Consider the following 57,385-nt stretch of genomic DNA (forward strand, 5'->3'; position numbering starts at 1 on the left):
CTGGTTTTCGTCCACGAGCACCTGCACCACGGTGCCGGAAACCCGCGCGGCCACGGGGTGGATATGGCCTTCCACGAAGGCGTCGTCCGTGCTCTCCCGGCCATGGCTCCACCAAAGATATCCGGCGCCGGCGGCCAGGAGCACGAAGAGGACGGCGACGATGCGGTGGGCCTTGGCGTTTCCTTTCCAGGTCAAACCATTCATAGGGATTCCTCCTCTGAGCGCAGCAGCGCTGTGCGCCCTACCGCGCCCGCCGCGGGGGGGCAAGGTGCGGCCGCGGAAGACGGTGGGGTCGGGCGCTGGCGCAGGTCACCGGCGCAGGCCCTCGTCGTCCCCAAAGGCCAAGGCCTCCAAGCGCCGGGCAAGCCCCCCGAAATCTTGAGGGGTGGTGCCAAGAACGGCCCGCCACACCAGGTCGGACTCCATACAGAGATAGAGCTTGCTCCCGAATCCCGCTTTGCGCAGCAGACCAGCCACAAAGGCGAGCTGCTGCACGCGCAGGGGCCTGAGCAGTCGGAGCTTGCCATCCAGCCCCTGGATCATCTCGGCGTGGATGTAGCGGGCGCTCGGGAAGCGCTCCTGGATGCGGCTTTTGAGCTGTGGCATACAGCGAAAAGATCCCAGGCTGATGTAGGCCACCTGTTCGGGCCGGAGGGTGTCGGCAATGGCGGTGACCGCATGGCGGTAGCCGCGTTCCCAGCCCGGGTAATGGAGGATGGGGTCGAAGTGGAGGCAGACCCGCAGCCCTGCATGGGCGCAGGCTTTGGCCGCGGCGAGGCGCTCTTCCAGGGAGGCCCGGGGGCCGTGTTCTTCGCTTTCCACCACATCCGGGGCATTGACGGACCAGGCGGGCAGCACCCGCCGAGGATCGCGCACGTGAGCAAGCCAGGAGAGGTCCACCACCTTGGATTTGAGTTCCAAGACCGCGTTGGCAAAGGGCTCCAGCATGCGGATGAGCGCGGCGCTCATGCCGGTAATGGACTCGAGCGCCAGGGAGTCGGTGAATTCGCCGGTCCCCAGGCGCCAGCGCCGCTGGGCAGAGGCCTGAAGCGCGGAGGTGACTTCCGCCTCCAGGTCGTCCCAATTGGCCCAGACTTTGAGGGTGGGATCGTCGAAATAGGCTTGGAGGATGCAATAGGAGCAGGCCAGCGGACAATTCTCCCCGATGTGCAGGATGTGGTAGCCGCAGCAGCGGTACTGGCTGGTGCCGGGGCATGGGCGCAGGAAGCGGCCGCGGAAGTCCTTGAGGTACAGGGTATGGGCATCGCAGGGAGCCGGTTCCTCGGGAGTGCGTACGTGCCAGGCGGCCTCTGGGAGGACGCGTCGCACGCGGCAGGCGAGCTCCGAGGTCGCCACCGACGCATCCACCACCACGCGGTCGATGCGCTGGCGAAGGGCGGTGGGGAGTGCCGCGGAACTCATGCGCCGATCTCCACAAGCGCGGCCCACCCGGGGTGGTGGGCGCAGCGCTCAAGCGCCTTGGCCGCGGCCGCTACGTCTTCGGGGCGCGTGACGCGCAGCCGCAGCTCCACGTGTCCGGTCTCGAATTGGTCCGTGCGTTCCATGCGCCAGGGGCGAGGAAGACCGATGCCCTTGGCTGCGGCATGCCAGGCCTCTTCCAGGCGGCAGAGCTCCGGGTAACGCAGCCGGCGCGCGGCCTCGAGGATGCGGGCCATGGCGTCCTTGGGGGAGAGCTGACCGGCGGTTTCGATCTCCAGGCAAGAGACGAGGTCGCGGAGCGTCTGTTCGGTGCGCTGGGCGGTTTCCTGAAGCCACGAGACGAGTTGGGCAAGGCTTGTCTGCGACCAGGCATAGGCGGCCACCACCGGGGTAAGGGCCGCGAGGTCGTCCGGGGGGAGCTTGGCCAAGATTGGCGCCACGGCCAGGCAGGCGTGGCCGCGGACGATCCATTGATCCCAGCTTGCCGGAAGCGAGAGCCAGGCCGTCAGGAGGCGGGCGGTCTTGGAGTGCGGGTGCACGGCCAAGAGGGCGAGGGCATCGTCCCACGCCACCCCCAGGGAACGCGCTGTCCGGGCTGCGGTCACCAGACGGGCTTCGGTGCGCGGCTTGTGGAAATTGGCGGCGAGGTGGTGCTCAAGGCGTTTCTGCGGGGAAAGCGGCCCGATATCCAGGCAGAGGACCGGGGCGGTGTCGTGCGCCGCACGCAGGCGGCCCAAGCCGTCCACGAGCAGCACGGGTTCTTGGGAGGCGTCCACGAGGATGGGCGAGAGGACGCCCGAGCGCGCCAGCGAGGCGGCAAGTTCGGGGCTGGGCGCCTCGGACCATACGAGCCACGGGCCTGTGGCGTCGATGTGCTGGGGAGAACACCAAAAAAGCCGAGGAGTTTGTGGATGCAGCGGATAACTCTCTGGAAAAAAAGCCTGTCTTGACAATTTCCCAACCCCCTCTCTATAGGGCCAAAATCTTGAAAAAATTGAATGCCTCTGCATGGCGTCTCTGCCGGGCCACGCAGGCGGCCTTGATGCTTGGAACAATCACGGCAGGATGGCAAGCCTTGGCGAGCAGGCAGCAGCCGGCAGGCTGCTCCCAGATACCCGATTTTCTGGCGCACGCGCCAAATCTATGTGGAAAGGGGGCCCGTATGCAGGATCGATTGGAGAAACAACGGACGTATGCCCTGATTGGACATGGCGGCACCGGGAAGACATCGCTGGCGGAGCTCATGCTGGTGGCTTCCGGGACCTTGTCGCGTCAGGGCAAGATTGAAGAAGGCACCACGGCCTTGGACTACGAACCCGAAGAGATCAAACGCCGCGGCAGTATTCAGCCGGGGTTTGCTCATTTCACGTGGAAGGGGGCGGATCACTTTCTCGTGGATACGCCGGGAGATACCAATTTCATCGGGGATCTGCCGTATCTGCTCACTGCCGTGGACGGCGTCGTGCTGGTGGTGGACGCCCTGGATGGGGTCAAGCCCCTCACCAAAAAGATTTGGGGCGAGGCGCGTAAGCTCAATCTGCCCGCCTTGGTGTTCGTGAACAAGATGGACCGGGAGCGGGCGGATTTTGCCATGGCCATGGGCGGGCTCTCCTCGGTGCTTGGGGTGCGGGTCGTGCCGCTCTTTCTGCCCATCGGCAGCGAGGCGGATTTCCGCGGCGTGGTGGACGTGCTTGGGGACAGCGCCTGGTTTTTCGGTGAAGACGGGACGTTGACCGCAGGGCCGGTGCCGGCGGAGATGCAGGACGAGGTACAGGCGGCGCGGGAAGTGGCGGTGGAGAACATCGCCGAGACCAGCGAGGAGCTCATGGAGCGCTATCTGGACGCGGGCGAGCTTTCCGCCGAGGACCTGGAGGCGGGGCTGCGCCAGGGCGTTCAGGAACAGTCCTTGGTCCCGGTGGTGCCTGGGGCGGCCTTGGCGGCCAAGGGCGGAGCGTTGCTTTTGGACGCCATCGCCCGGTTTTTGCCCTCACCCCTGGCGCGGGCCCCGTGGCAGGGCAAGGACGGCGCCACGCGAGCCTCCAGCCCGGAGGAGCCCTTGGCGGCCTTTGTGTGCAAGACCCTTTCGGATCCTTTTACCGGCCAGCTTTCCATCCTGCGCGTGCTCTCCGGGGTCCTGACTCCGGACATGCAGGTTATGAACGCCACCAAGGAAGACAAGGAAAAAATCGGCGGCCTTCTGTACTTGGAAGGGAAAAAGCAGGTCCCGTGCAAGGAGCCGGTGGGGCCGGGGGCCATCGTCGCCGTGGCCAAGCTCAAGAACACGTCCACTGGAGACACCTTGTGTGCGGACAAGGCGCCGTTTGTGCTCGTCCCGCCCAAGCTCACCCCGCCCATCATCAGCTACGCCCTGGCGGCGCAGGAAAAGGGCGACGAGGACAAGGTGTTCGCCGCGGTGCAGAAGCTCTTGGACGAAGACATCTGTCTGCACTTGGTGCGGAACGAAGACACCGGGGACATGCTCTTGTCCGGCATGGGACAGCTGCACATCGAACTGGCGGTGGAAAAGGCCAAGCGCCGGTACAAGGCCAACATCCTGCTGCAGACGCCCAAGATCCCGTACCGGGAGACCATCAAGGGCAAGGCCCAGGTGCAGGGGCGGCACAAAAAGCAGTCCGGTGGCCGCGGTCAGTTCGGAGACTGCTGGATCCGTATGGAGCCGCTGCCTCGGGGCGCGGGCTACGAGTTCGTGGACGAGGTCGTGGGCGGCGCTATCCCCCGCAACTACATCCCGGCGGTGGACAAGGGCATTCAGGAGGCCGCAGCCCGAGGCTTTCTGGCGGGGTATCCGGTCATCGACTTCAAGGTGACCCTGTACGATGGTTCGTACCACTCCGTGGACTCTTCGGAAATGGCCTTCAAGATCGCGGGCTCGCTGGCCTTCAAAAAGGCCATGGAGCAGTGCAGTCCCATTTTGCTGGAGCCGGTCATGCTGGTGAGCGTGTTCATCCCGGATGAGTACATGGGCGATATCATCGGCGACCTTTCCAGCCGGCGCGGCCGGGTGCTTGGGTCCGATTCCAGCGGCGGCGTCACCGAGGTGCGGGCCCATGTGCCCATGGCGGAGATGATGCAGTACGCCCAGACCTTGCGTTCCATGACCGGCGGCCAGGGGACCTTTACCATGGAGTTCGACCACTACGAGGAATGCCCGCCGCAGATTGCGGAAACCGTCATCGCTGAATCCAAGCGCCCCGAGGCCTAGAGTTCGGCCCGGGCGCAAGGCGTATCTGCAAGCAACAGGTCGCTGCCACGGCCTGTTGCTTGTTTTTTTGCCCCTCGTACCGTACATGCACGCATATACGCTTATCGCAAAGGAAGGACTCATGGCTGCATCTTCGGTGACCATCACGCCCCTGGGAGGGTTTGGCGAAATCGGCATGAACTGTCTGGCGTTGGAAACGCCACAGAGCATGCTCGTGGTGGATTGCGGGCTCATGTTTCCGGATGCCGTGCTCTACGGGGTGGACGTGGTCATTCCGCGTCTGGACTTTATTTTCGAGCGCCGCCACAAGCTGGCCGGTATTGTCCTCACCCACGGTCATGAAGACCACATCGGCGCTTTGCCGTGGCTGCTCCCTGGGCTTTCCCGGCCGCCGGTGTATGGCTCTGAGTTCACCTTGCGTCTGGTGCTCAAGAAGCTCCAGGAGCGGGGCCAAGAGCAGCTTTGGGACCCACGGCCGGTGCGCGCCGGAGATCGCGTGGAGATAGGCGACGTTGCATGCACGTTCATCGCCGTATGCCATTCCATCGTGGAAGGTTTTGGCCTGGGCCTGGAGACTCCGGCCGGCCGCATGATCCACACCGGGGATTTCAAGCTCGACCCCACGCCGCTCGGCGGTCATGCCACGGACCTGGAGGCCTTTGCCCGCTTTGCCCAGCCCGGGGTGCAGCTCCTTTTGGCCGACTCCACCAATGTGGAGCGCGAGGGGCACTCCCTGTCCGAGCGCGAAATCCAGGCGACCCTCGATGAGGTCATCCGCCAGGCCCCCGGCCGGGTGCTGGTGACCCTTTTCTCCAGTCATATCCAACGCATTCAAGAAATTCTCGACATCGCCGCAGCCCAAGGCCGCACCGTGGCATTTACGGGCCGCAGCCTGTCCATCAATATGGAGATCGCCCGGGATTTGGGGCTTTTGCGCATGGATCCGGGGCGGTGCCATCCATTGGAGCTTTTGCCGGCGAGCGCCCGGGACCGGGCCATCATCCTGCTTACCGGCTCCCAGGGCGAGCCCCTTTCCGCCTTGAGCCGCGTGGCTCGGGGGGAGCACCGGCAGCTTGCCATCGAGCCCGGGGATCTGGTGATCCTCTCCTCGAGCTTCATCCCCGGCAACACCCGGGCCATCACGCGGGTCATCAACGATCTCTACCGCCTCGGCGCCACGGTGCTGCACGAAAAAATCCAGGCCATCCACGCCTCGGGTCACGCCCACCGCGAGGAGCTGGCCACCATGATCCGTACGGTACAGCCCAAGTTTTTCGTCCCCCTGCACGGCGAATACCGGCATCTGGTCAAGCACGCCCAGCTGGCGGTGGAATGCGGTGTTGCGCCGGAACGGGCCTTGGTGCTCGAAGACGGCCACCCGGTGACCTTGATGGCGGATGGCCGCATCCGTTTGGAAGATCAGGTGTCGGCGGATTCGGTGCTCGTGGACGGCAAGGGTGTCGGCGACGTGGGGCAGAGCGTGCTCAAGGAGCGGCAGATCTTGGCGGGCGAAGGCATGGTGGTGGCGCTTTTGGTCCAGGACGAGTACGGCACCGTGGTCTTTGGCCCGAGCCTGCAGTCCAAGGGCTTTATTTTCGAGCAGCAATTTGCCCATCTCCTCCAGGACGCCCAATGCCTCATCCTCGACATCGTGGAGTCGGATCCCCGCCAGGACGCCCGCAAGATGGAAGACCGCATCCGCCAATCCCTGCGACGTTTTTTCCGCAACGTCTTGGATCGCGACCCCATTGTCGTGCCCATCGTGGTGCGGGTATAGCGCGCGGCGCGCAGGTTCCAAGCAAACACCCCCCGAAGCCGTATGGTTTCGAGGGGTGTTTGCTTGGGGGCATCGTGTGGAGTGGATTAGTCTTCCGCCACGGGAAAGGAATAGATCTCGTTGACGTTGAGCACCCCCACGGACCGCAGCAGGGCGAATTGGGCCTGAAGGTACTCGGCCCGGGCACGGGCGAGCGAGAGCTCGGCGTTGACTACGCGGGTTTGGGCGTCGAGCACGTCCGTAGCCGTGCCCTCCCCGGTTTTGAAGCGCACTTCCGCCATTTCGAAGGCCTCTTGGGCCGAGGCCATGGATGCCTTGGCCACGTCCATGCGGCTGCGGGCATCCTGCATTTCCAAGAAAAACTGGGTGATCTCCGAGCGCGCCTGGGTGCGGGCCTCGTCGCGTTTGGCGATCAGGCGGTCCTTGTCATGGCGTGCCTGCTGGACTTCCTGATAGGTTTGGCCGCCGGCGAAGAGGTTCCATTGGAGCTGTACCCCGCCGGAGACGTATTGGCGGTCCACCTCTGCCTGGGGATAGTTGTCGTAGTCGATGTTCTGATCCGTGTAGCCGAGATTGAGGCTTACCCGCGGCAAGGCGTCGGAGGCGGCGATACGCATGTCTTTGTCCGCCATCTCCGCCATGGTCTCCAGGGCGCGGACATCCGGACGCAGGGCATTGGCGCGGGCGATGCATTCTTCGCGTGAGTAGGGGAATTCCCCCACGAAGTCCGCCAGTTCGCCGGCAAAGTGGGCGTCTTCTTCCGTGGAGCGGCCCAGGAGGCTTTGCAGTTTCACCGTGAAGACCCGCTCCTGGTTGCGCGCCTTGGCGAGGTTTTGTTCCGCCTCGGCCAGATCCACTTGCGCCTCCAGGACCGCCAGCCACGGTTTTTCCCCCACCTGGAAAAAGGCTTGGGCGGCCTGGAGATGGCCGCGGAGCCGCTCCACCGAAGTGGCGTAGGCCCGAGCCGCGGCCCGGTACCACAGGATGTTGACGAAGGTCTGGCGGATGTCGCTTGCCAGATCTACCTGGGTTTGGCGCAGCAGGAGTTTTTGGCGGGTGCGCTCGAGCCGCGCCTTGGCCACTTGGTTCACCAACGCGCCGCCGTAAAAGAGCGGCTGGCGCAGGTTGATGGTCCAGGTCGTGGTGTGTTGGTTGAGGTAGTCGGCGTCGCGCTCCGAGGCTTCGCTGTCGTTGTGGATACGGTTGCGGGAGTAGGAGGCGTCCACGCGGGGCAAAAGCGCGCCCCAGGCGGCCTTGAGCGCAGCCTCGGCGCGGGCCATGGCCGATTGGGCGGCCTGGATGCCCTGGTTGGCGCGCAGCCCTTCTTCCACCGCCTTTTCCATGGTGAGCGGCGCAGGGGTTTCCTCCGCCTTCAGGGGCAGGGCGCCCAGCAGCAGCGCCAGTCCGAGGCACACACTGAGGAGACTAGTTTTCCCGCATGGCATGGCGCAGATACTCCAAGAGAGGGTCGGTGAAGTAGGCCAGGATGGTGCGCTCCTTGGTGGTGAGGAAGGCGGCCACCGGCATGCCCGGGGACAGGTAGAGGTTGTGTTTTTCCAGCTCCGCCCGGTCCACCTCCACATGCACCACGTAGGTGGGCATGTCGCCATGCGGGGTGCGGGTGAGCACCCGGTCGGCGGATACGTAGATCACTTTGCCCGGGATCATGGGCGTGGTCCGGGCCTTGAAGGCCACGAGCTGGACTTCCGCGGGCTGGCCCACGTACACGTGGGTGATGTCCTGGGTGGGGATCTTGCAGTCGAGGATCAAGGGTTCGTTTTCCGGCACGATCTCCATGAGGGTTTCTCCGGGCCGGATCACCCCTTCCACGGAGTGGACCGCCAGGTTGACCACGGTGCCGTCGATGGGCGCGGTGATGTCCAGGCGGGCCAGGGCGTCTTCCAAGGGGCGCAGGCGTTCACGCAGCTCGAGGATGCGGGCCTTGGTGTCGGTGAGTTGGGCCGTGGCTTGCTGGACGAATTCGTCTTTCATGGAGCTGATGCGCAGCGTCAGCTCCGCGGACTTTTCCCGCAATTGTCCCAAAGCGCTCAGGATTTCTCCCCGCCGCCCCTGATGGGAAGCGAGCATGCGCTCCAGCTCCAGGATGCGGGATTTTTCGATGTAGCGACCTTCCAGAAGCGTGCGTTTGGCGTGGAGTTCTTCTTCCAGGGAGCGGATGATGGCTTCCGTGGAACGGAGCTGCTCGTTGTAGCCCTGGATTTGTTCGTTGATTTGTTCGATCTGCGCCTTGATCAGGGCGATTTGGCTCTCCAGCGTGGTGCGCCGGGTCTGGAAGAGCTTGTCTTCGGCGGTGAGGATGGCGGCCACGTCAGGGTTAGCGCTGCGACTGGTGAGTTCTTCCGGCCAGTGCACTTCGTTGGCCAGGGCGCGTTCGGCTTCCAGCCGGGCCTCGGCCGCTAGGTGCACGTCCAACTGGCCGCGCAACAGGTCCACCGAGGCGCGGGTTTGTTCCCCCTGCAGGCGGATGAGGACGTCGCCTTTGTGCACGCGGCTGCCGTCCTGCACGAGGATTTCTTTGACGATACCGCCTTCCAGGTGCTGGACGGCCTTGCGGTTGGTGCTCGCCCGCACCTCGCCCGAGGCGATGACCGCGCCGGCCAGCTTGAACACCGCGGCCCAAGTGCCGAGCACGCCGAAGAAGAGGAAGATGACCACCATTCCCGCGGTGATGATGGTCCGCGGATTGTCTGGCGTCAGGAGGTCGTTCTTTTTTTTGGAGGTCATGAGGTGCTCCTATTGCACGCGCTGCACGCGCACCATGTTGGCCTCGGCCAGTTTCTGGAACACGGCATCCCGCGGGCCGAAGATCAAGAGTTGCCCGTCGCGCAGGAAGAGCACCTTGTCGACGCTGGCCAGGAGACTTGCCTTGTGGGTGATGAGGATCACCGTGCTCCCCTGCTCCTTGAGCTGGGCGAGCGCCCGCAGCAAGGCCTGTTCGCCCTCTTCGTCCAGACTGGCGTTGGGTTCGTCGAGGATGATGAACTTGGGGTTGCCATACATGGCGCGGGCAAGGCCGATGCGCTGGCGTTGACCTCCCGAGAGGGCTATCCCGCCAGGGCCGATGGGGGTGTCGTAGCCCTTGGGCATGCGCAACACCATTTCGTGGATTCCTGCCTTCTGGGCCGCGTCGATGATCTTGTCCGGATCCTTGGGGCCGAGGCGGGCGATGTTGTCGGCAATGGTGCCGGCAAAGAGCTCCACGTCCTGGGGGAGATAGCCCAGATACGGCCCGAGGCGTTCGGAGTCCCAGCTGGCGATGTCTGCACCGTCCAGCCGCACCTTGCCCAAAGAGGGCGGCCAAATGCCGAGGAGCACCTTGGCCAAGGTGGATTTGCCGGCCGCGCTGGGGCCGATGAGCCCCATGGATTCTCCTGGCGCCAAGGCAAAGCTGACGTTATGGAGCAGCGTGCGGCCCCCTACGGCCAGGGAGACGGCTTCGGCCCGCACTTCGCCTTTGGGTTCCGGCAGTTCCATGCGCTCCGGCTCCGGCGGGGCGGAGAAGAGCTTGTCCAGGCGGTGGTAGGCATCTCGGGCCTCGATGAAGTTTTTGAGGGAGCTGATGAGGATGTCCAAGGGGGCCAGCCCCTTGCCCATGAGGACCGAGGAGGCGAACATGACCCCGGCGGAGGCTTGGTTGGTGATGGCGAGATACGCACCCAAGCCGTACATGGCCATCTGGATGGACTGGCGCAGCATCTTGACGATGCTCTGCAGCAAGCCGGCGCGTTTGCTCGCCCGGGTCTGCAGGGCCACCACCAGGCGGTTCATTTTGTGCCATTGCTCGGCCACACCGGGGAGCATGCCCATGGATTGGATGGCATGGGAGTTTTGCACCGCGGTGCCGATGAGACGCTGGGCGGCGTTGGCCAGGTGGTTGGCCTGCTCGATGGGCTTGCGGCTCACTTTGTCCGAGAGGATGCTCAACACGATGGACACCGCGGCCACACTCAGGCCCACCCAGCCGAGAAGGGGATGGAGCACGAACACCAAGGCGATGTAGATGGGCGACCACGGCATGTCGAAGATGGCGAAGATGCTCGTGCCGGTGAGGAAGTTGCGCACGGTGTTCACGTCACGCAGGCCCACGGCGTATTGGTCGCTCCCCGGGGCAGCGGCTTGTTTGAGCATGGTGCGCAGCACATCCGGGCTCAAGGTGTCGTCGATGGCGATGCTCGCCCGCACCAAGAGGCGTGAGCGGATGAAGTCCAACGCGCCTTGCGTGATGACGGCCAGGGCCGCGGCGATGGACACCGCCACCAAGGTCGGCACGCTGCGGCTTTGAAGCACGTGGTTGAAAAGCGAGAGCATGTACAAGGGAAAGGTGAGGCCAAGGAGGTTCAAGAAGAAGCTGAAGATGGCCCCAAAGACGAAATACTGGCGCCACTGGGCAAGGAACCGTTTCATAGACAGTTTTCCTGGTTACGGAGGATGCGCGGCGCGTGGCCGCAGGAAAATTCCGGCGTCTTGTAGTCCCCCCAAGCGTGGCTGTAAACCCTACAGCAGCGGATTAGCGTGGAGACACGAGGGCTTCCACACAGAGCCGTTGTTCGAGCTCTAGGTGCACTCCAAAGCGTTCTGCTACCGTGGTGCGGCAGGTTTCTATCAACGTCAGGACATCGGCGCAGCGGGCGCCACCCACATTGACAATGAATCCGGCATGTTTGGGGGAGACTTGTGCGCCGCCCACGCGCGCCCCTTTGAGACCGGCGGCGTCCACCAGGCGGGAGGCAAAGTCTCCGGGCGGGCGTTTGAAGACGCTGCCGGCGGAGGGAAGTTCCAGAGGCTGGCTGTGCTTGCGGCGGCTCAGGATCTGACGGCGCTGGCCCTGGAGCGTGGCGAGATCGTCCGGCACCAGGCGCCAGCGCGCCGCCAGCACGATGGCGCCAGTAAGTCCGCTCGCGGCGCGGTAGGCAAAGCCGCAGGCGGCGCGCGGCATGGTGCGCACCGCGCCGTCTGGGGTGAGCACGGTGACGGATTCGAGGCAGTCGCTCACTTCTGCGCCGTAGGCCCCGGCATTCATGACCACGGCCCCGCCGACGCTGCCGGGGATCCCCGAGAGTTTTTCCAGGCCGCCAAGCCCGCGGCGCACCGTGGCCGCCACCAACCGGTCCAGCCACACCCCGGCCTCGGCCGCTATCTCCGTGCCGCGGATCTCCCAGCGCTGCAGTCCCCGGGTGGAGAGCAGGGGGAAGGGCAGGTGGGCGTCGCCAAAAAGGGTATTGGCCCCGCCGCCCAGCACCCAAAAGGGTCGGCCTTCCCGGCGCAAGCGGGAGGCGATTTCCACGAACTCGTCGATGGTCTCGGGCTCGAACACTTCGGCGGTGCCGCCGATGCGGTAGGTGCACAGGCGCTTGAGATTGGCTGCGGGAAAGTGGCGCATGTCCCTGTCTAGTGCGTGGGGGCCTGGGAAGCAAGGGGCACGGGCGGCCTGCGGCGGACGCGTGTTTCCCCCTTGCTGCTTGCCGGGGGCGCGGAATTTTGCCAAAAGAAGGCATGCGTATTTCTGCCCGCACTCGCTATGCCACTCGAATTTTATTGGATTTGGCCGAACATGCCGCAAGCGCGCCCTCTCCGGTGTCGGATGTGGCGGCGCGCACCGGCATTACTCCCCAATTCATCGAGCAGATCATGAAGTCTCTGCGTCGCTGCGGCTTGGTGGCGAGTCGGCGAGGGGTCGCCGGCGGCTATGTCTTGGCCGCGGACCCCGCGTCGATCTCCCTTGGGACCATTGTGCGCTGCACGGAAGAGCTCCAGGACCTCGCCCCGTGTGTGGACGAGTCCGAGCGTTGTCACCGCGCCGACGGCTGCCGCACGCGTCAGGCGTGGCAGCGGGTTTCCCAGGTGCTTTTTGCGGAATTGGACGCCATCTCGCTCCAGGAGTTGCTCTCGGGGGACGTGCAGCAATGCGCCGGGGCCACAGGCCCCCTGGATGGCGACGAAAATGCATGATACTCATGATGATGGAGGAATCGCGGTGACCGAACTTCCTCAGGGATTCCGGCTGGGGGCCGCGGCGTGCGGTTTCCGGCGGCCGGATCGGTTGGACCTGGCTTTGGTGGTGGCGGACGTCCCGGCAGTTGCCGCAGGGGTTTTTACCACCAATCGTTTTCAGGCCGCCCCGGTGTGTATCGCCCGGGAGCATCTGTCGGCCAATCCCCAGGGCATCCGGGCCATTCTCGTCAACTCGGGTCAGGCCAATGCCTGCACGGGAGAAGAGGGCATGCGCCGCTGCCGCGCCACCTTGGACCTCTTGTCTTCTGCCGGCATCGCTCCGCACGAGGTCTTGCCGGCCTCTACGGGGGTCATCGGCGAGCAGCTGCCGCTGGAGCGCTGGCCCGCAGGGGTCGCCATGGCCTTGGAGCGTCTTGGTCAGGTGCCTTTGGTGGATGCAGCTCGGGCCATCATGACCACGGATACCTTTCCCAAGGTGGCCGCGGCCCAGATCACCGTGCAGGGGCGCACCATCCGCCTGGCGGGCATGGCCAAGGGCGCGGGGATGATCTGTCCCCAAATGGCCACCATGCTGGGGTTCATCCTCTGTGACGCGCAAGTGGAGCCCGCCTGGTGGCAGGCTGCCCTGCGCCGGGCGGTGGACGCAAGTTTCAACGCCATCACCGTGGACGGCGATACGAGCACCAACGATTGCGTGCTGGCCTTGGCCAGCGGCGTCGGCGGTGTGGTGCCGGAGCACGCCTTGCCGGAACTCGAGGCCGCTTTGCTGGACGTGTGCCAGGAGCTGGCCTTCCAGATCGTGCAGGACGCGGAAGGCGGCACCAAGGTGCTGCGCATCCGGGTCTCTGGGGCGGCAGACCCTGCGGACGCCCAGCGTGTCGCCCGGGCCGTGGGGAATTCCCCTTTGGTGAAGACCGCCCTCTACGGCCGCGACCCCAATTGGGGACGTATCGTGGCTGCGGTGGGCCGCAGCGGCGCCCAATTTGAAGCCCACCGCGTGCGCGTGGACTTGGCGGGGCATACCGTCTTTGCCGCAGGGCTTCCCCTGCCTGCGGATTGGGACGGACTTTTGGCTTCGGCCCTGCGGCGGGACGAGGTGACCATCGACATCCATTTGGGGGCAGGGGAGGCCGGGTGCGAACTTTTGGCCTCCGACCTGACCGAGGAGTATATTCGTATCAATGCGCGCTACCGAACCTGATGCCACAGGCCGGGCGGTTTCTTCCTGGGACCGCGTGGCGGATTTCATCTTCGAGCTGGGCATGCTGCGCAAGACGCCGCGCACCGGCTACCAATTTTTGGGCTCCGGCGCGGAGAACGTGGCGGAACACTCGTTTCGCACCGCCATGATCGGCATGCTCCTTGCCCGGGAGGCGGGCGCGGATGTGGCCCGCACGGTGCTGCTTTGCCTGTTCCACGACGTGCACGAGGCGCGGGTGGGGGATTTCAACTACGTCAACCGTCTCTACAACACCGCGGATGCCGAGGCCGCCCTACGGGACGCCCTCGCCGGCACCGGACTGGAGGCGGAAGGCCTCGGCCTGTGGCGGGAGCTGGACGCCGCCGCCACCCTCGAGGCGCGTCTGGCCCACGATGCGGACCAGCTCGATTTCATCGCCAATCTCAAAGAGGAGCAGGACCGGGGCAACCCCTACGCGGAGAAGTGGCTCTCCCACGCCATCCCCCGGCTGCGCACCGAAGTGGGCCGGGCCATGGCGCAGGCCATTGTGGCCGCGGATCACACCCGCTGGTGGTTTGCCGGTCCGGATGCCTCCTGGTGGCGCCGGGGCAATGGTCGGCACTAGACGGCTTTGGGGGGTGTGTGCCCTGTTGTCCGTGCTGGTGCATCTTGCGCCGTTGGCACCCCAGGCCATGGCCCTATGGCGGGGGGGGCTCCCGAAAGTTGCGCTCTCGCGTTCGTCTTGGCGGGAGGCCTTGGCCGGGGAGGCTCGTTCCCGTCGGCGGGTAGTGCTCTCGGACGTGATCTTGGTGGCGCCGTCGGTGAATCTCTTGCGGGTGGCCACCAGCCGTCCGGAAGCACAAACCGAGCGGCTGCGCGCCATCCAGAGGAGCATTCGCCTGGCTTGGAACGAGGCCGCAGCTTCCGCCCCTGGGCGTGCCTTGGTGAGCCTGCGCGTGGGCGAAGACGGCCGTATTCATGAATACGCGGTGCAGCGCTTGGCGGGGGATGTGGCTTTTGAGCGGTTTGTGGTGACTTTCGTGCGCACTCTGCTCCATGCCTCGGCGGTGGCAGGTCCTGGAGCGCCGCTCTGGGTGGAGTGCGAATTCGTGGTGGAGCCGCCACGGTAAGGATCGTACCCATGCGCATTGCTGTGCTGTCGGATACGCATCTGATGGAGCCGGATGCAGCGCTGCTTGCGGTGTTTCGTCGCTATCTGGAGCCTGCAGACATGGTGCTCCATTTGGGCGACGCCGTGGGCGAGGCCGTGTGGGCCATGTTGAACGCCCATCCCTGCTTTGCGGCCGTGGCGGGCAATTGTGATCATCCTGCGCTGCAGGCGAGTCTGCCGCGGCTGCGGCGGGTGGAGGTCGCGGGCCGGGTGTTGGGCATGGCTCACGGCTGGGGGCCGCGCTCCCACGTGGGCGCGACCGTGGCGGCGCAATTTCCCGACGCCGCCATCGTCCTCTATGGGCACACCCACAAGCGCCATTGGGAGCGCCTGCCCGATGGCCGCTGGCTCCTCAACCCGGGGTCACTTATGTGGCCGCGGGACGACGGCCCGGGCGGGCTTGCCATCATGCACCTGGGTGCAGGAGATCCGCAGGTGCAGTGGGTGGATTTGGCATGAACTCATTGGATTTTTTATAAAAAACGCCCCAGAAGCCATGTTTCTGGGGCGTTTTTTGGCGTTGTCGGTGTCCGCTTAGGACTTGGACGGGGTGATGAGCTCCGGGATGAGAACCTCGATGCGGGCCTTGTCCCACAGCTCCTTGAGGTGGGCCTGGAACACCTGCTCTGCGGCTTGGTCGCGCAGGGACTGGGTCCATTGGCTGCGTACCGCTTCCCAGGCCGCCTCGTCCGGCGGATGCACTGCGCGTACTCGGGCGAGCACGAAGGCTTCGCCCACGGGATAGATCTCGGGGAGCCAAGTGTCGGGTTCCGCGCGCAGAAGCTGCTTCCCCAATTCAGCGCTGACGCCGATGCCGGTAAGTTGCCCTTGGCGGTTGACTCCGCTGATCGGCCGCAATTGGGCGGCAGGGTCGAGTTTGGGCAGCGCCTTGAGGGCCGCCTCGGCCTTGGCCTTGGCGGCAGCCAGTTGGCGTTCCCGGGTGAGGCGTTGGCGGATTTCTTCTTGGGTCTCTTCCACGGTGCGGGTGCGGGCCGGGATGTCCTCCACCTTGGTGGCCAGGAGATAGCCGTCCGGCAGTAGGATGGGGGCCTTGGTGGTCGTGCCTGGGGCAAGGAGCATGAGGGCCTTCACGTCCTGCGGCTTGAGGGAAATTCCCTGGGGGCCGTCTGCTTCACTGAATGGCGCGGGTTCCTGCACCGCAAGCCCGAGGGCCGTAGCCACGGCGTTGACGTCTTCGCCGCGGGCGATGCGCTCCAAGGCCAGATCCAGGGTATCGCCCAGCGTTTCCGTGGCCTGGTCGCGGGCCAGTTGGCCGCGGATGTCGCTGGCCACCTGTTCCAAGGGCTTTTGCCGGGCGGGGCGCTTTTCCTCCACGAAGATGAGGTGCAGGCCGAAGGGCGTGCGGACGATGTCGCTGACTTGCCCCACCGGCAGGGAAAAGGCGACCTGTTCGAATTCCGGCACCATGCGGCCGCGCTCGAACCAGCCCAGATCCCCTCCTTGGGCTGCACTGCCGTCCTGGGAGTGGGCCTTGGCCTCGGCGGCAAAGGACGCGGCGTCGTGGATGCGCGCGCGGCTGGCCGTGAGCTCGGCGCGGGCCGCGGCTTCTTCGGTGGCGTTGGCCTGCGGGGGAAGCAGGCGCAGGATGTGCCGGGCGCGCACGGCCTCGGGCTCGCGGAACTGGTCGCCGTGGGCTTCGTAGTAGGCGCGCACCGCCTCGTCCGAGACGGCTTCGGGTTTGGCGATGGTGTCTGCTGTGATGCGCAAAAGACGCACCCGTGCTTTGGCCGGCTCCTGGAATTCCTCGGTGTGTGCGGCGTGGTAGGCGGCGATGTCTTCCGGAGTGATGGTCGCGGTTTCATTGGAGGCGGCAAAAACCAGCACGTCGAGGTCCGCAGTGCGCTCCAGCACCATGAAGAGGTCCTTGGCCTGGGCCTCGGAGAGCTTGCCGGCGGCGACGATGGCGGTGCGCAGCTTGTCCACCACGAGATCTTTGCGGAAGTCTTCTTCGAAGAGAGCGGGGGTCAGGCCCTGGGATTGCAGAGTGCGGCGGTAGCGATCCGGGGAGAATCGACCGTTTTCCTGAAAGGCGGAGATTTTGTGCACTGCGGCGGCGAGCTCGCTGTCGGTCACAAAAAGTCCGAGTTTTTTGGCTTCCTGCACAAGGAGGGTGGAGCCCACCAGTTGCCGGAAGACCTGGTCTCGGATGTTCAGGGCGTCGAAGACCTCGCTGGAGATGCCCGGATTTTGGGCGCGCAGACGGTCCATGGTGCTCTGCACGGCCCGCTGGAAGCTCTGCACCGAGATGGGCTCTTCATTGACCAAGGCCACGGCGCCGCGCCGGCCCTGATCCATGCGGCTGATGCCAAAGGCCAGCACGAAGACCACGATGATCATGGCGAACATGATCTTGATGCCCCAGGAGCGCGCTCCTTGGCGAAGGATATCAAGCATGGGCGTCCTCGTGGCGTTTTTTGGCGTTGACCCAATTGAGCAGGCCCCCGGCGCGGATCACGGCGATGTCTTGGGCCGTGAGGTCGTGGCGGAGCTCCACGGTTGTTCCGGAAGTGGTCTGTGCGGTGAGCGGTGCGCCCGGAGCGAGGGTCGTGGTGTCCAGGCGCAGGCGCTCGCCCTGGGCCAGGGTATCGTAGTCCGCGGCATTGGCCAAGGTCAGCGGCAGGATGCCGAAGTTGATGAGATTGGCTTTGTGGATGCGGGCAAAGGACTTGGCGATGACCGCACGCACCCCCAGGTAGCGGGGGGCCAGGGCCGCGTGCTCGCGGCTGGAGCCTTGGCCGTAGTTCTCGCCGCCCAGGATACAGCCCTGGCCGGCGGCCTTGGCCCGGGCCACGAATTCGCCGTCCACGCGGGCGAACACATGTTCACTGATGGCCGGAATGTTGGAGCGCAGGGCGGTGATGGCCGCACCGGCGGGCATGATGTGGTCGGTGGTGATGTTGTCCCCGGTCTTGAGCAGGATGGGCAGATCCAGGCACTCAGGCAGGGCGTCGAAGGGCGGCAAGGGCACGATGTTGGGGCCGCGCTCCACGGTGACGTCCGTCCCATCTTCCGGCGGGAAGAGAAAGAGGTGGCGGATGGACGGGATGGTCGCGGGTAGCTGCGGGGGCGTGATGTTTGCCTTCCAGGTGGCGGGATCGGTAAATCGGCCTTCCCGGGCGCAGAAGGCGGCGGTGATGGGGCTTGCCAGGTACACCTGGGCGTCCTGGGTGCCGCTTCGGCCCTCGAAATTCCGGTTGAAGGTGCGCACACTGACCCCGCCGCTGACAGGCGATCCCCCCATGCCGATGCATGGGCCGCAGGTGCACTCCAGGAGCCGGCCTCCGGCGTCGAGCATGGGGTCCAGGAGCCCTTCGGCCACGAGCATCTTGAGCACCGCCTTGGAGCCGGGGGAGATGAGCAGGTCCGTGGACGGGGCCACGCGGTGGCCGCGCAGGATTTCCGCCACGGCCTTGAGGTCCGCGTAGGACGAGTTGGTGCAGGAGCCGATGGCCACCTGGTCCACGGCCAGGCCATGGAGCTCGGCCACGGGCACCACTCGGTCCGGCATGTGGGGCGCGGCGGCGAGGGGGACCAGGGCGGAGAGGTCGATGTGGATTTCCTCGTCGTAGGCGGCGTCCGGGTCTGCGGCAAGGGGCGTGAAATCCGCCTCGCGTCCCATGGCGCGCAAAAAGGCCAGGGTCTGTTCGTCACTGGGGAAGAGGGACGTGGTGGCCCCCAATTCCGCGCCCATGTTGGTGATGGTGGCGCGTTCCGGGACAGTCAGTGTGGCCACGCCGGGACCGGCGTATTCGAAGATGACCCCGACTCCACCCTTGACCGTGCGCTGCCGCAGCAATTCCAAGATCACGTCCTTGGCCGAGGCAAAGCCGGTGAGCCTGCCGGTGAGCCATACCCGGCACACCTTGGGCATCGTCAGGGAGTATGGTTCTCCAGCCATGGCCAGGGCCACGGACAGGCCGCCAGCACCCATGGCCAATGCCCCCATGCCGCCCGCGGTGGGGGTGTGGGAGTCGGAGCCGATGAGGGTGGTCCCGGGCTTGGCGAAATTTTCCAGGTGGAGCTGGTGGCAGATGCCCGTGCCGGGAGGCGAGAACACGATGCCGTAGCGGGCGGCCACAGTGCGCAGATAACGGTGGTCGTCGGGGTTGCGGAAGCCCATCTGCAGGGTGTTGTGGTCCACATAGCTCACGGAGAGCTGCGTACGCACCCGGTCGAGCCCCATGGCTTCCCATTGGAGATAGGCCATAGTGCCGGTGGCGTCCTGGGTGAGGGTTTGGTCGATGGCCAGGGCGATTTCCGCCCCTGGGACGAGCTCGCCGGAGACGAGATGACTGGCGATGATTTTGTGGGCAAGACTTTGTGGCATGGAGGCTCCTTGCTATGGAAAAAAACGGGCTTTAGGCCCATTGGCTGTGCAGTAGGCGGATTTTGTTGCGTCGAAAGAGGATCTCCGTATCCAGACGGAGTTTTTCCTGCTGGAGGGCGAAGATCTCCGCCGCGTGGGAGAGCGTGGAATCTGCGGCCTCGGCGTCGCGAAGCGCGCGGATGCGAGAGAGCAATTGGGCTTGCTCGTGTTCGAAGGCAGCGATTTCTCGTTCCAAGTGGACGATAGTGGTGTCAGGATTGGATGCGGATACGTTTGCGTTTGGGTTGTTCATGAACAGCGGCCGGTTCCTGTGGTTGGGAGAGAAAGAGTTGGGGTTCGGGAAGGTTCATGTAGATCTTCCAGAACCAGGGCCATACGGACGAGACGTTGTCCGCGCCGGAGATGCAAAATCCCGGGCGGGTGAAGGATGCCAGGGCCGCCGCCAGGGTCCAGAAGGGGTCCGGGCTTTGCCAGGTTCCTTCCGGGGCGCGGCCGTGCACCGGAAGATTGAGGCGCAGTGAAGTCGCCGTCCGCTCAAAGTCCACGCCCAGGGCCGTGAGGAGTTCGGCGCCGGTGTCGAGCAGTTCTTCCTGGGGCAGGCGCAGGGTGGTTGGTCCCTTGAGCCCCAGAGAGAGCGCGAGGATGAGCGGAAAATACTCCGGGCAGGGAGAGAGGTCTGCGTCCAGCGCCTGGGGCGGTTCGGTCATGGTGGCGGTGATATGTCCTTCTGCAGCCTCCAGGCGCAGGCCGAGTTCCTCGAGGAGGTCCAGGGCGCTCTGGAGGTGCGGGTGATGGGGCGGCCAGGTGCCCCGCAGCCGGGCGGTGCCGCCATGAAAGAAGGGGAAGGCCAGCACGTGCAGGGAGAGCAGCGGGTCCATGGGGACGTCTGCGTGGCGCAGCCCCAGGCGCACGGGCCCGGGCGGAACGACGATGGTGGCGTCCTGGAATTGGATCTCGGGGATGAGTTCCTGGAGGAACCCAATGCCTTTGCGCAGGAGTGGACTGGTTTTGTAGCCCGGCTCCACATGGATGACGAGGCCTTTGGGATAGGTGGTGGCCGCCACGGCCAGGGCCAGGATGAACTTTTTGGAAAAACCCGGAGGGATGGTGACGCTGTCGGGAATTTGGCCGCTGGCTTCCAGGCGGGCGGGCAGCCCGGTGCTGTGGGGTTCGATGGTGGTGAGCCGCGCCCCGAGGGTTGGCAGGAAATCCTGGATGGGGCGCAGGTCGTGCACCTTGAGGCGGGTGGCCCCGGTGAACTTGACCTTGGTGACCCGGCCAAGGCTGAGGCAGAGCAGCAGGTAGAGATGAAATTTTCCTTGGCCTGCATAGACGATGGTGTTGTCCGCGCTCCACGAAGGCACCGGGGTGCTGGAGTAGGACTCCGCCTCTGCGGTGAGGTTGAGTCCGAATTGCCGCAGGGCGTTCATGAGCTCCAGGGACAGATCCGTGCCTTGGAAGGGGGCGACGGTGACGGGCTCGGCGTTGACTGCGGCAAGTACCATGAGGATGCTCGCCAGGATCTGGTCGCGCGGGGCGTCGAGGTCGATGTGTACCGGCTTGCGGCGGGGATACAGGCAGAGGGAGCCCGTGCCGCCGTCTTTTTCCGCCTGGGCGTAAGCCAGGGTGTTGGTCAGATGGAAGAGGCGGCGGACGAGTTGCGGGTCGAGATTGTCTTTGGCGCTGGCCAGCCGCCAGGTATTCCAGAGGGTTTTTTCCTGCTGCGCGTCGGTGATCCCGACTCCTTTGGCGCGGCGGCTTTGGGCGGCCTTGGCCAAAAGCCGGGTGCGTTGGGCGATGAGGGTCAGGAGTTTTTCGTCAATGCGAGCGATTTCCTGCGTCAAGGAGAGGGGTTTGTCTGCCATGGTCTGCCGCCAGGGAAAGAGGTGGAGCTATTCGGAAACGCGAGGAACGATACTTGAATTCTCTGTGCCAAGCAAGGCTTGCTGCGTCCCCCCGGTGCATAGGACGCCTCGCGTAGGGATTGCTGCCTGGCAGGCGGTCCCTGCCAGGCAGCGGCGGCATCACTCCACCCCAGGCTGTTTTTCCAGATGCCCCGGGTTGTAGAGCTTGCGGTCTTGAGGGGCCGGCGGGGTCCATTGGTAGATCCAGGTTTCGGTCAAGGGCCGGCCGTCGGCCTCGAGGTAGAGGCGCAGGTTGATGGGGTTTTGGCTCTCGTCAGGAGGCACCACGTCGAACATGCAGCGGAAGCCGTGGATGGCGTGTTGGGGCCGTACGGAGGTGATTTCGATACGGCCGGCCGAAGTCTCCAGCACAGGCCGGATGGTGGAGTTGGTGCCGATCATGGCCAAATCGCCGCCGGTGAAGTCCACGGCGAACCGCTGGCTATAGTATTTGCGCGGCAGGCCCACCACACCGCCTAGGCCCGTGAAGGTATCTTTGACCCGGGCCAGCCGATTGTGCACCGGCGGCTTGGTGCCCCAATAGAGGTTGTAGCTGTAGAGGAGCTCTTGGCCGGGCTCTACGGGCTTGGCGGGATTCCAGAAGGCGACGATGTTGTCGAAGGTCTCGTCGAGGTTGGCGATCTCCACGAGGACGACATATCCCGGCCCCCAATTGCCGATGGGCTCCACCCAGACGCTGGGGCGCTTGTCATAGAAGACCCCGTCGTCTTGATAATGGTCGAAGTTCTGGTCTCGCTGCAGCAGGCCGAAGCCTTTTGGATTGTTGTCCATGTAGGCATTGTAGCGCAAAAAGGGTGGGTTATTGAGGGGCCGCCAGAGCCATTCGCCGTTGCCGTTGTGCATGAGCAGCCCGTCGGAGTCGTGGATTTCCGGCCGCCAGTCGTGGTTCATGCGGCGGTCGTTTTCGCCGGTGAGGAACATGCTGGTGAGTGGGGCGATGCCGAGGCGCTCGATGGGTTTGCGGGGGTAGATGGCGGCGTCCACGCGCATGGTGAGGGTGTCTCCGGGGCGGATGTCGAAGCGGTAGGCGCCGGTGACGCTGGGGGAGTCCAAAAGGGCGTAGACCGTGGCGGTATCGCTGTGGGGCGCAGGCCTTTCCAGCCAAAAATGGGTGAATATCGGGAACTCTTCATCGCGAGGCAGGGCGGTATCCACGGCAAGGCCCCGGGCGGACATGCCATACTGCATCTCGCCGCCCACGGCGCGAAAATAACTCGCCCCCAGAAAGGCCACCAGATCGCGGCTCCAATCGGTGTGGTAGCGGAAGCGAAAGCCGGCAAACCCTAAGTCCTTGGGGAGATCTTTGCCGCGGACTCCGGACTTGCCGTAGAGGAAGAGGTCCGGGGTGTAGTCGATCTCCCGAGGCTTGCCGTTCACGAGCTCGTAGATGGTCACCGGCGTCTGGTAGAAGAGCCCCAAGTGGAAGAGCTCGGCCCGAAAGAGGCTCGTGGCGTTGTCGCGCCAGAGGGCGTGCTCGGGGTTGAAGCTCATTTGCATGTACTGATCCCAGGAGAGTTTTTTGAGCGCTGCGGGCAGTTCGCCGGCGTGGTTCACGTAGGGCTGCGAGGCCAGGTGGCGGGCCTGGCCTTTGAGCCAGGCGTAGTCGAAGGTGGCGTTTCCTTGCGGCATGACGAGGTCCGTGGCCGCGAAGACACTGCTGCCAAAGGCCAACAGAAGGGTGCAGAGAAGTACGATGCGAGGCATGGGAGGGTTCTCCTTAGGGGTTGATTTGCAGTCCCAGGCGCTTGGGACAGCCGGCTTCCACGTGACAGCTCTCGCATCCCAAGGCGCCTGAGGCGTAGGTGAGGGTGGCATACTTGCGGGACAAGGCCCCGCTTTCGTGAAGTTCGATGCCCAATGGAGCAATGGCCTGGACGAGGGCCGGGGTGGGCGTGGGCACCGGGGCGCAGCCTTTGCGCCGCACTCCCGGGCGCAGGGCGGTGAGATACCCCAGCACCAAGGCCTGGGCCATGGCCTCGCGGGCGAAGGCTTGGGCTGGCGCGTTCTCCCAGAGGGGGTCGATTTCCTCCTCGACGGCGGCGTCCAGGAAGACGAGCAGGTAGCCTTTGCGCCCCCCGATGCGCCAGGTGTGCGCCGCAGGCATCCAGCGCTCCCAGGCGGCGGTGAGCTCCATAAGGGCCTTGGCGTCGAGAAAATTGCGTTGGGAAAGAAGCAGATAGGTCTCCGGGTCCAGCTGCGGTTGCACCTGAACCCGGGTGGCGGACAACGTCGGCATGGGTACTCCTTAGGGCGTGTGATTTGCGCCGGAGTCGGCGCTGGGTGGAGATGGGGCTGCCGGGGCCGTGGCGGCCGGCAGCAGTCCCTGCTGTTTGAGGTATACGAGAAATTTCTTGGCGATGGCGAAATCGGGGTTGATGCTCAGGGCCTGGCGCAGGTGCGCCACGGTATTTTCCAGGTCTGCCTTGGAAAAGTAGGCGCGGGCGATGTTGTAGTGCAGGTGCTCGTCTGTGGGGGAGAGCTCCAAGGCGCGCTGGTAGTAGCGGATGGCCTGGTCGTACATCTCGTTTTTGCGCAGGTTGATGCCGAAATCGTTGAAGAGGTGTTTGTGCTCGGGCTCGAAGGCGGCGTCGAGCTTCACCAGGCGTTCGAAGACATCGTTGGCGCGAGCCGTGTCTCCGCGATCGAGGTAGGTTAGGCCCAGACCAAAATTGGCGCGGATGTTCTCTTCGTCGATCTTGAGGGCATTGGTGAATTCGTATTCCGCAGAATAGGTCTCGCCATTGGCGCGGTGGCGTTCGGCCCGGGCGATGGTCTGGTTGAGTTTGCGGATATTGGGATAGACTTTGTGGGTGTAGAACTCCGGCTCCGGGCGGTAGTTTTCCAGAAATTCGTCCCGGGGCACCTCTTGCTTTGGGCCGGAGGGCACGTAGTTGGGATTGAGGGGCTGCACCCAGATGATGCCGTTTTCGTCTTCTTCCGCGAACCAGTACATGGTCTGGGTGGTTTTGCGCACCGTGGTGCCGGCACCCACCTTGGCGACCTTTTCCGAGGAGAACACCCCTTTGATGCGGGTGTGTTCGGTGTCTTTTTCCTTCATGACGTGCCTCCTGGTGTGAGGACACTTGCAAGGATCTGGCGGGCCGCGGCAGCGGGATCCGTCGCCCCGGTGATGGGCCGGCCCATCACCAGAAAATTGCTCCCCGCTCTGGCGGCTGCTTGGGGGGTGCAGATGCGGGTTTGGTCGCCGACGTGGTCTTCGGGACGGCGGAGCCCCGGGGTGACGAGGAGAAAATCGGGGCTGGTGGCCGCGCGGATGCTTTCCGCCTCCTGTCCGGAGCAGACCACTCCGTCCGCGCCCCAGGCGTGCGCCTGGCGCGCCAAGTCGCCGGCGAGTTCCGGCAAGGGCATCATCGCCCACGGCAGGTCTGCGGGGCCGAGGTGGGTGAGCAGCGTTACGGCCACCACGTGGGTCTTGGTGCCCGCCGCGTCCCGGGCCGCCAATGCTGCCTGCACCATGGCCTTGCCGCCCAAGGCATGCACGGTGAGCATGTCCGCGCCGCTGCCACAAGCCTGGCGCACTGCGCCGGCTACGGTGTTGGGGATGTCCAAAAATTTGAGATCCACAAAAACCCGAAAGCCGAGTCCCTTGAGGTCGGCGACGATGCGTGCCCCTGCGGCCAGATAGAGCTCGAGGCCGACCTTCACCCAAGACGTAACCCCCACGAGCTGCTGAGCCAGGGTCAGGGCCGATTTCGCCTGGGGAAAGTCCAGGGCCACGACCAATTGAGGGCTCATGCCAGCCCCCATGCGTTCCAGATCGTGCGCTGCCATGCTTCTTGATAGCGAGGCCGGCATTTTTCCGCAAGATACACGGCCTTGAGGCGCCGGTAGGCGTCTTCCAGGTCGTCGTTGACGATCCAGTAATCGAATTCCGGGCAGTGGGCGATCTCCTCCTTGGCCGCAGCCATGCGACGGGCCAGGGTCTCGGGGTCTTCGGTGCCTCGGTGGGTGAGGCGGCGATGCAGCTCCTCGGGAGAGGGGGGAAAGAGGAACACGTACGCCCCGGCCCCCAGGGAGGTCCGCAGTTGCCGCGCCCCCTGCACGTCGATGTCGAAGAGCACGTCGCGTCCTTGGACCAGGAGTTCCAGGGTCGCGGCCTTGGGGGTGCCGTAGAGGTTCCCGTGCACCTCGGCCCATTCGGCAAAGAATCCTGCGTCTCGGCGCTGGAGGAACGCTTCCCGGGAGAGGAAATGGTAGTCCACGCCGTCACGCTCTCCCGGCCTGGGGGGGCGGGTGGTGCAGGACACGGAAAAGGCGAAATTGGGGCATTCGGCCACCAGACGGCGGACCAAGGTGCTTTTTCCGGTGCCCGAGGGGGCGCAGAGGACGAAGAGGATGCCGGTGCTGTTCATGGGGTGTCTCCGGCGGCAAGGCGCTGGCTGATGGTTTCCACTTGAACGGCCGAGAGGATGCAGTGGTTGGAGTCGGTGATGATGATGGCGCGGGTCTTGCGGCCTTGGGTGGCGTCGATGAGGCGGCCGTCCTGCTTGGCCTCTTCGCGCAGCCGCCGCATGGGGGCGGAAGACGGATGCACCACGGCCACCACCCGGTGGGCCACCACCATGTTGCCGAAGCCGATATTGAGAAGCCGTCGTTTGTCCATGGGCAGGGTTATTCGATGTTTTGGATTTGTTCGCGCACCTTTTCCAGCTCGGTCTTGAAGTCCACGGCCAGGGCGCTCACGCTGGCGCTTTGTGCTTTGTTGCTGCAGGTGGTGATTTCCCGCAAGACCTCTTGCACGAGAAAATCGAGCTTGCGTCCCTTGGGGCCGGGGCCGTTCAAGATCGTTTTCATGGCTTCAAGATGGGCCTCCAGGCGGGTGAGTTCTTCGCTCACGTCCACTTTGTCCGCAAGCAGGGCGAGTTCCAGGTGCAGGCGGCCCGGATCGGGAACGCTTTCCTCTCCCAGGAGGGCTCGCAGCCGCTCCTGCAGGCTGGCCATGCGCTGGGGCGCCAGGGCGTGGACTTCCGTGGCGATGGTCTGGGCGAGCGCGGCCAGGGTGGCAAGGCGGCGGTCCAGATCCTGTTTGAGGGCGCTTCCTTCCCGGCAACGGGACTCGTCCCAACTCTGGAGTGCCTGGCTCAACGTCTCGGTGGCGTCGGCGGCCATGTTCGGGGGGACGGCCTCTCCGCGGTTTTCGCGCCAGACCGAAGGCACCAGGAGCAGGGCGCTGACGTCGGTGGGCTGCGGAAGCCCCAACTCCTGGGCGAAGCGGCGCAGACTGCCCACCATGGCTTGGGCCTGGACCGTATCCAGGGCGCTGCCGGCAAGCTCCGGATCCAGGAGGCGCACCGAGAGGGAGAGCTCGATGGTCCCCCGGTGGGCGGTGCGGCGCACCAGGGCGTCCCATTGCTGGTGCAGCGCCGTCCATCCGTGTGGAGTCTTCCACTTGAGTTCCAGGTAGCGGGCGTTGCGGCTGGCGATCTCCCAGGTGAGCGTCCAGGCGGGACGCGAGACAGTGGCGCGGCCAAAGCCGGTCATGCTTCGGGTCATGGTCGGTTTCCTTGTGTGGGGATGGTGGAGCGGATGCGCGTCAGGATAGTTTGGATGGCCTCGGTGCGGTAGTCGGGAAAGGTCCACGGCAGGGCCTCGAAGCGGCCTTTGCGGTAAATGAGGGTGAGGTCCGCGAAGATTCCCTGCCCTAGATAGATACGGTGTACGAAGTTTTTCCCTGTGGCGAGCACCAAACGCTCGCGGGTGAGGTAGCCTGGGTCCAGGTTGAAGCGCCGCCGGCCATTTTCCGCGTACTCGTTTTCCACGGCGTTGGTGGCGAGTTTGACCGCTGCCAGCCGGTCCATGGGAAGCGGCGTGGCGAAGGAGAGGAGGCGGCGAAAGATCGGCGTGCCCAACTCCGCGTCGTAATACGTGGTTTGGGTGAAGGGAAGGAGGTCGCTGTGAAAATCCGCGGGCCCCAAGATGGCTTCGAGGCGGGACAGAAGCCCTGGCCAAAAAGAGTCCCACCGGGCGCTCAAGATGGAGAGCACCGCCTTGGCGGGCGCGGGTTCGTGGGGGATACTCATGATGGGTTCTCCACGGTGGGGCGCACCACGAGGTGGTCGGCGCTGATGGCGACCACCGTGGCACAGACGATGCCTCCTGGGGGCATGGGGCGGGTGAGACGGCACGGCGCGTAGGTCTCGGCGCGGCCTTGGGTGGCGGTCTCCAGGACTACCTGCACCGTGCGCCCGTGCATGGCCGTCCACACGCGCGCTTGGATTTGGCGCACGCACTCCCGTAAGGCCCGGGCGCGGCGCTGGCGCTCCGGTCGAGGAATCGCGCCGGGCAAGCCGGCAGCTACGGTGCCCGGCCGCTCGGAGTACGGAAAGACGTGGGCGTAGGTGAGGGGCAGTTGCCGGGCAAAATCCAGGGTCGCCTGCCACTCCGCTTCCGTTTCTCCAGGAAATCCGGCGATGACGTCCACCCCGAGGCCAAAGACGGGCCACACGGCCGCCAGTGAGTCCACAAACCGGAGGATGGCGTCTGGATGGTAGTGGCTGCGGCCCATACGGGCAAGCACCGAGGGGCTTGCGCTTTGCAGCGAAAGGTGCAGGTGCGGGCACACCGCCTGGCATTGGGCGAGGGTTGCCGCGGCCTTGGCATCCAATTGCACCGGGTCCAGAGATCCCAGGCGCAGTCGGGTCCGCCCGGCGTACCGGGTCGCCACCACGCGGTCCACCATGGCCACCAGGTCCCAGAAGTCCGTGGCGCCGCAAGCGTACCACCGGGTGCTGATGGCGCTCAGCGTGATCTCCGGCACGCCTTGGCGGCACAGGGAATCCACCTCGGCGAGGACCTCCTCGGGGGCGCGGCTTTGGGCCGGTCCGCGGGTGATGGGGATGATGCAGTAGGTACACCGGGTGTTACAGCCGTCCTGGATGCCCACCACGGCCCGGGTGCGGTGGCGGGGGCGGCGTGGGATCTGGGTTCGCGCCAAGGCAAGGAACTGGCGTTTGGCCGCTTGCGGCAACACCTCCACCGCGAGGCAGTCGCGCAGGCGCGGGTCCGCCTCAGGGGCGCAGCCGGTGACCACGATACGGATTTCTGGCCGCGCCTCGCGCAGGGCGCGCACCATGCGGCGCAAATCCCGCATTGCGGCCTCGGTGACGGCGCAGCTATTGATGATGGCAAGGTCCGCCGTCGCTGCCGCGTCGACTTCCTCCCAGCCCAGACCTGCGGCCCAGGCGCGCAGAACTTCGGTTTCGTATTGGTTTACCCGGCAGCCTTGGGTGCTGAAGAAGACGCGGGTGCCGGCCGGAAAGGCGGTCAAAGGCGTGGACGCTGGGGTCATACGGCCTCCAGGGGGGCGTGGATGATGGCGCCGGCCAGCACCCGGTCGCCGTGGTAGACGGCGGCCAGCTGCCCCGGTGTGGGCCTGGGGCCTGGGGCCTGGAAGCGGATGGTCAGTGTCTGGTCCGCCGCTACGGTCACCCGGGCGGGCTGCGGCTTTTGGCGAAAACTCGTCTGCACCAAGAGCTCTTGCGGCCAGGTCGTTGGGGGGGCCAGGAAGTTGGCGGGCTGGGTGCGGCACCCCCAGGCCAGAGTGGCGGACTTGGGGCCCACGATCACGGTGTTGGTCGCCGGATCCTTGGCGATGACAAAGAGGGGCTCGCGGTAGGCGATGCCGAGCCCCCGGCGCTGGCCGATGGTGAATCGCCACAGCCCTTGATGCCTTCCCACCGGGGTGCCGTCGGCGAGCACGATGGGGCCTGGTGTGGCGGGTACGCCGTGGGCGGCCATGAGGTCGTGGTAGGTGCCGGGGACAAAGCAGATGTCCTGGCTTTCACGCTCTTCCGGAGGGGTGATGCCCCGGCGGGCAAGCTCGGCGCGTACCCACGCCTTGGTGCGCCCTCCCAGGGGGAACAGGGTGTGGCGCAGGCGCTCCTGAGATACCAGGGCGAGAAAATAGCTTTGGTCCTTGGTGGGGTCTGCGCCGCGCAGAAGCATTCCGTCGTGGGCGCAGGCGTAGTGCCCGGTGGCAAATGTCGTGGCCCCCAGTGCGCGTGCTTCCTCCCAGAGCACGCCCCATTTCATGGTCGGGTTGCAGGTGGCGCAGGGGTTGGGGGTGCGGCCTGCGGCGTAGTCGCGCACGAAAGGTTGGACGACGGTGCGGGCAAAGGTCTCGGTAAGGTCGAGCACCGTGAGGGTAATGCCGCGCGCGGCGCACACGGCCGCCAGGCGTTCCTCCCGCAGGCGGCTGTGTGCGTTTGGCGGCAGAAATCTGCCGTGCACCGCGTGGGTGGGGACGCCCGCTTCCTGGAGGAGCAGCAGGGTGAGGAGGGAATCAGCGCCGCCGCTTACCGCGACGGCGCATGAAGGTGCAGGGTGGCGCATGGTTGGGCCCAAGGCCAGGGCGACTCCTGGCCACGGTAGCTTAGACGGACGGAGCGGGCATGGGGCCGCGGGCCGCTTCCAGGGCTGCGGCCACACGCAACAGGGTGGCCTCGTCCATGGCCCGGCCGAAGAACTGGATGCCCACGGGCATGCCTGTCTCTTGGCCCAAAGCCGCAGGCAGGCAGATCCCCGGAAGTCCGCTGAGGTTGAGAGAAACTGTAAAGATGTCCGTAAGATACATCTGCAGAGGGTCTGCCGTGTTCTCCCCCATGCGGAAGGCCACGGTGGGGCAGGCCGGAGCGCAGAGCACGTCGCAGGAGTGCAGCGCGGTCACGAAATCCTCGCGGATGCGGCGGCGCACCTGGGCGGCCTTTTTGTAGTAGGCGTCGTAGTAGCCGGCGGAAAGCACGTAGGTGCCCAGGAGAATGCGGCGAATGACCTCTTCGCCGAAGCCGTGCGTGCGCGACAGGGTGAAGACCTCCTGGAGGTCCTTGGCCTTGGGGTTGCGGTAGCCGTAGCGCACGCCGTCGTAGCGGGCGAGGTTGGAGCTCGCTTCGGCCATGGCCAGGATGTAGTACGTGGCGATGGCGTACTTGGTGTGGGGGAGGGAGACGGGCAATACTTGCGCCCCTGCATCCTGCAGCAGATCGATGGCGCTGCGGCACGCGGTACGGACTTCGTCGCTCAGGCCTTCGCCCCAATACTCTTCCGGCAGCCCCACGCGCACGCCGGCAAGGCTTCCGGGCGTGGCGGCGGCCACGTAATCGGCGGTGGCGGCGGTGCTGCTGGTGGAATCTTGGAGATCGTGGCCGGCGATGACGGCAAGGAGCAGGGCGGCGTCCGCCACGCTGCGGGTCATGGGTCCGGCCTGGTCCAGGGAGGAGCCGTAGGCCACCAGGCCGAAACGTGACACCCGGCCGTAGGTGGGCTTGAGGCCCACGATGCCGCAAAAGGCCGCGGGTTGGCGGATGGAGCCGCCGGTGTCCGTGCCGATGGAGCCGAAGCATTGCCCGGCGGCCACGCTGGCCGCCGATCCGCCGCTGGAGCCGCCGGGTACCCGGGTGCGGTCCCAGGGGTTGCGCGTGGGGCCGAAGGCGGAGTTTTCCGTGGACGAGCCCATGGCGAACTCGTCCATATTGGCCTTGCCGAGCAGGATGGCCCCTGCCGCGCGCAGCCGCGCCACCACCGTGGCGTCGTACGGCGGTCGGAAGTCTTCGAGGATGCGCGAGGCGCAGGTGGTGGGCATGTCCGTGGTGGTGAGCACGTCCTTGATGGTGAGGGGCACACCCCACAAAGGCTGCGCAGGGTCGGGGCCCTGGCTGTCGAGCTTTCGGGCCTGAGCCAGTGCATCGTCGGCGGCCACGTGGAGCAGGGCATGGAGTTCGGGTTCCGTGGCCTTGATGCGGGCCAGACATGCTTCGGTGACGGCCTCGGCGCGAAGCTCGCCACGGGCCAGGAGGTCGCGGACGGTGGTGAGGGAAAGTTCGGTGATGTTCATAAGCTATGCAATGACTCGCGGGACGAGGAAGTAGACGCCGTCCGAGGCGGGGGCGTTGGCGAGGATGGCCTCGCGGGACGAAGTGGCGCAGGCGCAGTCGTCGCGCAGCACCGACACATGCTCCACCGGGGAGTAGAGGGGCTCGACGTCCGTGGTGTCCACCTGGTTGAGGGTGTCCATGTAGTCGAGAATCTTGCCCATCTGCAGGGCGAGGTGGGCGGCGTCCTCCTCGGTGATGGCCAGGCGCGCCAGGGCGGCGATGGATTTGGCGTCGGCGGCTGTAAGACGCATGGTGACTCCTGTGCGGAACGGTTTAGGATTGGGGTGGGTTGTGGGCGGCATTGCGTTTTTGGATGCGCTGGTCGCGCAGCTGGCGCAGGGCCTCCCAGTCCGGAAGTTTGAGCCCTTCCGTCGTGATCTGCATGGGGATGAGGGCCTGGTGGGCCCGGCCGGCGGCGTCGAAGTGGATGGGGGCCATGGTCCAGTTCATGGTCTTTGCCGCGGCGTCCAGGTCCGCGGAAAAGCGAGCCGGGTCTCCGGTATAGGCGGGCAGGCGCAACACGAGGCGCGTGGCATCGTAGCCTAAGGCGAGCCAGCCATCGAGCGCGGCGCCCGCCGCCGCAGCCTGGGCCGCCAGGTGCTGGGCCTGGGGCGTGGCCGGGTTGAGGGCGCTGGGGAAGACCGCCAGGCGGAAGATCTCTTTTTCCAACTCCGGCGCCTCCGTGGCCTGCCCCCAGAGCTGCGGCCCCAGGACGAGCAGGTGCCCGGCGTCGTAGTAGTGGAGGAAGGCCACGATCTGCTGGGCCTTGAGCAGGGAGTCGGGCACGAACAGGGCGTCGAACGGCGGCAGCGGATAGCTGGACTCCTTGTCCGTCGCCCCGAGCATCCGGGCCACGATCTTGCCCCAGGCGGCGGGCTCTGCCGGGTCGTAGCTTGCAGACTGGGCGATGTGTCCGCCGGCGGCTTCCAGCGTCTGGGTAAAGAGCGGGGCCATGGCTATGCCGAAGCGGTCTTGCGGATACAGGACCGCCGCGGCGGTGGCGCCAAAAAGCTCCATGGCCTGCACCAGGGATTGCGCCTGGTCTTCAGGGCTGGCGAGCAGCCGCCATCCGTCCTGGCCTTCTGCCGGCAAGGTGGGGAAAAAGGTGAGAAAGGCTAATTGGCGGTGCAGCCCCGCTTGGGTGATGCGGTCCCAGTCCTCCTTGCGCAAGGGGCCGGCAACGGCAGCCCCGGCGGTAAGCATGGTCAGTTCTCCCAGGGCCCCGGGGGCGGCGGCGTCGATGACGCGCAGCTGCAACGTGGCGCCTGCGGCCTTGAGTTCTTCTGCAGCGAGTTCAGCCCCCAGGAGGATACGCCGGGAGATGGCGGCGTACGGTCCGCTTTGGGGCAGGAAAAAGAAGACGTCCGTGGTGAGCATTTGGCCTCCTCGCTGGGAGAGGGCCAAAAGCTGGTCATGGAGCACACGGGTGTTCACCAGCCCCCCGCGGCTCAAGATGGTCTCCAAGGTGGGGCGCAAGGCTTCCAAGCGGCTGGGGTCTTCAGCGACCTGCGCCCGAATTTGGGCCCAGGCCACGAGGTTCCAGGGAAAGGTCAGCCAGGCTGCGTTGCCGGAAAGCATGCGGTCGCGCTCGGCGGGCGGCAGAGTTTGTGCCCGGGACAAGGCCAGTGACTCCAGGGATGCCCGCGCCGCTTCTTCGGTGGTGAGCCCGTAGAGCAGAGCCAGGGTATTCATGGCCGCCAGGTACTGGCGGGTCTCCCATTGGCGTTGGAAGAGCTCCATGCCGGAGGATTCTTGGGTGGGCCAATCCGGAGCGGTACGCAGCACCGCCGCCAGCCGCTCTGCCACGGGGTCTGGCTGGCTGGGTTCGGTGATGGGCCGTTCCTGGGGGCCGACAGGCATGGGCGCCTCGGTGCCGGGGATGCGGCGGGGATATGCGGGCTCCACGCGCTCTTGCGGCGGCCGGGGCTCCGGCGGCTTGGAGCGGATGACGGTCTTGGGCGCGCACGCCGCAAGAGCGCTGAAAAGCAGGACGACGAAGAGGATGCGGGATGTGTTCATAGACGTTGGTTGCGGGAATGGATGGGATTTCCGCCTATAGGAAGCGGCTTTCGGGGGTGTCAAGGGAGGGCTGTTTACAAGAGTGGGGGCGAAAAGTGGATGTCCAAAAGCCCCGATGTCTGAAAAGCCCCATGGTCAAGAAGCTTGATGTCGAGGGCATGGCGCTGGTGGACGGAGGGGGCTTGGTCCTTGTGCCCGCGCTGTCTTGGCTACCAGCCGCCCCCGCCGCCTCCGCCTCCTCCGCCTCCGGAAGATCCGCCGCTCATGCCCGAGGAAGACCCGGGCGCCCGTGCCGCGGCGGCGATGCTGGAGTTCAGCTCGTGGCTCAGGCCCTGGGCAAAGGAGCTGGGGGTGTGGGGATGGAAGTGTGCCCCCACATACCACGAGGGGGTGTAGCCGGCCTCTTGGAGGATGCGGGCAAAGCGGGCGCCCCAGGCGTTTTCCACCTCCAGGGCGATGGCGTAGGGCAGAAAGCGCTCGAAGAGCGCGGGCGTCTCTTCGGGTGGATGAAGGAGCTCCAGACGTTCTTTTTCCGCCAGGCGCAGGTACATGCGGAACCCTTCGATTGCGTCCAAAATGCGGCGGCCGGCCACCGTCGGCGCCTTGAGGAGGTGATAGAAGAGTACCGCCGCCCCCATCTGCCCGGCCAGGGCTGCTGTAGTCGGAAGCCCCACCACATTTTGGAGAAACCACAGCCCGAGGACCTCTCCGCCCAGAAACGGTATGGAAAACACGGCGAGCACCGTGGCTGCCGCCTTTTGTCGCAAAAGCGGGCTCTTCCAGCCCTGCCACACCTGGCGCAGCATGGCGATGCAGCCGAAACTCCAGAAGGTGAGCCACACACAGAGGAAGAAAAAGGCCGGAAACTGCGGAGTGGAGATGCCAATCACAACCATGCACATGCCGGTGATGGCGAGTCCCGGCAGCGTCCAGGCGCTGTTGGTGCGAAAATAGGCCCCGGCCAGCTCCTTTTCCAAGGCGTGCTGCAGGGCGGTGCGGGCCGCGCGCATCACCCGGTGGTCCGAGCCATCGAGGCGTACATGGCGACGGCCGCGGGCCGACAGCGCTTCCCACAGGGCGGCTTCTCCGGGGGGAAGCGCGGGAGGGACGGCCGGGGGCGTGAGCTTGATGCTGCGGGAAGAGGATCCGGTATCCTTAATGCAGAGCAGGCCGCGTACCGCGAGGTTGACGATTGCCGCAGTCATGGCGGTGGTGTCGAAGCCCAGATGAAAGAGCATGCGCACCATGGCTGGCGAGAACCCTTTGGGCGGATCGAAGCGCGGGATGATGACTCCTGGCGCGGGGTCCCTGCCCACCCGTATCCAGGCAAAAACGTAGTATCCCAAGGCAAGTACGAGGCCGAGGCCCGCGGCTGTTGCTGTGGGGGAGGACAGGGCCTGCGGCGCCACGAGAAAGCGCCCCAGGTCATCGAGGGACGTGGGGGCGTCGTCGGATGGGGTGACCCAACCTTTGGGCCAGGTGACCACGATGGTCAGTCCTTCTCCTGGAGCATACGGCCGGGTGCTGGCAAAAAAGATGCGGGACTCGCCGCTGGGCAGGTCGAAGCCGGCGGTGCTGCCTTGAGGACCTTCATAGGCGCGGCCGGCGAAGCTCGTGGCGCCGGGCGGGAGTTGTACGGCGCCGGTGACCTGGTCCATGGGCAGACGCCAGCCATTGCCATTGACGTTCCAGTAGAGTTCGTCGTGTTCGGCAAAGAATCCCAATTGGCGGGTGGTCCGGTAGGCGATGGTGTACACATACTGGCCCGGGGCAAGGAAGACGTCTTTGGCGCCGATGAAGATGGCGACGCCGTTTTGCCGGCGCTCCACGTGGTAGGGCTCGGGATGGCCGTCGCGCAGCACGCGGATGAGCTCAAAGCCCACTTCCATGGTGCGGCCATGGGAGTCGGTGTAGCGGGTGGGAAACTCCCGCACGATGCCCCGGCGGATGGTTTCCCCCGTGGCTTGGACGGCGATAGTCTCTTCCACCGTGAGACTGGCGTCCGGATGCACGGTGATTTCCGCGTGGAAATGGAGCACCCGTTCTTGGGCGGCTGTAGCCGTCTGGGCGCAGGCGCTCCAGACCATGAGGAGGATGAGGGTGACCAGACGGTTCATGACCCAAAACGCACGTGGGGCGCGTTGCGGTCCGCCGGGTCTTCCAGCTCGAAAAACGGAGCCTTGGTAAAGCCGAAGCGGCCGGCCACCAGATTGGAAGGGAAAGACTCCACGGCGATGTTGAGGTCGCGCACCGCGCCGTTGTAGTAGCGCCGGGCCAGCTGGAGCTGTTCTTCGATTTCGCTCAAGGTCGTTTGCAAGCTGAGGAAGTTTTCGTTGGCCTTGAGTTGGGGGTAGTTTTCCGCCAAGGCCAACAGTCGGCCTAAGGCCGCGGAGAGCAGCGTTTGTGTTTGCGCCGCTTCTTCCACCGTGCCGGCGGCCACAGCCTGATTGCGCAGCCGCACCACTTCGGCCAGGGTCTTTTGCTCATGTCCGGCGTAGGCCTCCACCGTGGCCACGATATTGGGGATGAGATCCGCCCGCCGCTTGAGCTGGACTTCCACCCCGCTCCAGGCCTCATCCACGATGTTTCGGCGGCGCACCAGACCGTTGTAGATGGCAATGGCCCAGAGTGTGAGTCCCAGGCCGAGGGCGGCTAAAAGCACGAGCGGGAGCATACATCCTTCTTGGGTATCTGCAGGTAAATTCTTGTTTGGCTGTAGACAATGCCCCGCCCGCCCGCAAGGACACAATGCGGTTTTTGGGGAAGTACACATGCCAGCACAGCAGGGGCGGTTTTCGCATCCCCTTGGCGCGCCATTGCCCGCGCAGGCAAAGGTCGCTATGGGTGAGCGCACTCTCGCGCACTTTTTTCAAGGAGTTTCTCATGCACACCATCGTTTTTGTCCGCCATGGCGAGTCCACGTGGAACAAGGAAAACCGGTTTACGGGCTGGACGGATGTGGACCTCACGGAAAAGGGCATGGCCGAGGCCCGGGAGGCGGGGCGCATGCTCAAGGCCGAAGGGTTTACCTTTGACCGCGCCTTCACCTCGGTGCTCAAGCGCGCCAACAAGACCCTCAACCTCATTTTGGAAGAGCTCGATCTCTTGTGGCTGCCGGTGGAGCACTCCTGGCGCCTCAACGAGCGCCACTACGGTGGTCTGCAAGGCCTCAACAAGGCGGAGATGGCGGCCCAATATGGTGACGAGCAGGTGCTCATCTGGCGGCGTTCCTACGATGTGCGTCCCCCGGCCCTGGCCGAAGACGACGAGCGCCTCACCTCCATGATGGCGGACCCGCGGTATGCGGCGCTGCCCAAGGCGGAGTTCCCGCGCACCGAATGCCTCAAGGATACCGTGGCCCGGGTGGTGCCGTACTGGCAGACGGTCATCGTGCCGCGGATTTTGGCGGGCGAGCGCTTGCTGGTGGCCGCCCACGGCAACAGCCTGCGCGCACTCATCAAATACCTGGACGGCGTCTCGGACGAAGACATCGTGCGTCTCAACATTCCTACCGGCCAGCCGCTGGTCTACGAGCTCGACGAGAGCTGCCGCCCCATCCGCAGCCGCTATCTGGCCGACGAGGAGACCATCCGCGCCGCCCAGGCCGCGGTGGCCGCCCAAGGCAAGGCCGCCAAGTAGCGGGCCGGACTGCCGCTGCCGGACGTCCTCGCCTCCTGGGCCGTGCTCTTTGGGCGGCCCGGGTATACCACGCAAAACGCCCTGGATCTCCACCAGGGCGTTTTGCGTGGTATGCAGCCAAGGGGGGTTACTTTCTTTTCCACTTGCCCCCTGGGTCCTGAATCCAGAATCCGGTGGGCTCGCGTTCCGCGATTTGGGCTGCCCTGGCCTGGCCGACGAACTCGGGCGTCGTTCCCTGCCGGGCGGCGATGGCCTGATATACCGTCATGCGGTCGGTATTTTCCGCCTGAACCACGTCGGCGTGGGGCTTTTGCGGACTCAGAAATTCCAAGAATCCTTTGTTGTTTTCTCCTACCAGCCCTTGAGCCTTGAGCTGGGTGATCACGGGAAGCCTCGCCTTCATACGCTCTTTGATGCTGTCGGCCAGGGCGCTCTGGGCAAGGGCGAGAAGCACGAGGACAACGAGGGGCGCAATGGCATGTTGGAAAACGCGCATGGGATACTCCTTTATTGGGTGGGGGCGAGTTCTTCTTGGGCCTTGTCGATGTCGCTGAAGAAGTCTTCCAGGTCTTTTTGGACCCGGACATTGACGTCGATAGTGATGTGGATGGGTTTGACTTCCACCGGTGCCACCTGCACTTGATGCCGGGTGCTGCATGCCCCTTGCAGGGTGAGCAGCGCCATGAGAGCCAGGGGGAGAAATCGCACGTCAACCTCCGCTGTGGATACGTTTGATGAGTCGTTTGTAGTGCAAGAGCTGGTCAAGGGGAAGCCGGAAATTGACATCCAGCCGAATGCCTTGAAAGTTTGATCCTGGAGAACTGGCGGAAACCCGGGCAAAACCGCCGATATCGCGGTCATAGACAAAAGGCAGCGGCGTGGCGGGCTTGCCGTCGAGCTGCAGGGACACCACAAGTTCGCGGCCTTCGGTGTTCATGGTCACTGTAGCCCATTGGTAGACGAAGTTTTTGAGCGCCTCGGCGGCCAGATCCACTTGGCCGAATTGCGGTGTGTCGGGCGGTATGCCTACGGTGAGCATGCCTCCGGCGTCCACCTGGAGCACCCCGTTTTCCCCGGGGGTGGAGTAGAGAAAACCATTGTCGAAGGAGAGCGCCCCGCGCGTCCAGTGTACCGGAATGCGCCCATTGGCGGTGCCGTCGCCGCGCACCTGAGGCATACCGAGTTGCGCCAAGGCCTGAGCCAGGCGCACCCGGTCGCAGTAGAGCTCCACGGTGTAGTCTTCCACGTCGGGGTTGATGCGGAAGGATTGGGTGCCCACGCGGCCTTGGGCCCAGCGGAAATCACAGCGCTCCACGAAAAGGCTCTGGGGGCCTTCCACCTGGAAGTGGATTTCGCCGGCTTCGAGCTCCACAGAGCCCAGCTGCAGGCGCTGGAAGGAAAAGCGTTGTCGGGGCATGGAACGCACGGTGGCGAGGTCGGCGAAGGCCAGGTCAAGGGTGCCGTTTTCCAGGGCCATCTTGGCCGTTTCGTGACGCAGCGTGCATTGGGCAATGGCAAGGCGCGCCGGAATTCTGGGCTGCCCGGAGCCAAGCTGGAGGGCGGCGGAGGCGTTCAGCCGCGCGCTTCCGGAAAGCGAGGCCAAGGCGGGGAACACGCGCGCAAGCCTGCCGGGGAGCACCACCGTTTGGTCGGCCTGGACGTGGAGTTGCGTTTGCTCGGGGGAAAAGAAGTCGAGGAAGCCGCGCAGATCGGCGTGGATCCCCACCAGAGGGAGCTCTGCCCTGCCGCCAAGGTCAAAGCCCCGCGGTCCTTGGGTGATGCGGGCGGACAGCCGTGCGAGCGCATGTTTTTTCCACTGGACCTCCGCCTGTAGCGTGCCGGGGCCGGCGGCCGGCGTGGGCCAGGCTGCGGGCAGGGTGAGGGAGAGCTTCGCGGTGGCGTCCTTGCTGCGGCCGCTACAGGCTGCGGAGAAGAGCGCCTCCACGCGTGGGCGCTCTCCCAGGCGAAAGGTGGCGTTGGCGGCAAGGTGCGTGGATCGCATTTGCGCGTCTCGGGAGCGGGCGAAAATTTTGCCGTCGGTGATGCGGACTTCGCCTTCCACCACGCCGGAGGATTGAGGCGTGGCCATGGCGGTGATGCGCATCCCGGAGAGTTCAAGACTCGCGTTTGTCTGTACGATATGCGCGGCGCCGAGCTCGAAAGCGGCGCGAAGGACCGCGCCGTGCGGGTCGAGGCGGGCGGTGAGGTGCATGCGGCTTGCTTCCAGGGCGAGGGCGGCGTCCCCAATGCGCAGCGTGGCGGCTGCAAGGGTCGCATTGGCGTTCATCTCCCAGCCGTGGGATGTGCGCATGCCGGCGGCCTGCCCCACGATGCGCAGCGGCTCGGTGGACACCGGCCCAGGGGCCACGTCCATGCTCCAGGCGCATTCCAGTGCCCCGGAATGTGGGGAAAAGCGCAGGCGCTCAAGTGTCACCGCCGCCATTACGGGTTCGCGCAGGCGAAAGGGCGTGGCACGGAAAAGGATCTCGTCCTGCCAGCGGAGATCCACGGAGGTGGCGCCTTCTTGAACGAAGCGCATGTCCCCGAGCACCCCTTGCGCCGAGGAGATGCTGCCGGTGGCCTGGATTTCAGGCCCGTTCTGTGGCGTCGTGGCGGCGCGAAGCTCGGCCTGGGCCGCGCCGCTGAGGGGGATTGTTGGCATTCCCGGGATACTCGCGGCGAGCGCCGCAAGGGACGCCTGAGGCAGGGCGGCGGTCACGCGCATTTCTGCGCGCGCGATGTCCGCATGCACTGCCAGATGCAGCGGTTGCCCTGCAGGCTCCAGGACTGTCGTGAGCCGTGCCACGCCATGGGCGTCCACGCTTCCGGAAACGCTTATGGGAATCCGGGTGGCGGCAGATTCGCGGCGGATTTCCACCGTCCCTTCCACCTGGATGGCGCCCACTTCGGGCACGAAGGCGGGTGCGGCAGAGTCCTCTGCTTCGGGGAGGGAAATCCCCGGCACACTCCAACCCGCTTCGCTTTCCTGGAGCACCAGGCGCAGCCCGGTGATGCGCACCGCCTCAAGACGGCCGCGCAGAAGGCCGCCAACGCTCCAGCGCACCCCCGCTGTGGATGCGCGCAGTCCATCCCCCAGGGTGAGCGCTTCCAGGCCCACGCCCCCAAAGTCCGCCTGCCGCACCTGCAGGCGCAGTGCAGAAGCACCCAAGGACGCCGCCACGCGAGGTACGACGACCGTCTCCAGGAGCCACGGGGCAATCCGGGGAAGGATTGCCCAGAACAGCACTATTCCGAGCACCGCGGCGAGCAGCCCCCGGAGCACCAGCGCATTTTTTGACGGACGCCGGAGGGGATGGTCCGGCGGCGGAGAAGATTCGTGCATGCTTTTGGGTAGCACAGCGGAGCGGGAAAGCAAGTCCCCTGCGGCCGAGGCGTGATGCGGTGGCGGCATGTACTGTCATGTTTGCAAAACGTTGCTTGCACTGACGCGGCAGCCTTGATACGCATAGAAAAGAGAATTTTATATTCATAAATATACCAATGTGTTGTCAGTGCTCAGCAAGGAGATTGGCATGGCGTGCAAAGACCGTTGGCGGGAAGGAAGCATGTGCCTTCTGATGGGGTTGATGTTTTTTCTGAATGTTTCCTTGGGGTTTGCTCAATTATCAGACTTGGAGGGAACTGCGGGGCATGTGAGGCCGACTGTTTCTGCCGAGAAAGAGGGGAGTGCAGACGTCCTTTCCTCTTTGGAGGGGAGCACAGGGCAGACCGCATCCGCGTCGCCGACAAATGACGGCATCGTATGTTCTCCCGGAGCTCCGTGTCTGGAAGCCGCCACCCAACTTCCGTTGCGTGTTCTTCCGCGGCCATTTTCTTCCATATATCGTGAGGCGGTAGAAGACCCCAATGCCGTGGTCCAGGCCAATATCCCGGCATTCAAGCCGCTGTACGTTTTTGACCGTCAGGGGCTGGATCTTTCCCGTCCCGAGGCTCCTCAAGGATGGTATCACGTGGGACGCACGCGCACGGCACCGGAAGGGTGGATCCAGGCCAAAGACGCCTTGGAATGGCGCCAGGCGCTCCTGGTTTCCTACACTCATCCTGGAAATGAGCTGGAAGGGCGCAGCCCTGTGCTCATGTTTCGGGATCGTGTTGCGTTGGAGTCCATTGTCGATGCCATGGACATGGCTGGTCGGGCCAAGGATCTGTATGCGGCCATCGCTGCGGGCGCCATTCCGGAAGAGGTCGTGAGCATGGAGCCCAAGCGTTTTGTAGATATTACCAAGCACTTTTACCTGCTCCCGATTCTTCAGTGGCGCCAGACCCAGATTGGTGGTGATGATGTGCGCCTTTTGCAGCTGGCCGCAGCCGTACCGGGCGCGCGCGGCGCGGACACCGTCCGCAATCCGGATTATCTGGAGCAGGCCCAGGTTGGGCGCGGCCAGGGAGGAACGGTGCTCCAGGGGGTCAAGGCCGATATTGTCTTTGTCATCGACACGACGCGGAGCATGCAGCCCTTCATCGATATGACCCGCGAGGCCGTGGCCCAGATGAGTCGGCAGTTCAGCGCCGAGACCGCCGACCGATTTCGTTTTGGTCTGGTGGTGTTTCGGGATTCCTTGGAGGTCGCTCCGCAATTGGAGTACGTGGTGCGCAATGTGACTCCGGAACTCGTGAGCGCCCAGGACCTGGTGGGGCTTTTGGAGCGTGAAGGCAGCGCTACTGCTGTGGGGAGCGTGGATTATGCCGAGGAACTCTTCGCTGGTGTGGAAACCGCTTTGCATTCCAAATGGCGTGAGGGCGCCTTGCGTTTTGTGATCCTCATCAGTGACGCCAGCTCCCATCCCAAGGGGCATCCCCAGAACACCACCGGCAAAGACGAGACCGACCTGCGCCGGGAGCACGATGACGCCCAGGTTCATCTTTTTGCCATCCATCTCCAGGATCCACGAGCGAAAGAAGATCATCCCCGTGCCCAGGCGCAATTCGGGCGTTTGGCCCGTGTGCGTGGCACGGAGACATCCGCTCTCAAGGAAATCAATGCGTTTGAAGAGAGCGAATACCGTTCTTTGGCCGAACACCTCACCAGCCGCATCTCCACCTTGTTGAGCCAGACCATGGGGGCGCAGCCTGCGCAGGAAGCTGCGCCCCTGGAGGAAATGGACAAGCTGTGGGAAGCGGCACTCATCGAATACGTGGGGAAAGAGGCGAGCCCACCCAAAGACATCGTGGCGTGGGCATTGGATCGGGATCTCGTCAATCCTGCGATCAAGTCGTTGGAGGTGCGTGTCCTGGTCACCCGCGAGCAGCTTTCCTCTTTGGCCCAGACTTTGGATCAGGTGGTTCAGGCCCTCATGCGCGCCGAGGTCACCCAAGGGCAGTTTTTCGATGCGCTGCAGAGTGTGGCCGGTCAGGCCATGAAGCGCCCTGAAGATCTCGGCGGGGCCATGCGCCTGGCCGACACAGGGCTGCTGCCCGCGTTTATCCAAAGCCTGCCGTATAAGAGCGACATTTTGTCTCTTACCGAAGACATGTTCGCCAGTATGACTGCGGAGCAGCGCTCTCAATTGGAGTGGAGTATCTTGGCGAAACTCGACCAGTACCGAACCATCAACGAGCAGGTGGACGCGTGGTTTCGCATCAATGATACCGACCCAGATCAGGACATGGTGTACCCATTGCATCTGGATTATCTGCCATAGGAGCGGTCGTGGTTTCCGCAAGCGTGCCCATGGTCCGTCTGAAGGGGCTGGTGAAGATCCGCAGCCAAAACGAAAGCGTTTTCGAACTGCAGGTGCCGGACTTTCGTGTGGACCGGGGCGCGCTGGTGGCTGTGGTTGGGGAGAGCGGGTGCGGTAAAAGCACGCTTTTGGACGTGCTCGCCTTGATCATGGTCCCTTCGCAGGTGGAGCGCTTCGAACTTGTCGTGAACGCGCAGGCGCCGTCATGGGATATCGCCGCGTTGTGGCGCCGGGGGGATGAAGCCGCATTGGCCGCTTTGCGGCGGCAGTATTTGGGCTATGTGCTTCAGACCGGTGGGCTTTTGCCGTTTCTTTCGGTGCGCCGGAATATCGAACTTTCCGTCTCCATTGGCCGCAACCGTCCATCGGGCCGGCGTATCGAGGCAATGGCTCAGGACATGGGACTCGCCTCGTGCTTGGACCGGAAGCCGTCTTCCCTCTCCATTGGCCAGCGTCAGCGGGCGGCTATTATTCGTGCTTTGGCTCATGGTCCGCGTTTGATTTTGGCGGATGAGCCTACGGCTGCCGTGGACAAGGCACGAGCACGGACCATTATGCACGATATGTCCCGGTTGGCTCGGGACGACGGGGTGGCGGTGGTCGTGGTGACCCATGACATGGATCTCGTCGGGCTCCTGGCGGATGCGGTGTACGCCTTTGATGTGACGCCCGTGTCGGATACGCACATCCTCTCGGTCTGCCAGCCAGTGTCTGGAGACATGGTATGAAGCCGCAAGGGACGAATCCTCTTGGCCGCATCCCCGGCCTGGCAGGAGCCCATCTGCGGCACGAGTGGGTCCTGACCCTATGCTTGGTAATTGCCCTGGCGGCAGTCATTGCTCCGCTTTTGGTCCTGCTGGGACTCAAACATGGTACCATCCAGACCTTGCGCCATCGTCTGGTCCAAGACCCTGTTTTTCGGGAAATCCGGCCGACACAGACCCGGGTGCTGTCCCCTCGGTGGTTTGCGGATGTGGCATCTTGGCCAGAAGTGGGCTTTTTGACTCCGACTATCTTGCCGCTGTCTTCCGTCGTCAGTGTTGTTCTTCAAGATCGGAAAACCGCACTGTTCGATCTCGTTCCGACTGCCCCTGGGGATCCGCTCATTGTGGAAAATGGTGGTGCCGTGCCCGAGGACGGGCAGGTGGTCCTTACGGAAGAGGCGGCCCGTGTGGCTGGCGTGAAGCCGGGGGGCACACTGGAAGTGCGGGTGACCCGCGTTCGGGGAGGACGCTCAGAGGTCGGGGAGGCCAAAGTGCAGGTCATTGCGGTGCTGTCTTCTCGGGCGGGGTCTTTGCCGCGGATCTACGCGCCTCTCGCCTTCGTGTTGGACGTGGAGGCCTTCAAAGAAGGTTACGCCGCTCCTGCCCGGGGATGGCCAGGGGAGACCCCGCACCCCTACCCAAGTTTTGACGGCGCGGTGCTTCTCGTTCCGGAGCCGCTTTTGCCCATTGTGCGTTCCGGGCTGGTCATCAATACAGGCTTTGCCCGGATGGAGGAAATCGGTCGGGGCCGTATCCGGGAACTTTTGGGCCGGGAGCCGCCGGAGGGCTTCGTCGGCTACGAATTGTTTGCCCCTGCCTCGCCGGTGACCATGGCCAGCCTCCGCGCCGTGGAGCAAAAATTGCGAGGCTATCAGCGAGCGCTGTTTCCCTACGTCCGCGATGTGGATGTGCGCATTGGTGGTCAAAGGACGCTCCCTGTGGGGCTGTCCCTTGATGCCTCCCACGCGGAGTTTTTGGGATGGCCGACTACTCCGTGGCCGAGTTGGGGAACGCGCGATTACAATGGCGGTCCTCCCCCGTGCCTTTGGCCTGCGCACCACGCTCCACCTGCGGGCATGTCTGTGGAACTGCGTGTTCTCGGCGTTGAAGAGCTTTCTTTTCCTGTGCGCATTGTCGGGGAAACCGATCTGGATCGTCCGGTGCTGCCCGCCGGACTCATGGGGGTATTGCGCACCTCCATGCTGCGCCGCGTGAATTTCGACTCCGCAACGCAGTCCTTTCAAATGGCTCGCAGCGGTTACCGGGGATTTCGTCTCTATGCGAAAACGATCGATGATGTGCCTTCGTTGTATCACCGTCTCAAGGAGCAAGGATTGGAAGTGATCGCGCAGGTGGAGGCTATCGAACGTATTCAGGTTTTAGATCGGGGGCTTGCCCGTTTGCTTTGGCTCATCGCGGCGCTTGGGGTATGCGGCGGCGTTGGCGTGTTGGTGGCGAGCCTTTATGCCGCGGTGGATCGTCTGCGTCGGGAGTTGGGGGTACTGCGGCTTTTGGGGTTTTCCCGGGCGCATGTGTTCTTTTTTCCCATCGTGCAAGGGCTCTGCATTACCGGCATGGGACTGGCAGCGGGGGTTGGGGGCTATGCGCTGCTCGCCCGGACCATTGACCATGTGTTTGCTATGGACCTGGCGCCTGGCGAGACTTTTTGTGTGTTGCCGGGCTCGTATATCCCTTGGTTTGGTCTTGCCACGTTGGTGTTGGCGAGCCTGGCATCGTTGGTGGCCGCTTGGCGGGCAACCGGTATCGATCCTGCGGAGGTTATTCGTGAACAGTAATACTGGCAGGCTGTGGCCAGCGTCGCTTGTGGCGTTTTTTGTGGTGGCGATGGGCGTTGGCATAGCCCCCTTCGCACAGGCGGCGGCTCTGGCCCCAACTCCTTCCAATCCCAAGCCCGCAGCAGGGGATTTGATTTTGCCCATGCCCGGAGGCGAGGAGATGGTCTTTCGGCGTGTCCGGGTCCCGGGCAAGGGATTTTGGGGAGATCAAAGCCGCATCATCCAGATTGGCGATGCCTCGGGTGGAATTTTCGAAGGACTGCAACGCACCCAGGTTAGTGGTTCGTTTCCCTCGGACCAAGGGGATGCCTGGGAGATCATCCTCGGCAAGTATGAACTGACCCGGGGGCAGTTTGCCGCAGTTATGGGGATGGAGACATTGGTGGCAGTCGGTCATGATCCTGAGGTGCAGACGTTGTCCACCCTCAAAGGGCGCAGTCTGCGTGAAGCCCTTATGAAGCCGCTTACGTACGTGAGTTATGGTGACGTAGTGGAATTTTTGCGCCGCTATAATCAATGGCTTTTTGATCCCGCCCACCCGGAGCGTGTGGAGGCCATGCCTCGGGTGGATGGCGTGCCGGGGTATGTACGGCTGCCCACGGAAGACGAGTGGGAGTACTGTGCTCGTGGCGGCATGGAGGCCATCCAGGCCGGGACTTTTGATGAGCGGTTGCCGTTTCCTGTGGCGGAGGCAGTTGAGTTCGCGTGGATTTTGGACAACGCCAAGCACAAGCTGCGTCCCATTGGGCTGCGCAAGCCGGATATTCATGGTTTCTATGATCTTTTGGGCAACGCCCAGGAGATGACTGCGGGGCTTTTTCGCCCTGAAGTCTGGCAGGGGAAGCCTGGAGGGGTCCCCGTGCGCGGCGGCAGTGTTTCGACGCCCTTGGCGGAGTTACGGAGCTCTTTGCGGGCAGAGCTGGATGTTTACGGTTGGGACCCGGACGCCAAAAAGATCGAGGAACGCAAGTCGTTCAATACAGGGGCGCGTTTGGCCTTGGGATCCAATGTCGTGGTCAGTTCGGCCCAGCGGCGCGCCATTGAGCGCGAATACGCCGCCTATAAAGCGGAATTGCGTCGGACCATGCCCGTGGGGCGCACTCTCGACAACCTGGTCAGTCAGGCATCGGTCCAGATCGGTGCCGTGGATCCCATCATTGAGCGGCTGATCAAGGAGCACCCCGAACTGCAGTCGTCTTTGGCCGCGGTGCAGGATTCCTTGAGCAAGGCTCGGGAGCGCTTGGAACTGGCCCAGCGGGAAAGCGCCCGCAGCCTGGCCCAGGACGCCAGCCGCAACGGGGTCAATTTGTCCGTGTATTTATCCCGGCTCGAGCGCTTGGCGGGGGCGTTGGCGACGGCCAAAGAGTTGGCGGCAACATCAGCGCGCTACCAGGAGCAGGTCGCTGCAGTGGAAAAATCCATGGCGGATCTGGAGCGGGCTGCGCGCGAGCAGTTTCAAGGCTACCGGGACAAGGTGGGTAAGCTCGGCGAATATAGTCGTGAACACAGGGAGTTTGCGTTTCAACAGTTGGAATCGAGCAAAGTGACCTCGCGGGAGCGCGAGGTTCTGACACTGCTCAAAAAGCACGTTGCAATTTTCGCGGACCAACGCCGGGCGGATCCGGATGCGTGGTTTGAGGATTTTCGAAAACAGTTCCGAGGTTTTTTGGATTCATAACCTTTTGTGCAGGGGGAGAGGATATGCACAGTGCAAAAAAACTTGTCGTGATGCTTGTGATGGTGGCTCTTGTGTCTGGTTGCGCGACCATGTCGGACCAGACACGCACCAAGGCGGAAGGCGCGGGCGTGGGGGCCGTGGTGGGAGGCCTTTTGGGGTACGCTATCGGCGGTGGCCGCGGCGCGGCTGTGGGAGCCGCCCTTGGGGCAGGGGCTGGATTTTTGGTGGGCAATGAAATCGCCAAACGTAAACAGGCCTATGCTTCGACGGAAGACTTTCTCGATGGAGAAATTGCGAGTACCCAGGAGTACAACCGGACGCTTGTAGCATACAATTCCAAGCTTTCGAGTGAAATAGCTGCGCTTGAAAAAGAGTCCAAGATGTTGCGTTCCCGTTATGACAAAGGACAAGTCGATAAGAAAGTCCTTCTTGCCAAGAGTGCTGCTTTGCAAAAAAAGATCGATGATGCCAAAAATCTGGAGAAGACTCTGGCAAAAGAATTAGAAGTGCAGACTGCTATCTTAGAACAAGAGAAAAACAACCGGCCAAAAGATGACAACTACATCAAACGGCTGGAGAAAGAGGTGGCGGCGCTGCAGAAAAACCTGGACAAACTTCGTCAGGGAAGTTCGCAACTCGCTCAGATCGATCAGAGGTTGTCTGTATGAAGATCCATATCTTGCCTATCGTCGTGGCGCTGGGGATCTTGGCTGGGTGCGCCGGGCAGCACGATCCCCGTACAGGTGGTTTTTTTGGAGGAATGGCGGGGCTGAGTAGCGGCGCATATGCAAAGCGCGTCCAGGAGCGTCAGGCGAGGCTCGAGCAGCTTCGTGCCACCCAGCGGGAGTTGGATGCTGAAAAGGGCCGGCTCGAGGCGGAGAAGTCCCGGGCCGATGCCCGGGTCCGGGAGGACCGGGCCAAGGTGGATGCCATGCAGGCCGACATCGCCGCCTTGGACAAGAAAATCCAGGCGTTGTCTTCCCAGGAGGGCGTGGATCAGAAGCGGGTGGCCCAGATGCAGAAGCGTCTGGCGGATCTCAAGGCCGGCCTGAAGCGCCAGGAATCTTCCCTGGACGCCCTGGAAGGCAGCGGCCTGGGAGATTCCGACGTGGATTTGCGCAGAAAGCAGCTGGAGGCGCAACGGGACGCTCTTCGCAAGGAATACGACCTGCTCATGAAGATGCAGATGGAACTGGCCCAGTGAGAGGGGTGTCGGCCGCGGCCCTTTTCCTGGCCGTGCTCCTGACGGCGCCGTGTCTCCACGCGGCGCCGCTGGAAGCGATTCGGGACATCCTGCGCCGCCACCTTTTGAACCCTCCGGGCGAGGCCGCCTTGGCGGCCTTGTCGGAAGAAAACCTGGCGACGAAACTGCGGGACATCGATCCCTACGCCCGGATCTTTTCGGCGGCAGAGTACGGGGCTCTCACGGCGGCAAGGCATGCCTGGGTGGGAATCGGCGCCGGCCTGTCCCTGCGGGGACCTATGCCCATCCTGCACGTTTACCGAGGGGGCGGGGCGGACCGGGCGGGGGTCCCGGACCGGGTTCGCCTGCTGGAGATCGACGGCCGGCCGGTGGCCGGTCTGGATGCCGAAAGCATCGCCCTGCGCCTCAGGGGCGAGGAGGGATCCACCGTCCGGCTGACGGTGTCCCTGCCGGGCGGGGGCACGAAACATTTTTCGGTCCGCCGGGAGTCCTTTACCCCCCTGGACGTGGAGGTCATCCCGCCCGGAGAGCAGCGCCTGGTCCGCATTCGGGACTTCGTTGGGGGAGTCACCCGACCGGCCCTGCGCGCCACCTTGGACTTCTTGGCCCGCACAGCTTCCACCCGCGAGGCGGCCCCCCTCATCATCGACCTGCGGGACGCCCTTGGCGGGGATTTGTATGAAGCCTTTGATCTGGCCGGCATGTTTCTTCCGGCTGGAGCCGTGCTGGGCATTGTTCGCGGCCGGGACGGCTACTCCATGGAGGTGCACGCTCCGCCGGGAGACAAATTCACCATGCCGCTCATCCTCCTGGTGGGCCCGGAAACAGCCAGCGCCGCGGAAATCTTCGCCGGCATCCTGCAGCGCACCCAACGGGCGGCGCTGGTGGGCCGCCCCACATTCGGCAAGTGCGTGTCCCAGACCGACGCCCGACTGTCGGACGGGTCCGTGCTGCGCTACACCAACAAGGAAGTGCTGTTTCCCGGGGGGGATACCTGCACGGGAACGGGACTGACCCCGGATCTCCTCGTTGCTGAGGACGAGATGGACAGCCTTCCCCGGCTGCTGGAGCGGGTGCAAGGCTTCGTGCGGAAACATCCGTAGGAGGCTGTCTGAGCACTCCCCCACCCGTCACTCCCGCACAAGCGGGAGTCCACAAGTTGACGGAAATCGTGGATCCCCGCTCTCCGTTCAAGCCGTGGACAATCTTCGCGGGGATGACGAATGGGCGTTCAATGTCGGAAATCAGTCATGTCGGACAAGCTCCGTTGGCCACGAGAGCGCCCTGCAGGAGGGGATTATGATGAGAATCGCCTGGATACGTTTGATACACCTCGTCCTTCTGTCCCTCCTCCTTTCGGAACAGGCTCTGGCCTGGACTCCCGGCCTCAAGGAAGCGGCCGAGGCCTTTGCCTTGGGCAAGGCGTCTGCCGCCCAGGAGATGATGCTCTTTGTCCACAACAAGGAGGTCAACCTGCTGGCCCAGGAGGGCAAGATCTCCATGTCCACCTACCGGCGGTGCCAAGAGGATTTCTTTCGGCTCAACGAGGAATTTGCGACCAAGGCCGTAAGGGAGGCCGGCTTCGATCCCAGCATCAGCAACCGCAAATACAACCCGGGTACGGATACCGACGTCAACGTGCTGGGCAAGGGCGGAAAGAAGGTGCGCCTGGAGGACATCAAGAAGATCGACGCCAATTATCAAAAGATCGTTCAGGAGCATTTCCGCAGCAAAGGGCTCGATCCTCCGGCCGGCACAATGCAAACGGAAACGGACTTCATGCCCCACCCGGAATATACCGACCCGCAAGAATTTCAGAGGATCGTTGATTACGTCAATCAAAACGGCGGGACGGCCTACAAGGACCCGCGCGCCGCCTCGGCCCAGGCCAAGCTCGGCACATCCCAACCCATGAGCATCGACGAAGCTTCCAGCTTCAGCGCCGCCATGAAGGACATGGCCGAGATGAAGATCAAGAAGGCCAACGCCCTGCGGGCCCAGGCCAAGTCCATTCGAAGCTCCAATCCCGGTCAGGCGGAGTATCTCGAGGCCCAGGCCCGGCAATTCGACTATCAGGCCGCCAAATACCACAATCGCATCCACGCCGCGAACAATCACCTCCGCCGGCAGTACGGCCTGCCGGAAAACCCCAAAAACATCACCGGATTTGACCAGTCCGCCGACATCATCGAGCTTGCCGGACGCAATCCCTTCACGGGCAAGGACGCCTCGGTGATTCATAATCTCCACCAAAGCGCGTTGCAGGCTTCCACGGACGACATGATCGATACCTTGGTGGAGGTCGCCCAAAAAGACCCGTCCAAGATCTCCAAGCTCCAGAAAGCATTAGGAAAAGAAATCGCTCATCTGCCTCCCAACAGGGCCGGGCAGGCCATCGAGCGCATCGAGAACGCGACCAAGGGGGTCAAAGGCCTGGAGGGAACCCTTGCCAGAGGTGCTGTTGCGGAAGCCAGAGCTCTGAAGCGGATTCAGCAGATCAAATCTTCGGGCACTATTTGGAAAAAGGATATCGGCCCTGCGCTCGGCAAGGGCATGAAAGTCATCATGACCGCCGGAAATGCGGTTCTGATAGCCTCTCAGGGCGTTTCCATCACGCTGGACAATGTCAAGGCCACGGACACCCTGTGGGATTATTTCCGCAACTGCTACTACCATGCTTTTTGGGAGGGCACAGGGATCGGGCCGGCCTTCGAGCAGGCCCAACGCGAGGAGATCGACCGGTTCACGAAAGAGGTCGAGGCGGGCAGGTCTCCGTCCATGACCAAACACGTGACGTTCACCCTGCTCAAGACGGGCGTCTATATGGGAAAGGACGCCATTATCGGTCTTCTCTACCTCCCCGACACCATCTGGGAATATTTCACCCAGGAAAAAGAGTTGGAAGGGTATGCGGCCATGCAGAACGAGCTGGCCAAGGTCATGCGGCAGATGATCTTGGACCGGAAGAATTTCGAGCAGACTTTGGCCAATATGAAGAAAATGGGATTGGCCGACGCCGACGCCAAACCATTCCTCGATTGTTTGTGCTCCGGGTGCGGCGGTTCTCTGGGCGGTTTTTTCAATCCCGGCTTCGAATCCGATGTGGGCCACGGTCCGTGCCAATGCAACGGCCCCTTGTCCATCTGGAAGACGCCTCTGCCCACCGACAAACAAGCCCAATACGAATGCTTCAACAAGGTGACCACGTTGCGCTACGACCAGGCGCAGGCGGTTTTCGAAAAATGGCGGCAACGGGTAGCCGAGGAAAACGCCAGGAGCGTTCAGCCTGAATTCCATGCCATCATGCAGGATGTCACCCATGGGGTAATGAAAGAGGAAGAGGGCGCACGGAATATTGCGGATCGCTTCGCCTCCATTCGGGATCTGCTCCTTCCCCAGGACGTGGACTCCGTTCGGGCATTGGTGGAACCCCATTTGCAAAATCACGCCGTCAGGAATTTGGAAACGGGCGACGTGGACCGGGCCGTGGACAACCTGGATCGGGCCCTGAACAAGATCGGCGCCCGCAGCGCCCAGCAACGGGTGAATCTGGAACAATTCAAGGCCCGCTACGAGCAGTGGGCGAAAAAGTGGCGGGAAACCAAGGAGCAGAAGTTCCCGGAAATCGAGGCCCTGATGCAAAAGAATCAGATGTTGCGGGCCAGGAGCGAAATCGAAACCTTGGAATACAGGATGCTCAAGGACCCGAAGCGTCCTTTGCCGCCGGCCGTGAGGGATCCGGCGTTTCTCCGCTTGAAGGAACGGTTGGCCAGCCTTCAGAAGCGATATGAACAGCGCATGCAGGAGATGTGGGACAAGGTGAAAACGCTGGGCGCGGACCATGAGCATCGGCTGGCCATCCCCATCCTGCAAAAGGCCCTGGAGGAATGGGAACATCCGCCGTCTGCCAAGGACAGGTTGCTCCGTCAGCTGGAATATCACCAGGGGGAGGTCAAACGGGCTGAGGATAAGAGAACGCTTGGCCGGCGCTATGAAAAGGATGGCGATCTGGAGCAGGCGATCCTCCAGTACGAGGAAAGTCTGCGAATTCAGAAAGACAGCGCCCTGGAGCGGGACGTGGCCCGGCTGAAGACGACGGTTCAGAAACAAGCCCAGGCCAAGGCGCTTTGGTCCGAGGCGCAACAGTTGCAAGGAGTACAGAAGTATGCAGAGGCCATCCGGAAATACAAGGAGGGACTGGCCCTTTGGGACGCCCCGGCCATAAGAGACCGCGTGGCTGGTTTGGAAAAATTCCTGGCGGATCGTGAAAAGCAGAAAGCGGCCGAAGCTCCCTCGCCAAAAGCAAAGGGCGTTGCCACCCAACAGAATCAGACCATCCGACCCGCCCCCGCTTCGCCGCCGGTGCGTGTGGCCGGCAAGTGGCGCAGCACGGAGGGCGAGTTGACGCTCAACCAGAAGGAGCGCGCCGTAAGCGGGTCCTATCCCAAGGACCGAGGCGAAATTGTCGCAGAAATGACCGGTAACGTCTTGGAGGGATACTGGATCGAGGATGCGGCCAATAAACGGTGCGCCACCGCGAAAAAGGGTCGTTTTTATTGGGGGCGCATCAAGTGGATCTTCAGCGGTGACCGGTTCAGCGGGGGGTGGGGGTACTGCGAAGAGGCTCCCGTTCATCCATGGACCGGAGAGCGTTTGGGTGCCGCTTCGGATACCGGCAAGTCCGGTGGGGATCGTAATGCGTCCTCCCCGCCGACCACCTCCCCCAAGGCAAAGACGGCCCAACCTCAGCCCGCCCCCACAACCGCTAGCGCGCCGGAGGTTTCCGTCCCCAAAGGCTGGAAGCCCGTGGCCATCGGCAATGTCCGTTTCGCGGTGCCGGCGTCGTGGCAGTACACGACGGAACCTGATCCCGAATCGGGGAAAATCCATATCTACTGGGATGGGAATTTTGATGCCCCAAAGCACGGGGTGTCCGGCGGTGTCGTGGGCAGTTACGGCCGGGCGAAGTCGGAATTTTCCGGGCTGAGAACCGTGCACCTGGGCGGCGTGGACGTCTTGCGCGCCGATGACGGATCGGCCGTGAATTTCCTTTTTCCTCCCATGCCCGACGGCCGCGCGGTGCTCTTGATAGTGGTTCGCGGCCCCGCCGGCCGCCAGGAGGTCATCGACGCCGTGCTTTCCTCCGTGCGTGTGGACGGCCAGGCCGGATCGGCGGCGGGGAGGACCGCTCCCCCGGAGCGTACCTTCGAGGTCGGCAACACCTCCTCCGTGGACAACGGTCCCACCCAACCCACGGTTTTTTCTCTCAAGAGCCCCCGTGTGCTGGCCGCCATCTCCACCTACCATTGGAATCACGGCAAGGGCACGGCGACCCCCGGCACCATCGCCCTGCGCGACTTTTCGGGGCGTCTGTTTGGCCCCTGGAAGACGCAAGGGTCCCCGGGGCAGGGCGGTGTTCCCAATGCCAATTGGACCGCGAGGCCCATGGCGGAGCTCCCGGCCGGGACGTATACCGTGGTGGACTCCGATCCCGCCACCTGGGCGCATAACCCGCAGTCCGGAGGGAGAGGCTTCGTCCGGGTGGAGACCCTTCCTGTGGGCGATTCCGCCGGAACCGCCCCGAAAGGCCGGGCGATGGAGCGCTGGGTGAATGCCCGCGATCCCAACCACTATGTCCAGCGTGAGACCACCGCCCAAGGGGTGCGCTGGGTCGAGTACATCAACGGCAAGGCGCTCTTCCGTTTCGAAGAAAAGGGACGATCCTCCTCCGAAAGAACGGTCACACTCGACGATCCGTCGCGGGGAATCTCGGCCACGCTCTATCCGGACAGGTTCGACTACGGCCGGGGAAGCAGGATCCTCGGGACACACCGGGGAGGATGGGAATAAACCCGGGCCTCCTCGGCCCGAACAGAAGGGATTGGACCGCCGCCGGTGGTATCCGAAGGGGACTCAATGATGTTTGTCGTTCGTCACGTGGTTGTTGCCGTCGCCGCCGTGGGCCTGCTTTTGGCCTGGTGGTTCCCGGCTCCGGTGCTGATTCGTCTGGAATCCGTGGACTGGCAAGAGCGGTTGGAAGCGCTGGCGCGTCGAGGATCGGAGTATCCCGGGGCCTCGCTTAGAAGAAAGCCCCGCTCTCTGGCGGAGTTCGTGGCGGCGGAAACCGCCGGCCGTGTCACGGGCGCGAAGGATCCGGCCTGGATCGGGGTCTTCCGGGACGTGGAGGCAAGAGGCGTGGACTACAGGGAACCGGGCGCCGCCCCCCTTTCATCCCTGCCGGGACGGTACGGCTACGTGGCGCTCCAGGAAGGAGAAGGATCCCGTTACCTGGAGTACCGCAGGATCGGCGTGGAGGACTTTCGCTTCTACTCCATCCCGGCTCACCTCAAGTATCCCCTGCGAAAATATTGGCCGCAATTCCTTGCGGCGGCCGCTTTCGTGCTCGCTGCCCTTGCCGTGCCGCGTGGTTCACCCGGCATCGTGGAGACGAGCTCGGCAGCCCAAGGGTTTCGCTGGTCCGCGTTTTTGGCCGCGGGCTTTGCGGGCATGACGGCCTGGCCTTTTGTGTACGGCACCGGGGGAAGCGGCGCCGCCTACGCCTCCATCCTCGTGGGGGGAGTCTTTTTCTTCGGGGCCCTGGCGGGCATGGGGCTTTTCGGACGTCAGATCCTTCTGCTCCGGGAGATGGTGGCCGGGCGCCATCTGGCCCACTTCACCTACGAGCCCGAAGAATGGCTCCGGTACGTTCGATGGAATTTCGGACAGGAGACCGAACGGAAGAAGGCGTTGTGGATTCTGATCTTCGCGGTCTCCCTGGTGGTCGGCCTGGGATTCGTGATCGTCCTGCGGGACGCGGCTTCGGTTGGCGTTTTTGTTGTCCTCATGGGGCTGATGGCCGTCTTGTGGCTTTTGGCCGTGGGGCTCCCCCGACTCACGCGCCGCCGCGATCTTCACCGGCCCGGCCAGGTGTATGTGGGCCGCCGGGGCGTGTACCTGAACGGCACGGTGCATTCCTGGGGGATGCTCGGCAGCCGTCTGGAATCGGTCAAGATGGAGGACACCCCCCTGCCGCATATCCTTCTGGTCTATTCGGTCCTGATGATATCCGGCAGGATCCTGTATTTCTTTCGGCACCAAGTTCCCGTCCGCATCCCCGTGCCCAGGGGGCAGGACGGAGCTGCCGTGGTTCGGGCGCTTCGCAAGGAAGCCCATGAGGCGACATGATTGTCCTTTGGAGGGGTGTTTTCGTGGGGCGCTGTCGTCTCCGATGCATGCTCCTGGAAACTGGAGGTTCCGATGCGTTTTTTCTTAATCATTTTGACGATGCCGTTCTTTTTGTTCGCGCCGCCGGCGGCTTGGTGCGCCGCGGATTCCTCGGATGCCGTGAAGGTGGAAATCGCCACGGGTCCCGACGGGCTTTTGCAGATGGAACAGCAGGGAAAGGTCACGGTGCGCGCGCTGCGGGGCTGGGGCCGCTTGCCGGACAAATATGTCAAGCTGGCCCTGCGCATGCGCCAGGATGCCGGGATCGACCTGTTGGAGGCGGATCTCGCGCGGATCCGCCAATGGGCGGCGGATCCCGCCTTGGCGCCTTTTCGGGAGGAGCTGGATGAGCTGACTGCTTTTCTGGAAGGCGGCGGGCATCTCGCGTGGGCCCCGGTTGATCCCGCAGCCGTCGTGCCCGCAGGGGCTCTTTTGCGAAGCGGCGGCAAACGCTGGGTCCAGGCGGCGGACGGTCGCCCGGAAGTGCCGAATGCGGCTGGACAACCGCAGTCGAGTGGGGTTGATCCCGCCCAGGCTGCCCTCGAACCGTCCACCTTGGCGCCCCCTCTCCCCACCGATGCCGGTCCTGAGGACGGCCTGGAATTTCCCATCAACGATCAGGTCCCCGGCACCTTCCGTGTCAAGTTGAGGATCGAGGGGCTGCGACAGGCCACAGCGGCGGACGAGCCTTGGTTTGCGCGCGTGGCGCCGGACCTTCTTCCCGAGAATCCATCGATAGCCGCAAGGGAGCGCGGGTTTTTCGAAAATCGAGCCTCTTTCCTCCCCGACCCGGGACGTCTCGCCCAGGAAGGGGCATCCTACCATCGCTTCCTGGGCGTGGCCACCCTGGGGACGCCTGTGGTCATCCGAGTGGAGGCCCCGGAAAACCCCGCCATCCCCTTGAGCGACCAGGAAGTTCGCGACAAGGTGGCCTACCGTGTGGTGGGCAAGAGCGTTCTCTTCTTCCCCGTGGACCAGGCATCGGGTGCCTCCGATATCGGTTTCGAGGAGAGCCATGAAGGGACGGCGCGCTGGACCCCGAGCGCCGATGCCGGTTCCGGCCGCCCCGTAGGGCCGCGCGCCGTGGGCGTCTACATGGCCTACCAGGTGAAGAAATATGTGGGCAACCATGAACTGGGCGTCCTCAAGTATGACTACCGACGCATCGGTTGGGTGCTGGTGGCCATGCCGGGGGATGTCTACGAACACGACGGTCGGCTGTACGCCGTGGGGCAGCGGGACCCCCTGTCCACGTCCGCCTCGTCGGCGCTTCCCCCGCCCATGGAAAACCCTGATTTCGAGCTCCCCCCGTACGCCCTGAAAAAGCAGGCCGTACGGTTTTCTGAAGATCTGCGCCAGGTGGCGTGGGTGGAAGGGGAAGAGGATGGAAAGAAGCGCGTCGTTATCAACGGCGTAGCCGGTTCCTGGTATGACGATATCATGCCCTACGGCATGGGTTTTTCCCCCGGAGGGGATCGCTTCTGTTTTCAGGCGGAAATGGGCGACAAGGAGGTGCTGGTCTGCAATGGAGCCCAGGTGCTGGCGTTCGACGAGATCGAGTTCCTGACCGCCAGTCCTGACGGGGAGCACCTCCTGGTGGGGGGGCGCACGGCAGGGACCAACGTCGTCTATCTGGACGGCAAAGAGGTCCGCCGGACGGCCAACCGCCTTGCCATGAGCGCCGCTGCGGTGGCCCACGATGGAAAGGCCGCGTGGGTGGAAAGGGGGAAAATTCCCGAGACGGGTGCCGAGTTTGCCATGGTCGTCCGCGAAGACGGCTCCGAGGGACGGAAGTATCGAAGCATCGTCGAGAAGCCGCTTTTCACGAAAAACCGCGCCGAACTCTGGTATATCGCCGAGAAAGAGGGCGGAAACCGCTTCTTGGTACGGAGCGGCGAGGAGCTCAGGCCCACCATGGGATCCGGATACAAGTTCACGGTAACCTCCGACGGTGCCCACTACGCCTTCGTGGCTCCGGTGAGCGCAAACGTTGAATCCATGGTGATCGACGGCCAAATCGGCCCCGAATTCCACCAAATCTGGAACCCCGCCGTCTTCAGCCCCGACGGATCGCGCCACATCTACTCGGCCTATCGGGACAAGCAGGCCTTTCTGGTGGTGGATGGGCGGATCGTGTCCCAGGGATTCGGCCCGCTCAAGAGTATCGGCGCAGAGGCCTTGAGCCCCGACGGCGGTCGCTGGGCCGCCGGCTTCCGGTTGAACGACGAGGACTACGCGGTGGTCGTGGACGGCAAGGAGGTGGGCCGGGGGAAGGGATCCCCCCGCCAAATTGTCTTCAGTCCCGACGGCGCACGGGTGGCCTGGCTGGAGAAGGGCAAGAAGCGTTGGCGTGCGTACTTGGACGGCCAGGCCGGTCCGGAGTTTCGGGAAATCTACGACAAAGAGCCGCCGCAGTTCAGTCCCGATGGAAA

General features: G+C 64.1%; 47 protein-coding genes (2 of these 47 only partly in view). 18 read left to right on the plus strand and 29 right to left on the minus strand.

Going from position 1 to position 57,385, the window contains the following annotated elements; translation table 11 throughout:
- From BR00_RS08980 to BR00_RS08990, 3 genes are all read right to left on the minus strand, one after another.
- Positions 1-204 carry the beginning of an HlyD family secretion protein gene (locus tag BR00_RS08980; RefSeq protein WP_496477254.1) on the minus strand. It extends 984 nt beyond the left edge of the window, so the window shows 204 of its 1,188 coding nt (coding positions 1-204); its start codon is at positions 202-204; the stop codon falls past the left edge of the window.
- A 105-nt stretch (positions 205-309) separates the two neighbouring features.
- Positions 310-1,422 (minus strand): SPL family radical SAM protein, encoded by a 1,113-nt coding sequence (locus BR00_RS08985; protein WP_496477255.1) that lies wholly within the window; start codon positions 1,420-1,422, stop codon positions 310-312.
- Positions 1,419-2,393, minus strand: a complete 975-nt coding sequence (locus BR00_RS08990) for a ParB/RepB/Spo0J family partition protein (protein ID WP_496477256.1) — start codon at positions 2,391-2,393, stop codon at positions 1,419-1,421. The genes BR00_RS08985 and BR00_RS08990 overlap by 4 nt, the downstream gene beginning before the upstream one ends.
- A gap of 209 nt (positions 2,394-2,602) precedes the next feature.
- Here BR00_RS08990 and fusA point away from each other — a divergent pair, with 209 nt between their 5' ends.
- Complete coding sequence (fusA, locus tag BR00_RS08995; protein WP_496477257.1) at positions 2,603-4,663, plus strand: elongation factor G; 2,061 nt, start codon at positions 2,603-2,605, stop codon at positions 4,661-4,663.
- A 121-nt stretch (positions 4,664-4,784) separates the two neighbouring features.
- Positions 4,785-6,440: a ribonuclease J gene (locus BR00_RS09000; protein ID WP_496477258.1), complete on the plus strand. Its 1,656-nt coding sequence runs from the start codon at positions 4,785-4,787 to the stop codon at positions 6,438-6,440.
- Positions 6,441-6,526: 86 nt separating this feature from the next.
- Here the strand turns inward: BR00_RS09000 and BR00_RS09005 are convergent, their stop codons facing one another.
- The 4 genes from BR00_RS09005 to murB all read right to left on the minus strand — a co-directional run bounded on the left by BR00_RS09005 (position 6,527) and on the right by murB (position 11,841).
- Positions 6,527-7,885 carry a TolC family protein gene (locus BR00_RS09005; RefSeq protein WP_496477259.1) on the minus strand — a complete coding sequence of 453 codons (1,359 nt, stop codon included), beginning with the start codon at positions 7,883-7,885 and terminating at the stop codon, positions 6,527-6,529.
- A complete protein-coding gene (locus BR00_RS09010) occupies positions 7,866-9,185 on the minus strand; it encodes an HlyD family type I secretion periplasmic adaptor subunit (RefSeq protein WP_496477260.1) in 1,320 nt (439 codons plus the stop codon). The genes BR00_RS09005 and BR00_RS09010 overlap by 20 nt, the downstream gene beginning before the upstream one ends.
- 9 nt (positions 9,186-9,194) lie before the next feature.
- On the minus strand, positions 9,195-10,865 hold the full coding sequence (locus BR00_RS09015; RefSeq protein ID WP_496477261.1) for a type I secretion system permease/ATPase: 1,671 nt from the start codon (positions 10,863-10,865) through the stop codon (positions 9,195-9,197).
- A 103-nt stretch (positions 10,866-10,968) separates the two neighbouring features.
- Positions 10,969-11,841 (minus strand): UDP-N-acetylmuramate dehydrogenase, encoded by an 873-nt coding sequence (murB, locus tag BR00_RS09020; RefSeq protein WP_496477262.1) that lies wholly within the window; start codon positions 11,839-11,841, stop codon positions 10,969-10,971.
- Between the two features lie 113 nt (positions 11,842-11,954).
- Between murB and BR00_RS09025 the strand changes: the two genes are divergently transcribed.
- Genes BR00_RS09025 through BR00_RS09045 form a run of 5 tightly spaced genes read left to right on the plus strand, consistent with a single transcriptional unit; the run spans position 11,955 to position 15,223 of the window.
- The gene (locus tag BR00_RS09025) at positions 11,955-12,410 is read left to right on the plus strand and encodes an RrF2 family transcriptional regulator (protein ID WP_496477263.1); all 456 of its coding nucleotides are present in this window, start codon (positions 11,955-11,957) and stop codon (positions 12,408-12,410) included.
- Between the two features lie 25 nt (positions 12,411-12,435).
- Positions 12,436-13,614 (plus strand): bifunctional glutamate N-acetyltransferase/amino-acid acetyltransferase ArgJ, encoded by a 1,179-nt coding sequence (gene argJ / locus BR00_RS09030; protein ID WP_496477322.1) that lies wholly within the window; start codon positions 12,436-12,438, stop codon positions 13,612-13,614.
- The gene (locus tag BR00_RS09035) at positions 13,595-14,218 is read left to right on the plus strand and encodes an HD domain-containing protein (RefSeq protein WP_496477264.1); all 624 of its coding nucleotides are present in this window, start codon (positions 13,595-13,597) and stop codon (positions 14,216-14,218) included. Before argJ ends, BR00_RS09035 begins: the two co-directional genes overlap by 20 nt.
- Positions 14,205-14,723 (plus strand): hypothetical protein, encoded by a 519-nt coding sequence (locus BR00_RS09040; protein ID WP_496477265.1) that lies wholly within the window; start codon positions 14,205-14,207, stop codon positions 14,721-14,723. The genes BR00_RS09035 and BR00_RS09040 overlap by 14 nt, the downstream gene beginning before the upstream one ends.
- An 11-nt stretch (positions 14,724-14,734) precedes the next feature.
- Positions 14,735-15,223 (plus strand): metallophosphoesterase family protein, encoded by a 489-nt coding sequence (locus BR00_RS09045; RefSeq protein ID WP_496477266.1) that lies wholly within the window; start codon positions 14,735-14,737, stop codon positions 15,221-15,223.
- 75 nt (positions 15,224-15,298) lie between these two features.
- Here BR00_RS09045 and BR00_RS09050 read toward each other — a convergent pair whose 3' ends face one another.
- From BR00_RS09050 to BR00_RS09140, 19 genes are all read right to left on the minus strand, one after another.
- Entirely contained in the window at positions 15,299-17,179 is a 1,881-nt protein-coding gene (locus BR00_RS09050; RefSeq protein WP_496477267.1) for a peptidylprolyl isomerase, read from the minus strand.
- Entirely contained in the window at positions 17,172-19,112 is a 1,941-nt protein-coding gene (locus BR00_RS09055; protein WP_496477268.1) for an aconitate hydratase, read from the minus strand. The genes BR00_RS09050 and BR00_RS09055 overlap by 8 nt, the downstream gene beginning before the upstream one ends.
- A gap of 31 nt (positions 19,113-19,143) precedes the next feature.
- Positions 19,144-19,404 (minus strand): hypothetical protein, encoded by a 261-nt coding sequence (locus BR00_RS09060; RefSeq protein ID WP_496477269.1) that lies wholly within the window; start codon positions 19,402-19,404, stop codon positions 19,144-19,146.
- Entirely contained in the window at positions 19,364-20,977 is a 1,614-nt protein-coding gene (locus tag BR00_RS09065) for a carboxyvinyltransferase (protein ID WP_496477270.1), read from the minus strand. The genes BR00_RS09060 and BR00_RS09065 overlap by 41 nt, the downstream gene beginning before the upstream one ends.
- A gap of 159 nt (positions 20,978-21,136) precedes the next feature.
- Complete coding sequence (locus BR00_RS09070) at positions 21,137-22,741, minus strand: OpgD/OpgG family glucan biosynthesis protein (RefSeq protein ID WP_496477271.1); 1,605 nt, start codon at positions 22,739-22,741, stop codon at positions 21,137-21,139.
- A gap of 13 nt (positions 22,742-22,754) precedes the next feature.
- Positions 22,755-23,273, minus strand: a complete 519-nt coding sequence (locus tag BR00_RS09075; protein WP_496477272.1) for a hypothetical protein — start codon at positions 23,271-23,273, stop codon at positions 22,755-22,757.
- A 9-nt stretch (positions 23,274-23,282) separates the two neighbouring features.
- A complete protein-coding gene (locus BR00_RS09080; RefSeq protein WP_496477273.1) occupies positions 23,283-24,095 on the minus strand; it encodes a tetratricopeptide repeat protein in 813 nt (270 codons plus the stop codon).
- Positions 24,092-24,793 carry an orotidine-5'-phosphate decarboxylase gene (pyrF, locus tag BR00_RS09085; protein ID WP_496477274.1) on the minus strand — a complete coding sequence of 234 codons (702 nt, stop codon included), beginning with the start codon at positions 24,791-24,793 and terminating at the stop codon, positions 24,092-24,094. Before pyrF ends, BR00_RS09080 begins: the two co-directional genes overlap by 4 nt.
- Positions 24,790-25,410, minus strand: a complete 621-nt coding sequence (gene gmk, locus BR00_RS09090; RefSeq protein WP_496477275.1) for a guanylate kinase — start codon at positions 25,408-25,410, stop codon at positions 24,790-24,792. The genes pyrF and gmk overlap by 4 nt, the downstream gene beginning before the upstream one ends.
- Complete coding sequence (locus BR00_RS09095; RefSeq protein ID WP_496477276.1) at positions 25,407-25,661, minus strand: DUF370 domain-containing protein; 255 nt, start codon at positions 25,659-25,661, stop codon at positions 25,407-25,409. Before BR00_RS09095 ends, gmk begins: the two co-directional genes overlap by 4 nt.
- Before the next feature lie 8 nt (positions 25,662-25,669).
- Positions 25,670-26,551: a YicC/YloC family endoribonuclease gene (locus BR00_RS09100; RefSeq protein WP_496477277.1), complete on the minus strand. Its 882-nt coding sequence runs from the start codon at positions 26,549-26,551 to the stop codon at positions 25,670-25,672.
- On the minus strand, positions 26,548-27,078 hold the full coding sequence (locus BR00_RS09105) for a DUF4416 family protein (protein ID WP_496477278.1): 531 nt from the start codon (positions 27,076-27,078) through the stop codon (positions 26,548-26,550). The genes BR00_RS09100 and BR00_RS09105 overlap by 4 nt, the downstream gene beginning before the upstream one ends.
- Positions 27,075-28,346 carry a MiaB/RimO family radical SAM methylthiotransferase gene (locus tag BR00_RS09110; protein WP_496477279.1) on the minus strand — a complete coding sequence of 424 codons (1,272 nt, stop codon included), beginning with the start codon at positions 28,344-28,346 and terminating at the stop codon, positions 27,075-27,077. Before BR00_RS09110 ends, BR00_RS09105 begins: the two co-directional genes overlap by 4 nt.
- Complete coding sequence (gene mnmA, locus BR00_RS09115) at positions 28,343-29,389, minus strand: tRNA 2-thiouridine(34) synthase MnmA (RefSeq protein ID WP_496477280.1); 1,047 nt, start codon at positions 29,387-29,389, stop codon at positions 28,343-28,345. The genes BR00_RS09110 and mnmA overlap by 4 nt, the downstream gene beginning before the upstream one ends.
- 40 nt (positions 29,390-29,429) lie before the next feature.
- Positions 29,430-30,887 carry an Asp-tRNA(Asn)/Glu-tRNA(Gln) amidotransferase subunit GatA gene (gene gatA, locus BR00_RS09120; protein WP_496477281.1) on the minus strand — a complete coding sequence of 486 codons (1,458 nt, stop codon included), beginning with the start codon at positions 30,885-30,887 and terminating at the stop codon, positions 29,430-29,432.
- A 3-nt stretch (positions 30,888-30,890) separates the two neighbouring features.
- Positions 30,891-31,178, minus strand: a complete 288-nt coding sequence (gatC, locus tag BR00_RS09125; protein ID WP_496477282.1) for an Asp-tRNA(Asn)/Glu-tRNA(Gln) amidotransferase subunit GatC — start codon at positions 31,176-31,178, stop codon at positions 30,891-30,893.
- A gap of 22 nt (positions 31,179-31,200) precedes the next feature.
- Positions 31,201-32,946, minus strand: coding sequence for a penicillin-binding protein activator (locus BR00_RS09130; protein WP_496477283.1), 1,746 nt, complete (start codon positions 32,944-32,946; stop codon positions 31,201-31,203).
- Positions 32,947-33,155: 209 nt separating this feature from the next.
- The gene (locus BR00_RS09135; RefSeq protein ID WP_496477284.1) at positions 33,156-35,063 is read right to left on the minus strand and encodes a DUF2207 domain-containing protein; all 1,908 of its coding nucleotides are present in this window, start codon (positions 35,061-35,063) and stop codon (positions 33,156-33,158) included.
- Positions 35,060-35,620, minus strand: coding sequence for a LemA family protein (locus BR00_RS09140; RefSeq protein ID WP_496477285.1), 561 nt, complete (start codon positions 35,618-35,620; stop codon positions 35,060-35,062). The genes BR00_RS09135 and BR00_RS09140 overlap by 4 nt, the downstream gene beginning before the upstream one ends.
- Positions 35,621-35,829: 209 nt before the next feature.
- On the opposite strand from BR00_RS09140, the gene gpmA reads away from it, so the two are divergent.
- Entirely contained in the window at positions 35,830-36,585 is a 756-nt protein-coding gene (gene gpmA / locus BR00_RS09145) for a 2,3-diphosphoglycerate-dependent phosphoglycerate mutase (RefSeq protein WP_496477286.1), read from the plus strand.
- Between the two features lie 127 nt (positions 36,586-36,712).
- On the opposite strand, the gene BR00_RS09150 is transcribed toward gpmA, so the two are convergent.
- From BR00_RS09150 to BR00_RS09160, 3 genes are read right to left on the minus strand one after another with little or no spacing between them, the layout of a single operon-like run.
- Entirely contained in the window at positions 36,713-37,081 is a 369-nt protein-coding gene (locus BR00_RS09150; RefSeq protein WP_496477287.1) for a YdbL family probable chaperone protein, read from the minus strand.
- A gap of 11 nt (positions 37,082-37,092) precedes the next feature.
- Positions 37,093-37,293: a hypothetical protein gene (locus BR00_RS09155; RefSeq protein WP_496477288.1), complete on the minus strand. Its 201-nt coding sequence runs from the start codon at positions 37,291-37,293 to the stop codon at positions 37,093-37,095.
- Position 37,294: 1 nt separating this feature from the next.
- Complete coding sequence (locus BR00_RS09160) at positions 37,295-39,997, minus strand: intermembrane phospholipid transport protein YdbH family protein (RefSeq protein WP_496477289.1); 2,703 nt, start codon at positions 39,995-39,997, stop codon at positions 37,295-37,297.
- Positions 39,998-40,457: 460 nt separating this feature from the next.
- On the opposite strand from BR00_RS09160, the gene BR00_RS09165 reads away from it, so the two are divergent.
- The 10 genes from BR00_RS09165 to BR00_RS09210 form a co-directional block, all read left to right on the plus strand.
- Positions 40,458-42,248: a vWA domain-containing protein gene (locus BR00_RS09165; protein ID WP_496477290.1), complete on the plus strand. Its 1,791-nt coding sequence runs from the start codon at positions 40,458-40,460 to the stop codon at positions 42,246-42,248.
- 8 nt (positions 42,249-42,256) lie between these two features.
- Positions 42,257-43,015 (plus strand): ABC transporter ATP-binding protein, encoded by a 759-nt coding sequence (locus BR00_RS09170; protein WP_496477291.1) that lies wholly within the window; start codon positions 42,257-42,259, stop codon positions 43,013-43,015.
- A complete protein-coding gene (locus BR00_RS09175) occupies positions 43,012-44,847 on the plus strand; it encodes an ABC transporter permease (RefSeq protein ID WP_496477292.1) in 1,836 nt (611 codons plus the stop codon). Before BR00_RS09170 ends, BR00_RS09175 begins: the two co-directional genes overlap by 4 nt.
- Positions 44,837-46,525 (plus strand): formylglycine-generating enzyme family protein, encoded by a 1,689-nt coding sequence (locus tag BR00_RS09180; RefSeq protein WP_496477293.1) that lies wholly within the window; start codon positions 44,837-44,839, stop codon positions 46,523-46,525. The genes BR00_RS09175 and BR00_RS09180 overlap by 11 nt, the downstream gene beginning before the upstream one ends.
- A 23-nt stretch (positions 46,526-46,548) precedes the next feature.
- On the plus strand, positions 46,549-47,193 hold the full coding sequence (locus tag BR00_RS09185) for a YMGG-like glycine zipper-containing protein (protein WP_496477294.1): 645 nt from the start codon (positions 46,549-46,551) through the stop codon (positions 47,191-47,193).
- Positions 47,190-47,729 (plus strand): hypothetical protein, encoded by a 540-nt coding sequence (locus tag BR00_RS09190; protein WP_496477295.1) that lies wholly within the window; start codon positions 47,190-47,192, stop codon positions 47,727-47,729. Before BR00_RS09185 ends, BR00_RS09190 begins: the two co-directional genes overlap by 4 nt.
- Positions 47,726-48,832 carry a S41 family peptidase gene (locus tag BR00_RS09195; protein WP_496477296.1) on the plus strand — a complete coding sequence of 369 codons (1,107 nt, stop codon included), beginning with the start codon at positions 47,726-47,728 and terminating at the stop codon, positions 48,830-48,832. Before BR00_RS09190 ends, BR00_RS09195 begins: the two co-directional genes overlap by 4 nt.
- 196 nt (positions 48,833-49,028) lie before the next feature.
- The gene (locus BR00_RS09200) at positions 49,029-53,579 is read left to right on the plus strand and encodes a hypothetical protein (RefSeq protein ID WP_496477297.1); all 4,551 of its coding nucleotides are present in this window, start codon (positions 49,029-49,031) and stop codon (positions 53,577-53,579) included.
- A 66-nt stretch (positions 53,580-53,645) separates the two neighbouring features.
- Complete coding sequence (locus BR00_RS09205; protein ID WP_496477298.1) at positions 53,646-54,914, plus strand: hypothetical protein; 1,269 nt, start codon at positions 53,646-53,648, stop codon at positions 54,912-54,914.
- Positions 54,915-54,986: 72 nt separating this feature from the next.
- Positions 54,987-57,385, plus strand: partial view of a TolB family protein gene (locus BR00_RS09210; RefSeq protein WP_496477299.1) — the 5' portion only. It continues 175 nt past the right edge of the window; only the first 2,399 of its 2,574 coding nucleotides appear in the window; its start codon is at positions 54,987-54,989; its stop codon lies off the right edge, out of view.

The organism is Thermodesulfomicrobium thermophilum DSM 16697, assembly GCF_059568695.1.

What these genes read in the sequence shown, in the direction of transcription:
- BR00_RS08985 (WP_496477255.1), bottom strand. Translation starts at nt 1,422, where the DNA reads ATGAGTTCCGCGGCACTCCCCACCGCCCTTCGCCAGCGCATCGACCGC.
- fusA (WP_496477257.1), top strand. Translation starts at nt 2,603, where the DNA reads ATGCAGGATCGATTGGAGAAACAACGGACGTATGCCCTGATTGGACAT.
- BR00_RS09000 (WP_496477258.1), top strand. Translation starts at nt 4,785, where the DNA reads ATGGCTGCATCTTCGGTGACCATCACGCCCCTGGGAGGGTTTGGCGAA.
- BR00_RS09005 (WP_496477259.1), bottom strand. Translation starts at nt 7,885, where the DNA reads ATGCCATGCGGGAAAACTAGTCTCCTCAGTGTGTGCCTCGGACTGGCG.
- BR00_RS09010 (WP_496477260.1), bottom strand. Translation starts at nt 9,185, where the DNA reads ATGACCTCCAAAAAAAAGAACGACCTCCTGACGCCAGACAATCCGCGG.
- BR00_RS09015 (WP_496477261.1), bottom strand. Translation starts at nt 10,865, where the DNA reads ATGAAACGGTTCCTTGCCCAGTGGCGCCAGTATTTCGTCTTTGGGGCC.
- murB (WP_496477262.1), bottom strand. Translation starts at nt 11,841, where the DNA reads ATGCGCCACTTTCCCGCAGCCAATCTCAAGCGCCTGTGCACCTACCGC.
- BR00_RS09025 (WP_496477263.1), top strand. Translation starts at nt 11,955, where the DNA reads ATGCGTATTTCTGCCCGCACTCGCTATGCCACTCGAATTTTATTGGAT.
- BR00_RS09035 (WP_496477264.1), top strand. Translation starts at nt 13,595, where the DNA reads ATGCGCGCTACCGAACCTGATGCCACAGGCCGGGCGGTTTCTTCCTGG.
- BR00_RS09040 (WP_496477265.1), top strand. Translation starts at nt 14,205, where the DNA reads ATGGTCGGCACTAGACGGCTTTGGGGGGTGTGTGCCCTGTTGTCCGTG.
- BR00_RS09045 (WP_496477266.1), top strand. Translation starts at nt 14,735, where the DNA reads ATGCGCATTGCTGTGCTGTCGGATACGCATCTGATGGAGCCGGATGCA.
- BR00_RS09050 (WP_496477267.1), bottom strand. Translation starts at nt 17,179, where the DNA reads ATGCTTGATATCCTTCGCCAAGGAGCGCGCTCCTGGGGCATCAAGATC.
- BR00_RS09055 (WP_496477268.1), bottom strand. Translation starts at nt 19,112, where the DNA reads ATGCCACAAAGTCTTGCCCACAAAATCATCGCCAGTCATCTCGTCTCC.
- BR00_RS09060 (WP_496477269.1), bottom strand. Translation starts at nt 19,404, where the DNA reads ATGAACAACCCAAACGCAAACGTATCCGCATCCAATCCTGACACCACT.
- BR00_RS09065 (WP_496477270.1), bottom strand. Translation starts at nt 20,977, where the DNA reads ATGGCAGACAAACCCCTCTCCTTGACGCAGGAAATCGCTCGCATTGAC.
- BR00_RS09070 (WP_496477271.1), bottom strand. Translation starts at nt 22,741, where the DNA reads ATGCCTCGCATCGTACTTCTCTGCACCCTTCTGTTGGCCTTTGGCAGC.
- BR00_RS09075 (WP_496477272.1), bottom strand. Translation starts at nt 23,273, where the DNA reads ATGCCGACGTTGTCCGCCACCCGGGTTCAGGTGCAACCGCAGCTGGAC.
- BR00_RS09080 (WP_496477273.1), bottom strand. Translation starts at nt 24,095, where the DNA reads ATGAAGGAAAAAGACACCGAACACACCCGCATCAAAGGGGTGTTCTCC.
- pyrF (WP_496477274.1), bottom strand. Translation starts at nt 24,793, where the DNA reads ATGAGCCCTCAATTGGTCGTGGCCCTGGACTTTCCCCAGGCGAAATCG.
- gmk (WP_496477275.1), bottom strand. Translation starts at nt 25,410, where the DNA reads ATGAACAGCACCGGCATCCTCTTCGTCCTCTGCGCCCCCTCGGGCACC.
- BR00_RS09095 (WP_496477276.1), bottom strand. Translation starts at nt 25,661, where the DNA reads ATGGACAAACGACGGCTTCTCAATATCGGCTTCGGCAACATGGTGGTG.
- BR00_RS09100 (WP_496477277.1), bottom strand. Translation starts at nt 26,551, where the DNA reads ATGACCCGAAGCATGACCGGCTTTGGCCGCGCCACTGTCTCGCGTCCC.
- BR00_RS09105 (WP_496477278.1), bottom strand. Translation starts at nt 27,078, where the DNA reads ATGAGTATCCCCCACGAACCCGCGCCCGCCAAGGCGGTGCTCTCCATC.
- BR00_RS09110 (WP_496477279.1), bottom strand. Translation starts at nt 28,346, where the DNA reads ATGACCCCAGCGTCCACGCCTTTGACCGCCTTTCCGGCCGGCACCCGC.
- mnmA (WP_496477280.1), bottom strand. Translation starts at nt 29,389, where the DNA reads ATGCGCCACCCTGCACCTTCATGCGCCGTCGCGGTAAGCGGCGGCGCT.
- gatA (WP_496477281.1), bottom strand. Translation starts at nt 30,887, where the DNA reads ATGAACATCACCGAACTTTCCCTCACCACCGTCCGCGACCTCCTGGCC.
- gatC (WP_496477282.1), bottom strand. Translation starts at nt 31,178, where the DNA reads ATGCGTCTTACAGCCGCCGACGCCAAATCCATCGCCGCCCTGGCGCGC.
- BR00_RS09130 (WP_496477283.1), bottom strand. Translation starts at nt 32,946, where the DNA reads ATGAACACATCCCGCATCCTCTTCGTCGTCCTGCTTTTCAGCGCTCTT.
- BR00_RS09135 (WP_496477284.1), bottom strand. Translation starts at nt 35,063, where the DNA reads ATGAACCGTCTGGTCACCCTCATCCTCCTCATGGTCTGGAGCGCCTGC.
- BR00_RS09140 (WP_496477285.1), bottom strand. Translation starts at nt 35,620, where the DNA reads ATGCTCCCGCTCGTGCTTTTAGCCGCCCTCGGCCTGGGACTCACACTC.
- gpmA (WP_496477286.1), top strand. Translation starts at nt 35,830, where the DNA reads ATGCACACCATCGTTTTTGTCCGCCATGGCGAGTCCACGTGGAACAAG.
- BR00_RS09150 (WP_496477287.1), bottom strand. Translation starts at nt 37,081, where the DNA reads ATGCGCGTTTTCCAACATGCCATTGCGCCCCTCGTTGTCCTCGTGCTT.
- BR00_RS09160 (WP_496477289.1), bottom strand. Translation starts at nt 39,997, where the DNA reads ATGCCGCCACCGCATCACGCCTCGGCCGCAGGGGACTTGCTTTCCCGC.
- BR00_RS09175 (WP_496477292.1), top strand. Translation starts at nt 43,012, where the DNA reads ATGAAGCCGCAAGGGACGAATCCTCTTGGCCGCATCCCCGGCCTGGCA.
- BR00_RS09185 (WP_496477294.1), top strand. Translation starts at nt 46,549, where the DNA reads ATGCACAGTGCAAAAAAACTTGTCGTGATGCTTGTGATGGTGGCTCTT.
- BR00_RS09190 (WP_496477295.1), top strand. Translation starts at nt 47,190, where the DNA reads ATGAAGATCCATATCTTGCCTATCGTCGTGGCGCTGGGGATCTTGGCT.
- BR00_RS09200 (WP_496477297.1), top strand. Translation starts at nt 49,029, where the DNA reads ATGATGAGAATCGCCTGGATACGTTTGATACACCTCGTCCTTCTGTCC.
- BR00_RS09205 (WP_496477298.1), top strand. Translation starts at nt 53,646, where the DNA reads ATGATGTTTGTCGTTCGTCACGTGGTTGTTGCCGTCGCCGCCGTGGGC.